Origin of the sequence: Paraburkholderia sp. WS6 (assembly GCF_030464835.1) — a bacterium.
Classification (GTDB): domain Bacteria; phylum Pseudomonadota; class Gammaproteobacteria; order Burkholderiales; family Burkholderiaceae; genus Paraburkholderia; species Paraburkholderia madseniana.
Window position 1 is genome coordinate 1 of sequence record NZ_JALQCK010000050.1, and the last position, 57,671, is coordinate 57,671.

Annotated in this window: 48 protein-coding genes and 1 tRNA gene; 21 read left to right on the top strand and 28 right to left on the bottom strand. The window is 62.8% G+C overall.

The features are described from left to right. The 3 genes from M0D64_RS38150 to M0D64_RS38160 all read right to left on the bottom strand — a co-directional run. Positions 1–1,734, bottom strand: a 1,734-nt coding sequence (locus M0D64_RS38150) for a cobalamin-dependent protein (protein ID WP_266261468.1), incomplete at its 3' end; no start/stop codon positions are given. Between the two features lie 78 nt (positions 1,735–1,812). After that, positions 1,813–2,751: a LysR family transcriptional regulator gene (locus M0D64_RS38155; protein ID WP_266261469.1), complete on the bottom strand. Its 939-nt coding sequence runs from the start codon at positions 2,749–2,751 to the stop codon at positions 1,813–1,815. 216 nt (positions 2,752–2,967) lie between these two features. After that, positions 2,968–4,056 carry a porin gene (locus tag M0D64_RS38160; protein ID WP_171925104.1) on the bottom strand — a complete coding sequence of 363 codons (1,089 nt, stop codon included), beginning with the start codon at positions 4,054–4,056 and terminating at the stop codon, positions 2,968–2,970. Here M0D64_RS38160 and M0D64_RS38165 point away from each other — a divergent pair. Beyond that, positions 4,055–4,318, top strand: a complete 264-nt coding sequence (locus M0D64_RS38165) for a hypothetical protein (RefSeq protein ID WP_266261470.1) — start codon at positions 4,055–4,057, stop codon at positions 4,316–4,318. The genes M0D64_RS38160 and M0D64_RS38165 overlap by 2 nt on opposite strands. A 302-nt stretch (positions 4,319–4,620) precedes the next feature. On the opposite strand, the gene M0D64_RS38170 is transcribed toward M0D64_RS38165, so the two are convergent. After that, a complete protein-coding gene (locus M0D64_RS38170) occupies positions 4,621–5,169 on the bottom strand; it encodes a hypothetical protein (RefSeq protein ID WP_266261505.1) in 549 nt (182 codons plus the stop codon). Positions 5,170–5,722: 553 nt separating this feature from the next. Here M0D64_RS38170 and M0D64_RS38175 point away from each other — a divergent pair. The 9 genes from M0D64_RS38175 to M0D64_RS38215 all read left to right on the top strand — a co-directional run bounded on the left by M0D64_RS38175 (position 5,723) and on the right by M0D64_RS38215 (position 17,988). Continuing rightward, positions 5,723–6,751, top strand: a complete 1,029-nt coding sequence (locus tag M0D64_RS38175) for a bile acid:sodium symporter family protein (protein ID WP_266261471.1) — start codon at positions 5,723–5,725, stop codon at positions 6,749–6,751. Positions 6,752–7,027: 276 nt separating this feature from the next. Further along, entirely contained in the window at positions 7,028–8,881 is a 1,854-nt protein-coding gene (locus M0D64_RS38180; protein ID WP_266261472.1) for a phosphodiesterase, read from the top strand. Positions 8,882–9,081: 200 nt separating this feature from the next. Then, positions 9,082–10,068: a LacI family DNA-binding transcriptional regulator gene (locus M0D64_RS38185; protein ID WP_154558835.1), complete on the top strand. Its 987-nt coding sequence runs from the start codon at positions 9,082–9,084 to the stop codon at positions 10,066–10,068. Further along, on the top strand, positions 10,065–11,339 hold the full coding sequence (locus M0D64_RS38190) for an AGE family epimerase/isomerase (RefSeq protein WP_266261473.1): 1,275 nt from the start codon (positions 10,065–10,067) through the stop codon (positions 11,337–11,339). The genes M0D64_RS38185 and M0D64_RS38190 overlap by 4 nt, the downstream gene beginning before the upstream one ends. Positions 11,340–11,344: 5 nt before the next feature. Next, positions 11,345–12,262: a carbohydrate kinase gene (locus M0D64_RS38195; protein ID WP_266261474.1), complete on the top strand. Its 918-nt coding sequence runs from the start codon at positions 11,345–11,347 to the stop codon at positions 12,260–12,262. Positions 12,263–12,395: 133 nt separating this feature from the next. After that, complete coding sequence (locus tag M0D64_RS38200) at positions 12,396–12,626, top strand: hypothetical protein (protein WP_154558838.1); 231 nt, start codon at positions 12,396–12,398, stop codon at positions 12,624–12,626. Positions 12,627–12,687: 61 nt separating this feature from the next. Next, a complete protein-coding gene (locus M0D64_RS38205; RefSeq protein WP_074285658.1) occupies positions 12,688–12,933 on the top strand; it encodes a hypothetical protein in 246 nt (81 codons plus the stop codon). Between the two features lie 267 nt (positions 12,934–13,200). Beyond that, positions 13,201–14,172: an ion channel gene (locus M0D64_RS38210; RefSeq protein ID WP_266261475.1), complete on the top strand. Its 972-nt coding sequence runs from the start codon at positions 13,201–13,203 to the stop codon at positions 14,170–14,172. A 228-nt stretch (positions 14,173–14,400) separates the two neighbouring features. Further along, a complete protein-coding gene (locus M0D64_RS38215) occupies positions 14,401–17,988 on the top strand; it encodes an indolepyruvate ferredoxin oxidoreductase family protein (protein WP_266261476.1) in 3,588 nt (1,195 codons plus the stop codon). Between the two features lie 117 nt (positions 17,989–18,105). Here the strand turns inward: M0D64_RS38215 and M0D64_RS38220 are convergent, their stop codons facing one another. Next, a complete protein-coding gene (locus tag M0D64_RS38220) occupies positions 18,106–18,807 on the bottom strand; it encodes a copper homeostasis protein CutC (RefSeq protein ID WP_266241934.1) in 702 nt (233 codons plus the stop codon). A 111-nt stretch (positions 18,808–18,918) separates the two neighbouring features. Further along, positions 18,919–20,187, bottom strand: coding sequence for an EAL domain-containing protein (locus M0D64_RS38225; RefSeq protein ID WP_154558842.1), 1,269 nt, complete (start codon positions 20,185–20,187; stop codon positions 18,919–18,921). Positions 20,188–20,570: 383 nt separating this feature from the next. Between M0D64_RS38225 and M0D64_RS38230 the strand changes: the two genes are divergently transcribed. After that, positions 20,571–22,226 carry a Na+/H+ antiporter gene (locus M0D64_RS38230; protein ID WP_266261477.1) on the top strand — a complete coding sequence of 552 codons (1,656 nt, stop codon included), beginning with the start codon at positions 20,571–20,573 and terminating at the stop codon, positions 22,224–22,226. Between the two features lie 88 nt (positions 22,227–22,314). Here M0D64_RS38230 and M0D64_RS38235 read toward each other — a convergent pair whose 3' ends face one another. The 7 genes from M0D64_RS38235 to M0D64_RS38265 all read right to left on the bottom strand — a co-directional run bounded on the left by M0D64_RS38235 (position 22,315) and on the right by M0D64_RS38265 (position 30,602). Continuing rightward, positions 22,315–23,622 carry a solute carrier family 23 protein gene (locus tag M0D64_RS38235; protein WP_266261478.1) on the bottom strand — a complete coding sequence of 436 codons (1,308 nt, stop codon included), beginning with the start codon at positions 23,620–23,622 and terminating at the stop codon, positions 22,315–22,317. Positions 23,623–23,749: 127 nt separating this feature from the next. Then, positions 23,750–25,315 (bottom strand): methyl-accepting chemotaxis protein, encoded by a 1,566-nt coding sequence (locus M0D64_RS38240; protein WP_266261479.1) that lies wholly within the window; start codon positions 25,313–25,315, stop codon positions 23,750–23,752. A gap of 430 nt (positions 25,316–25,745) precedes the next feature. Further along, complete coding sequence (locus M0D64_RS38245) at positions 25,746–26,360, bottom strand: DUF2239 family protein (RefSeq protein ID WP_266241938.1); 615 nt, start codon at positions 26,358–26,360, stop codon at positions 25,746–25,748. 180 nt (positions 26,361–26,540) lie between these two features. Next, on the bottom strand, positions 26,541–28,052 hold the full coding sequence (locus tag M0D64_RS38250; protein ID WP_266261480.1) for a sensor domain-containing diguanylate cyclase: 1,512 nt from the start codon (positions 28,050–28,052) through the stop codon (positions 26,541–26,543). A gap of 208 nt (positions 28,053–28,260) precedes the next feature. After that, complete coding sequence (locus M0D64_RS38255; protein WP_266261481.1) at positions 28,261–28,962, bottom strand: NAD(P)H-binding protein; 702 nt, start codon at positions 28,960–28,962, stop codon at positions 28,261–28,263. A gap of 134 nt (positions 28,963–29,096) precedes the next feature. Beyond that, entirely contained in the window at positions 29,097–29,972 is an 876-nt protein-coding gene (locus M0D64_RS38260; RefSeq protein WP_266261482.1) for an SDR family NAD(P)-dependent oxidoreductase, read from the bottom strand. Between the two features lie 57 nt (positions 29,973–30,029). Continuing rightward, a complete protein-coding gene (locus M0D64_RS38265) occupies positions 30,030–30,602 on the bottom strand; it encodes a TetR/AcrR family transcriptional regulator (protein ID WP_171925095.1) in 573 nt (190 codons plus the stop codon). Between the two features lie 464 nt (positions 30,603–31,066). Between M0D64_RS38265 and M0D64_RS38270 the strand changes: the two genes are divergently transcribed. Further along, positions 31,067–32,791, top strand: a complete 1,725-nt coding sequence (locus tag M0D64_RS38270) for a methyl-accepting chemotaxis protein (RefSeq protein ID WP_266261483.1) — start codon at positions 31,067–31,069, stop codon at positions 32,789–32,791. Positions 32,792–32,889: 98 nt separating this feature from the next. Here the strand turns inward: M0D64_RS38270 and M0D64_RS38275 are convergent, their stop codons facing one another. Then, positions 32,890–35,100 (bottom strand): xanthine dehydrogenase family protein molybdopterin-binding subunit, encoded by a 2,211-nt coding sequence (locus M0D64_RS38275; RefSeq protein WP_266261484.1) that lies wholly within the window; start codon positions 35,098–35,100, stop codon positions 32,890–32,892. 2 nt (positions 35,101–35,102) lie between these two features. Next, positions 35,103–35,564: a (2Fe-2S)-binding protein gene (locus tag M0D64_RS38280; protein WP_266261485.1), complete on the bottom strand. Its 462-nt coding sequence runs from the start codon at positions 35,562–35,564 to the stop codon at positions 35,103–35,105. A 186-nt stretch (positions 35,565–35,750) separates the two neighbouring features. Here M0D64_RS38280 and M0D64_RS38285 point away from each other — a divergent pair, with 186 nt between their 5' ends. Further along, positions 35,751–36,695, top strand: coding sequence for an AraC family transcriptional regulator (locus M0D64_RS38285; protein ID WP_154558853.1), 945 nt, complete (start codon positions 35,751–35,753; stop codon positions 36,693–36,695). A gap of 133 nt (positions 36,696–36,828) precedes the next feature. Here the strand turns inward: M0D64_RS38285 and M0D64_RS38290 are convergent. From M0D64_RS38290 to M0D64_RS38310, 5 genes are all read right to left on the bottom strand, one after another. Beyond that, positions 36,829–36,904 (bottom strand) — tRNA-Ala (locus tag M0D64_RS38290). An 88-nt stretch (positions 36,905–36,992) separates the two neighbouring features. Then, a complete protein-coding gene (locus M0D64_RS38295) occupies positions 36,993–37,343 on the bottom strand; it encodes a c-type cytochrome (RefSeq protein ID WP_266261486.1) in 351 nt (116 codons plus the stop codon). Next, positions 37,340–38,134, bottom strand: coding sequence for a BON domain-containing protein (locus M0D64_RS38300; RefSeq protein WP_266261487.1), 795 nt, complete (start codon positions 38,132–38,134; stop codon positions 37,340–37,342). Before M0D64_RS38300 ends, M0D64_RS38295 begins: the two co-directional genes overlap by 4 nt. A 26-nt stretch (positions 38,135–38,160) precedes the next feature. Continuing rightward, positions 38,161–38,748 (bottom strand): phosphoheptose isomerase, encoded by a 588-nt coding sequence (locus M0D64_RS38305; RefSeq protein WP_097390968.1) that lies wholly within the window; start codon positions 38,746–38,748, stop codon positions 38,161–38,163. Positions 38,749–38,976: 228 nt separating this feature from the next. Next, complete coding sequence (locus tag M0D64_RS38310; RefSeq protein ID WP_266261488.1) at positions 38,977–39,459, bottom strand: YraN family protein; 483 nt, start codon at positions 39,457–39,459, stop codon at positions 38,977–38,979. Between M0D64_RS38310 and rsmI the strand changes: the two genes are divergently transcribed. After that, positions 39,458–40,336, top strand: a complete 879-nt coding sequence (rsmI, locus tag M0D64_RS38315) for a 16S rRNA (cytidine(1402)-2'-O)-methyltransferase (protein WP_266261489.1) — start codon at positions 39,458–39,460, stop codon at positions 40,334–40,336. The two genes, M0D64_RS38310 and rsmI, sit on opposite strands and share 2 nt — an antisense overlap. A 209-nt stretch (positions 40,337–40,545) precedes the next feature. On the opposite strand, the gene M0D64_RS38320 is transcribed toward rsmI, so the two are convergent. Continuing rightward, the gene (locus tag M0D64_RS38320; protein WP_266261490.1) at positions 40,546–41,178 is read right to left on the bottom strand and encodes a septal ring lytic transglycosylase RlpA family protein; all 633 of its coding nucleotides are present in this window, start codon (positions 41,176–41,178) and stop codon (positions 40,546–40,548) included. A 609-nt stretch (positions 41,179–41,787) separates the two neighbouring features. Between M0D64_RS38320 and M0D64_RS38325 the strand changes: the two genes are divergently transcribed. The 3 genes from M0D64_RS38325 (at position 41,788) to M0D64_RS38335 (ending at position 43,607) form a co-directional block, all read left to right on the top strand. Beyond that, complete coding sequence (locus M0D64_RS38325; RefSeq protein ID WP_097390963.1) at positions 41,788–42,432, top strand: MBL fold metallo-hydrolase; 645 nt, start codon at positions 41,788–41,790, stop codon at positions 42,430–42,432. Continuing rightward, entirely contained in the window at positions 42,429–43,058 is a 630-nt protein-coding gene (locus M0D64_RS38330) for an exonuclease (protein ID WP_266241887.1), read from the top strand. The genes M0D64_RS38325 and M0D64_RS38330 overlap by 4 nt, the downstream gene beginning before the upstream one ends. A 90-nt stretch (positions 43,059–43,148) precedes the next feature. After that, on the top strand, positions 43,149–43,607 hold the full coding sequence (locus tag M0D64_RS38335) for an Lrp/AsnC family transcriptional regulator (protein WP_012431468.1): 459 nt from the start codon (positions 43,149–43,151) through the stop codon (positions 43,605–43,607). 14 nt (positions 43,608–43,621) lie between these two features. Here the strand turns inward: M0D64_RS38335 and M0D64_RS38340 are convergent, their stop codons facing one another. The 3 genes from M0D64_RS38340 to M0D64_RS38350 all read right to left on the bottom strand — a co-directional run bounded on the left by M0D64_RS38340 (position 43,622) and on the right by M0D64_RS38350 (position 46,484). Next, a complete protein-coding gene (locus M0D64_RS38340; protein WP_266261491.1) occupies positions 43,622–44,866 on the bottom strand; it encodes a cation diffusion facilitator family transporter in 1,245 nt (414 codons plus the stop codon). 257 nt (positions 44,867–45,123) lie between these two features. Further along, the gene (locus M0D64_RS38345) at positions 45,124–45,426 is read right to left on the bottom strand and encodes an H-NS family nucleoid-associated regulatory protein (protein ID WP_054037926.1); all 303 of its coding nucleotides are present in this window, start codon (positions 45,424–45,426) and stop codon (positions 45,124–45,126) included. A 395-nt stretch (positions 45,427–45,821) separates the two neighbouring features. Beyond that, positions 45,822–46,484, bottom strand: a complete 663-nt coding sequence (locus tag M0D64_RS38350; RefSeq protein ID WP_266261492.1) for a HugZ family protein — start codon at positions 46,482–46,484, stop codon at positions 45,822–45,824. A 125-nt stretch (positions 46,485–46,609) separates the two neighbouring features. Between M0D64_RS38350 and M0D64_RS38355 the strand changes: the two genes are divergently transcribed. Next, complete coding sequence (locus M0D64_RS38355) at positions 46,610–47,821, top strand: MFS transporter (RefSeq protein ID WP_266261493.1); 1,212 nt, start codon at positions 46,610–46,612, stop codon at positions 47,819–47,821. 257 nt (positions 47,822–48,078) lie between these two features. Further along, positions 48,079–49,746, top strand: a complete 1,668-nt coding sequence (locus tag M0D64_RS38360; RefSeq protein WP_266261494.1) for a collagen-like triple helix repeat-containing protein — start codon at positions 48,079–48,081, stop codon at positions 49,744–49,746. A 92-nt stretch (positions 49,747–49,838) separates the two neighbouring features. On the opposite strand, the gene M0D64_RS38365 is transcribed toward M0D64_RS38360, so the two are convergent. From M0D64_RS38365 to M0D64_RS38375, 3 genes are all read right to left on the bottom strand, one after another. Further along, positions 49,839–50,855, bottom strand: a complete 1,017-nt coding sequence (locus M0D64_RS38365) for a cupin-like domain-containing protein (protein ID WP_266261495.1) — start codon at positions 50,853–50,855, stop codon at positions 49,839–49,841. Between the two features lie 141 nt (positions 50,856–50,996). Then, a complete protein-coding gene (locus M0D64_RS38370) occupies positions 50,997–52,142 on the bottom strand; it encodes a branched-chain amino acid ABC transporter substrate-binding protein (protein WP_154558892.1) in 1,146 nt (381 codons plus the stop codon). 432 nt (positions 52,143–52,574) lie between these two features. Further along, positions 52,575–53,678: a nitronate monooxygenase family protein gene (locus M0D64_RS38375; protein WP_266261496.1), complete on the bottom strand. Its 1,104-nt coding sequence runs from the start codon at positions 53,676–53,678 to the stop codon at positions 52,575–52,577. Positions 53,679–53,952: 274 nt separating this feature from the next. Here M0D64_RS38375 and M0D64_RS38380 point away from each other — a divergent pair, with 274 nt between their 5' ends. Then, positions 53,953–54,651 (top strand): dienelactone hydrolase family protein, encoded by a 699-nt coding sequence (locus tag M0D64_RS38380; RefSeq protein WP_266261497.1) that lies wholly within the window; start codon positions 53,953–53,955, stop codon positions 54,649–54,651. Between the two features lie 29 nt (positions 54,652–54,680). After that, positions 54,681–56,201, top strand: a complete 1,521-nt coding sequence (locus tag M0D64_RS38385; RefSeq protein WP_171925058.1) for an amidase — start codon at positions 54,681–54,683, stop codon at positions 56,199–56,201. Between the two features lie 27 nt (positions 56,202–56,228). Here M0D64_RS38385 and M0D64_RS38390 read toward each other — a convergent pair whose 3' ends face one another. Then, a complete protein-coding gene (locus M0D64_RS38390) occupies positions 56,229–57,521 on the bottom strand; it encodes an MFS transporter (protein WP_266261498.1) in 1,293 nt (430 codons plus the stop codon). Positions 57,522–57,671: the final 150 nt, after the last annotated feature.

Here is a 57,671-nt window from a genome sequence, read left to right on the forward strand (position 1 = left end):
GCCTGTGCCTGTGCCTGTGCCTGTGCCTGTGCCTGTGCCTGTGCCTGTGCCTGCATCAGCTTCGGCGAGCATGCGGCGCGCTTCTGTAAGTTGCCAGCGCTCACGCGCCACCCGTGCTTGCGCGTCGGCACGCTCGCGATACGCGTGAACGGTCTGCGCGACATCCGCCAGATAGCGCACGCGTGCCGGCGGCACGATGGCGTTGCGGCCGCTCGAAAAGCGCAGGTTGTCGAGCACCGGCAGGCGGCCGCCGCCCGAGCGCAGACCGTGCGTGCGCAGCGCCTCGGCCACGTGCTGATACAGCGCGGTCACGCCGTCGTCGTTAAAGCGCGAGGCGATCGTGCCGAACACCGGCATCGCGTCGGGCGCCTTCGCGAAGTCGCCACGGTTGCGCTGCACCTGCTTCGCGACATCGCGCAACGCATCCGGCGCACCTTTACGGTCGAACTTGTTGATCGCGACGAAGCTGGCGAAGTCGAGCATGTCGATCTTTTCCAGTTGACTCGCCGCACCGAATTCCGGCGTCATCACATACAGGGATTCGTCGACGAACGGCACGATCGCCGCATTGCCCTGCCCGATCCCGGACGTTTCGACGATGATCAGATCGAAGCCCGCGGCCTTGCACAGCTTGAGCACGTCTTCCAATGAACTCGTGATTTCGCTCGATGCGTCACGCGTCGCCATCGAACGCATATAGACGCGCGCGCCGCCGCCCCAATCACCGATCGCGTTCATGCGGATGCGGTCGCCGAGCAGCGCGCCGCCGGATTTTCGACGCGACGGATCAATGGCCAGCACGGCAATGGTGAGTGCGTCGCCATAGTCGAGTCGAAAACGGCGAATCAGTTCGTCGGTGAGCGAGGATTTGCCGGCGCCGCCGGTGCCGGTAATGCCCAGGACGGGGACCGCGACCGCCTCGGCGAGGACCGATAGTATTTCCTGCTCGGCTGATTTGACGCGGCCCGCTTCGTACGCGCTGACCAGTTGCGCAAGGCGGCGGAAGGTGAAGTCTGCAGGGTCTGGTTGTTCGGAGGTGCTGGCGATGCCGATGGTGCCGTCGGGACTGACCATGCCACCGATCTGGCTGCCGTGGAGCGCTCCACCCGCCTGCCGCGCCTTGCCGGAAAGATCGCGCGCGTTGGCGTGATCATCAGTCCGTGTCTCGACGTGCGACGCTGCGCGCGGCTCGAAACGCGGCAGCCCACTCGCCGACAAATCGGCCACCCACTCGCCAACCGGACTCTCCCGTACGGCGGCCGCAGCGCGCGCCACCTCAGCGCAGCGCGCAATCATGTCGTCGATCATGCCTTGCAGGCCGAGCCGCTGGCCGTCATGCGGCGAGTAGATCTTCTCGACACCATAACGCTCGAGCTCGGCAATCTCGTCAGGAACGATCACGCCCCCACCGCCGCCGAATACCTTGATGCGCTCGCCGCCGCGCGCGCGCAACAGGTCGACGAGATAGCGGAAGTATTCGTTATGGCCGCCCTGATAGCTGGACACGGCGACGCCGTCGGCGTCTTCGTGCAGCGCGGCGGTGGCCACTTCATCGACGGAGCGGTTGTGGCCAAGGTGAATCACCTCGACGCCGCTCGCTTGCAGGATGCGCCGCATGATGTTGATCGACGCATCGTGGCCATCGAACAGCGCAGCGGCGGTGACGAAACGCAGGCGCCGGCCCGCGGGCAGCTTGTGGCCACCGGCGCGCTGCGGCGTGGACAGATCGGTCATGTCTCCCCCAGATCGTTACGCGTATGGGTGCTGGCAACCAGTATAGCTAAACGGGTAGGAGCGCCTCGACCGGGCCGCCTACCGCACCGCCAGCGCTTTGATCTGCTCGAGCGAAGGCCACAGCGATTCGTTCGCGAACCGCTCGGCGAGGAAGTCGACAAACGAACGCACCTTGGCCGACAGATGCCTGCGGCTCGCGTACACGACATGGATCGGCAACTCGCGCGGCGGCACGTCGTCCACCAGCAGCGGCACCAGACGCCCCGTGGCCAGATCGTCGCCGATCACCTCGGTGCCGAGCATCGCGATACCCGCGCCTTGCAGCACGATCACGCGCTGCGCCTCCAGGTGGTTGACGATCAGGTTGCCGGTGAGGCGCACGCGCGGCGTGCCGTTGCCGGTCGCGGTCGCGATTTCCAGGGGAGCCACGCCCGCGTATTGCAGATAGTTGTGACGCGCCAGATCGGCGACGGTCTTCGGCGTGCCGTGCCGGCGCAGATAGGCCGGCGATGCGCACAGCACCAGATGGGCGGTCGCAATCTGACGCGCGATCAGCGAAGACGACTTCAGCCCGCTCGGTGAAGCCCGGATCGCGACGTCGAAGCCTTCGTCGATCAGTTCGACCACGCGGTCGGACAGGGTTATGTCCACGGTGACCTGCGGATACTGCGCGGCGTAGTCGGCCACCGCGGCCATCACATGGCTCAAGCCGAAGGCCGACAGCGACGACACCCGCAAGCGTCCTTGTGGCACGACGCTCGCCGCGCCCACCACCTGCTCGGCTTCTTCGAGTTCGCTGAGCACCTGGTTCAAGCGCTCGTAGTATTCGCGACCCGCCTCGGTCGGCGCGACACGGCGCGTCGTGCGGTTCAGCAAACGCGCGCCGAGCTGCTGCTCGAGGTGCATCACATGCTTGCTCGCCATTGCTGCCGACATCTCCATCCGCTCGGCCGCGCCGACAAAGCTGCCGACTTCGACCACATGGCGAAACACTTTCATGCTGACAAGGGTATCCATCTCAATCGCTCGCCTCAGGAATCAATCGGCGCCATTTTGCCGGGTTTATCAAAGACTGGGCGGCAAATCGGATGGACGCGGGCGCAAAAAACGGACGCCATAAGCAGTAAAGCCCACCTTCCGGAGAAGGTGGGCTTTACTGGTACTGCCTGGTTCGGCAGGGTTGGCATCGCGCGGTACCTGCTCGCAGGCGCCGCATGCTTTACCCCCAGAGGCTTAGAACTTCGCGCGCAGGCCGACGCCGTACGTGTTGCCGCTCGACTGGCTGGTAATCTTGTCGTACATATAAGCCGCGTAGATATCCGTGCGCTTTGACAGCGGATAGTCGTAGCCGACTGCAGCCGTCTGGCGGGTCTGGTCGAAGCCGCCGCCGTCGCGCGAATAGGCGTACGACGCCATCACCGTGCCCGGGCCGGCCGGCACGGACACGCCGCCCTGCGCCGTATTCACGTGCCAGCTCGAGATGGTTTGCTGGTTATACGTGTACATGTACTGCCCAAAGAACTTCACGAACTTCATGTCGTACGAGACGCCGGCTTGCGCCACGCTCTGGCTCTTCAGGCCCGGAACACCCGACGTATTGAAGCTGCCGAGGTCGACCGGCACATTGTTGAAGTTCACGTACTGGTACACCGCGGTCGCCGCGAACGGGCCGTGGAAGTACAGCACCTGGCCGCTCCACTTCTTCGCGCTGTTCTGACCGGCCGTGTTGCCGAGCGCGTACATCGCCGTCGCGGACAGGCCGTTGAAGTTCGGCGACGAGTACGACACCGCGTTGTTCCAGCCCGAATCACCTGTCACGCCCTGATCCGTCGAGTACGTCGGGAACGTGCCCAGCCCGAGGTACACGTGGGTCACCATCGGCGAGAACACGTACGAGTCGATGAACGGGTTGAACAGAATCGTCGACACGAACAGCGGCGTGGTCAGACGGCCTGCCGTCACCGTGCCGTACGGCGATTCGATACCGACGTACGCGTTACGCGAGAACATCGTGTCGCCCTGGAAGCGGCCGAACTGGCCGTTCTGCGCACGGAAGAAGCCTTCTAACGTGAAGATCGCCTTGTAGCCGTTGCCCAGATCCTCAGCCCCCTTCAAGCCCCAGTACGACGTCGACATGCCGCCACCGGACACCTGGACCGCCGTCTTGCCGCCCGGGAATTTCTGCGCGCCGACCCATTCGTCGACCTGACCGTAGAGTTGCACGCTCGATTGCGCAAAAGCAGACGATGCACTGGCCAGCAGGGCGGCACACGCGGTTGCCTTGAGGGTGGTCTTCAGCGCACTGCTGATGCTTGTTTTCATGGATTCTCCTGTCTTTGTCGAAAAAGGTGTAGCTGTGCGAAAGGGGAAGCTCGCGCGAATGATTGTTGTTGTCCGTTCGATCATCGAGCCAATCTGGGCGGGACCATCTTTGCGGACCATTTTTATGGACAAAAATATCGTGGGTTATTGCGGGTATAGCGATCTGATTAGTTTTGCCACTTATCGGCCTGATAAAGCGGCGGCCGTGTACGTCGTCACTGCATCGCCGCGGACTTTGCGGTTCCGCGCAAAGCGTTACTGACATTGCGCCCGACTGGGTGATAACGGTTCAAATGACATGCGGATGACGCGCCGTGGCGAAAACGATCAAATTTGACGACGGGAGACGGTTTGCTGCCGAATGTTTTCAAAAAAGTGTGGTGTCGAAACGTCACATTGACAGGGGCTTTTTGGACGGCAGCGACGCGCAATACCACAGCAACCGGTTTGAAAGCCGGAAAAGCGGATTCGGCGAAGCATGGGAGGGAAAATCGGTGAGACGAGAGGTACGACGAGGAGCGGCGTTAGACCGCATTGCGCGGGAGCAAGACTCCCATGCTGCAGTTAGTTACGGTACGGCGAACCTTCCTGCTGACGCGGGTCGTCCCCTTGGCGCTGCACTGCACGCGGGGCGCCGCGCTCTTCGTTGTAGCGGGCGACATCGGCGCGAATCGAACCGGCGCGAACCGGCGCGTTGGGCGGCGGACGCGGCACCGCGCGCGATTCGGCGCTGACAGGCGTGATAGCGCCGGCGTACTGCATGCCGCCGCGGCTGTCGTTAGGATATCCGGCCGGCCCGGTGACACGATGCATGCCGGGGTTGTAGCCGCCAAAGCCGTTGGCGTAGTTGCCGGGGGCGAAGTTCGAACCGCCACGCGGCGAGTGCGCGTTGCTCTCGGCCATGTTGTTGCGAGCCGGTCTCGCATTGGCGGCGCCATAGTAATAGCCACTGTTGCGCGCATCACCGCGCATTGCGTGACCCGTGGCGGCATGCGAATAACCACCACCACCGCCGCCGTGCGGTACGCCAGGCACTTTTGCATAGGCGAACGAGCACAGCGCAGTGATAACCGCGCCCAACGCCCAGTGCTTCGTTCTCGACAACCCGTCCACCAAGTGACTCACATGCCCGAAGACCTGCCTGAAGCCCACCGTTCGAGCTGCGATGGACTTGTTCTGGGACCGGCACGAGCGCTGCGTATCTGTCGCGGCGCGGGGCATCCCGATGGCCTTTGAGCGTAATTTATGGGTGCCGGCAAAGGGTGTCGAGCCAAAAAGTGTTAGGCCTCGACCGCTGTTGTAACACCTTGTTACTGCGACGTTTTTCCGCGACAGTGTCCTTGCGCGAAAGCCTTGAAACAGCTTGCTCGAGCGGCCTTTGCAAGATCCGCTGAGGGTCCCTGAGTATGACGAATCCAAGCCGGTTTTTTGCCGGATTGTCAAAACGGCAGTGGACCAAACAGATACGGTCACCAATACTGGAACTGCCCGCCGGCCCGGGCGTGAGACCGCCGAGGCAACGATCTGATGCGCGACGCTCATTAATCGATTCGGTAAATGAATTTGCATATTCAATCGGTTTTCAACAACAATAGCCGTTTCCCATAGCCTGAGGCGGGCAGATTCGCGCGCCCTGCTTTCCGCATCACCGAATCGAGATTCCGCCATGGCTCGCCCGAAACTGCTTCCCGACAATTTCACCTTGTGCCTCGTGGGCACCGTGATCCTTGCCAGCCTCCTGCCGGTTCACGGGCAGGCCGCCGTCGGGTTCAACTGGGTGACGAACGTTGCGGTCGGCCTGCTGTTTTTCCTGCACGGCGCCAAGCTCTCACGCGAAGCGATCGTTGCGGGCGCGACGCACTGGCGTTTGCATCTGGTAGTGCTGCTCAGCACGTTCGCGCTGTTTCCGCTGCTCGGCCTCGCGCTTAAACCGCTCCTTTCGCCACTTGTCACGCCGGCGCTCTACGCGGGGGTCCTCTTCCTCTGCACGCTGCCGTCGACGGTTCAATCGTCGATCGCGTTCACGTCCATTGCCAAAGGCAACGTGCCGGCGGCCGTATGCAGCGCGTCGGCCTCGAGCCTCTTGGGCATCTTCATCACCCCCGCCCTCGTCAGCCTCGTCGTCACCAATCAGGCTGCGAGCGGCGGCACCTCGCCGTGGCATACGGTGGGCAACATCGTTTTGCAACTGCTGGTGCCGTTCGTGGCCGGGCAGTTGCTGCGCCCGCTGATCGGCAAATGGATCGAGCGTAATCGCGGCGTGCTGAAGTTCGTCGACCAGGGCTCGATCCTGCTGGTGGTGTACGGCGCGTTCAGCGAAGCCGTCGACGAAGGCCTGTGGCACCAGATCCCGCTGTCCGCACTTGGCGGCCTGCTGTTGATCAGCGTGGTACTGCTCGCACTCGCGCTGGCCGTGACGATCGTGGTCAGCAAGCGGCTCGGCTTCAACCGCGCCGACCAGATCACAATCATTTTCTGCGGCTCGAAGAAAAGCCTCGCCGCCGGCGTGCCGATGGCCAAAGTGATTTTCGCCTCGCATGCGGTGGGCGCCGTGGTCTTGCCGCTGATGCTGTTCCACCAGATCCAGCTCATGGTGTGCGCCGCGCTCGCGCAGCGCTGGGGGGCTCGCGACACCAGCGGCGAAACCCGCGCGGCTCCGCGCGAGCGGCCCGCCGCCGCTGTCGCGCGACGTTGAATACGCGCGCAATGCAAACAGGACATTCATAAGCGCCCTCCCTGAGCGTCATTTGAAGAAAGCCGCCTCGTGCGGCTTTTTTGTTATTTCACGCTCAAACGCCGCCGCTGTCGCCTCAGCCGGATGGCATAGGCAAAGTCCTGGTCGTGGCACAACCGTCGCCAGCTGGCCCAAGGCCGCGACGCACCACCTCGGTGCAACGCGTCACTAAAACTTCACTTAACTCCAGGCTGAATGGGTCGATAAGACGAAGGTCGATCGCTACGCCTAACTGCCATGCAACCTCGTTCGCCCTCCCGATCCGCTACGCCGCGTATCGAGGAGTTGATCGCCCGGCGTGACTTGTCCGCCGTATTCCAGCCGATCATCGATTTCGACGACGGCGCGATCCTCGGCTACGAAGGTCTGATCCGCGGCCCGGCCGGCACACCGCTCGAAACGCCGTTCGCCCTGTTTTCGCAGGCGCTCGCCGAGGGCTGCGCGCTTGAACTCGAGCAGGCCGCCGCACGCACCTGCATCGACGCGTTCGCGAAGCTCGATTTCGACGGCAAGCTGTTTCTCAATTTCAGCGCGGGAGCAATCCGTCAGTTGGCCGACGCGCACGACGACACGCTCGCGCTGCTGCGTCGTCGCGGTGTCGATCCGCAACGGATCGTGATCGAGTTGACCGAGCAAAGCACGATTCTGGATGTCGCCAGCTTCCTGCCGGTGATTTCGACGTTGCGCACGGCCGGCGCGCAGTTCGCGCTCGACGATTACGGCACCGCGAACGCCAGCATGAATCTTTGGGTGCGCCTGCAACCGGACGTCGTGAAGATCGACCGCTTCTTCATCCACGGCATCTCCAGCGATTCACTCAAATTCGAAGCCGTGCGCGCGATGCAGCACTTCGCCAACGCAAGCGGCGCGCGGCTGGTGGCCGAAGGCATCGAGGACGAAGCGGATCTGATCGTGGTGCGCGACATGGGGATCGGCTGCGGGCAGGGTTTTTTCTTCGGCCGGCCGCATGCCCAGCCGGCCAGTAACGTCACCGACGACGCCCGCGACGCACTGCGCGCCGGTCACATCGCCGTATTCCCGGAGACCACGCGCACAGCGAGCAGCGCGTCGCCGTCGGGCGGCATGGCATCGGCGAAGATGATGGTGCATGCGCCCGCGCTGCCGCGCCACGCGACCAACAACGACGTGCTCGAACTGTTCAACCGCCTGCCCGATCTGCATGCGGTAGCGGTGGTCGAACATGACGAGCCGGTTGCGCTCATCAACCGCCGCAGCTTTATGGACCGCTACGCGCTGCCTTACCACCGCGAGCTGTTCGGCAAGCGGCCATGCCTTCAGTTTGCGAACGCGTCGCCGGTGATCATCGAGCAATCGATGACCGTCGAACAGATGGCCAAACTTCTTGCAAGCGACGACCAGCGTTATCTCGCCGACGGCTTCGTCATCACCGACAACCACGGCAAATACGCCGGTCTCGGCACCGGCGAGAAGCTGGTGCGCGCGGTGACCGAGGTGCGCATCGAAGCCGCGCGCTATGCGAACCCACTGACCTTCTTACCGGGCAACATCCCGATCAGCTCGCACATCGCCCGCCTGTTGGGCAACGACGCGGGCTTCTACGCGTGCTACGTCGACCTGAACCACTTCAAGCCCTTCAACGATCAGTACGGCTACTGGCAAGGTGACGAGGTGTTGAAATTCGCTGCCGCCGTACTCGCCGACGTCTGCGACCCGACCCGCGATTTCCTGGGTCACGTCGGCGGCGACGACTTTCTGATCCTGTTCCAGAGCGAGGACTGGCAGGAGCGCGTACTGCGCGCGATTCACCTGTTCAACGAAGGCGCGCAGCGCTTCTACGCGCCCACCGACCGGCTGGCCGGCGGCATCCACGGTGAAGACCGGCGCGGCAATCCGACCTTCTTCAGCTTCGTGACGATGGCCATCGGCTGCGTGCGCGTCGAGTCGGACGGCGGGCCGTCGTTTTACAGCAGCGAGGAAATCGCGTCCGTCGCGGCGCTGGCGAAGCGGCGCGCGAAGCACGAGACGAGCGGCTTCGTGCTGATCGACGCGGATGAGAGCGTGGTGCTGTTACGCGGACAGGCCGACATGGCGGCGATGGCCGTCGACTGAGTGCGCTGGCGCGCCGAGGGCAACGCCCACGCCTTGTTTAGCAGTTTTTACTAAACAACATAAATCAGGCCAGCAGCACTGTCTACGGGTATTTCCGGGTACGGATCACACGTTCACGAGGCTGTTTTAGCCACGTTTTACTATACAATCGGCCGAACCCAAACACCGTGCGGCCGCCCCGCTTGCGGCCGCTTCATTCGATGGCCACAACCATCCGCGACGTCGCCCGCGCGGCCAGCGTGTCGATCGGCACCGTCTCACGCGCATTGAAGAATCAGCCCGGCCTTTCCGAGGCCACCCGCGAACGCGTGGTCGAAGCGGCGCGGCAGCTCGGCTATGACGCCGCCCAGTTGCGGCCGCGCATCCGCCGTCTCACCTTTCTGTTGCACCGTCAGCACAACAATTTCGCCGTCAGCCCGTTCTTTTCGCACGTGCTGCATGGCGTGGAAGACGCGTGCCGCGAACGCGGCATCGTGCCTTCCGTGCTGACCGCCGGTCCGACCGAAGACGTGATCCAGCAGATGCGTCTGCATGCGCCGGACGCGGTAGCGATCGCCGGTTTCGTGGAGCCCGAAACGCTGACCACACTGGTGGCGATGCAACGCCCGCTCGTGTTGATCGACCTGTGGGCGCCCGGCCTGCGCTCGGTGAACCTCGACAACGCCGCGGGCGCCACGCTCGCCATGCGGCATCTGTTCGAACAGCAACGCAAGCGCGTCGCGTTCATCGGCGGCTCGCTCGCGCACTTCAGCATCGCCCAGCGCGCGCTCGGTTACAGGCGCGCGTTTTTCGAAGCGGGCTTGTTGTTCGACCCATCGCTGGAACTCACGATCGACGCAGGCCTCGATCCCGACACCGGCGCTGCACGCGCGATGCACCAGTTGCTCGACGCACCCGGCCCGCGGCCCGACGCCGTATTCGCCTACAACGACGCCGCCGCGCTCGCCGCGCTGCGTGCGTGCCTCGCGCGCGGCATCCGCGTGCCCGAGGATATTGCCATCATCGGCTTCGACGACATTCCCGCCGCCGCGCATGCCACGCCGCCCTTGTCGACCATTTCGGTCGACAAGGAAGCGCTCGGCCGGCGCGGCGTCGAGTTGCTGCTTGAAGACACACCCGCTGAACTCGAAGTCCGCTTGCCCGTCCATCTCATTGCCCGTGCCAGTACTTTGGTAAAAACGCCATGACGCAATCCGATCCGCTTCACCCCGCCAACGGCGCCGCCGCGGCGCCGCCCGTCGACAGCTTTCGCAGCCGCGATTTTCTGCTCGCTCATGTGCAGGACACGCTGCACTTTTACGCGCCGAACGTGCTCGATCCGAGCGGCGGCTTCTTCCATTTCTTCCGCGACGACGGCTCCGTCTACGACAAAACCACGCGGCATCTGGTGAGCACGTGCCGCTACATCTACAACTACGCGATGGCGTATCGTCAGTTCGGCGACCCACAGCATCTCGAGTACGCGCGCCACGGTTTGCGCTTCCTGCGCGAAGCGCATTGGGACGCCGAACACGAAGGCTACGACTGGGAGCTCGAATGGCGCGACGGCAAGAAACACACGCTCGACGCAACGCGCCACTGCTACGGCCTCGCATTCGTGCTGCTCGCGTATTCGCATGCGGCGATGGCCGGCATCGAGGAAGCCAGGCCGATGATCGGCGCGACCTTCGAGTTGATGGAACACCGCTTCTGGGACGCCGCCGCCGGCCTCTATGCTGACGAGGCGACACCCGACTGGCGCGTCAGTTCGTACCGCGGCCAGAACGCGAACATGCACACCACCGAGGCGCTGCTGACCGCCCACGAGGCAACCGGGCACCTGGTCTATCTCGATCGTGCGGAACGGGTGGCGTCGAACATCACGCTGCGCCAGGCGAAGCTGTCGCAAGGACTCGTGTGGGAGCACTTTCACGCGGACTGGTCGGTCGACTGGCATTACAACGAGGAAGACAGCTCGAACATCTTCCGTCCGTGGGGCTTCCAGCCTGGGCACCAGACCGAGTGGGCCAAGCTGCTGCTGATTCTCGAGCGCTATCGTCCGTTGCCGTGGCTGCTGCCGCGCGCGATTGAGCTATTCGACGCCGCGATGACCCACGCCTGGGACGAAGACCACGGTGGCCTCTATTACGGCTTCGGCCCGGACGGCACCGTGTGCGATCACGACAAGTATTTCTGGGTTCAGGCGGAGACGTTCGCGACCGCGGCGCTGCTCGCCAAGCGCACCGGCAACGAGCGTTTCTGGGACTGGTACGACGAGATCTGGCGCTATAGCTGGGCGCATTTCGTCGATCACAAGTATGGCGCGTGGTACCGCATCCTCACGTGCGACAACCGTAAGTACAGCGACGAAAAGAGTCCCGCCGGCAAGACCGACTATCACACGATGGGCGCGTGCTACGAGGTGCTGGCGCACGCACTGCCTGACGGCGCGGCCGCTGCGTCCGAATCCGCGGAGTAAGCAAAATGAGCAACTTGAGCGCAAACACCGAATTCCCCTTCTTCGTCTCGGCCGGCGACATCCTCACCGATCTCGTGCGGACCGGCGCCTCGCAATGGCTCTCGCGTCCTGGCGGCGCCGGCTGGAACGTCGCGCGCTGCGTGGCGCGGCTCGGTTTGCCGACCGCGTGCGCCGGATCGCTGGGCGTCGATAACTTCTCCGATGAGTTGTGGAACGCGAGCATTGCCGCGGGACTCGATATGCGTTTCATGCAGCGCGTGGAGCGCCCGCCTCTCTTGGCGATCGTTCATCAGACGCATCCGCCGGCGTACTTTTTCATGGGTGAGAACGGCGCCGATCTGGCGTTCGATCCGGCGCGCCTGCCGGCTGGCTGGATCGGGCAGGTGAAGTGGGCGCATTTTGGCTGCATCAGCCTGGTGCGTCAGCCGCTGGGCGACACGCTTGCCGCGTTGGCCGCCGAGTTGCGCTCGCGCGGGGTGAAGATCAGTTTCGATCCGAATTACCGGAATCTGATGGAGCATGGCTACGAGCCCACGTTGCGGAAGATGGCCGCGCTGGCCGATCTGATCAAGGTGTCAGACGAGGATTTGCGCATGCTGTTCAAGACGGACGACGAGGCCGGCGCGCTTGCCCAGTTGCGGGCGATGAATCCCGCCGCCACCGTGCTGGTCACGCGTGGACCGGAGACGTCCATGTTGATCGACGGCGCGATGGTTGTAGAGGCCCGGCCGCCACGGGTGGAAGTTGTCGATACGGTGGGAGCGGGCGACGCCTCGATTGGCGGCCTGCTGTTCAGCTTGATGACCGCGCCGCAGCGAGCATGGCCGGAGCACCTGGCCTTTTCACTGGCCGCCGGCGCCGCGGCTTGCCGCCATGCTGGCGCGCATGCACCTTCTTTGGATGAGGTTGTGGCGCTGCTGTAGTTTTTTTGCCTTGTGCGGCGCGTATTGTTGTGGACATCGGTTGCCAACACTGGGCGCCACGCGGCCGAAAAACCGAACCCCGGTCATCGTGCTAGGATGAAAAAACCAACCCTTTGGAAGAAGGAGCGTCGCCATGGATGACATCACCTACACCAAAGGTATCTACACGGCCACCGCCTCGATAAGAGAAGTACAAAGCGACACGTGGCAGGGCATCGTTACGCTTTCCCGCGACGAGGGCGAAGCAAGCACCGACCAGGAGACCACGGTCTACGAAGTCGAAGCCACTTCGTCCACGCCCGAGGAAGCCCTCGAGGAAGCCAAGGCGCTCGCGCACCGCATCCTCGGGGAAATCGAACTCTAGGCAACCCGGCGCTGCGTCCATCGCACAGCGCCGCTTCTAAATCAACCGGCTGGAGGCGATCATGGCTGAACAGCTCTTCCTCTACGGCGTGTACTCGATTCACGTCCGCCCTCTCGAACTCAACGGCGCACGCTGGGACGCGGAATACGAAATCCGGCATCGCGAGAAAGCCGTCAAGCCGTGGACCACCGTCGGCGGCGACAACGGCTACGCGGATGAAGCCGAAGCTATCGCAGCAGCGCACCAGCAAGGCGTCGACGACATCGAACACGGCGCCGGCATTCCAAAACCGAGGGCGTTTCCGTAGACCTTCAGCGGGCGCATTGGTAGAGGCGTGTGCGTCAAGCGAGCGGAATCGCCGCATCTCCCGCACGCTCGCCCAAAGTACCGCAGGCGGGTGTTGGAAGCGCCGCCTCGGCGCCCGTGCAACACGCCGTCGATGTGCTACCTCGACGTCTGTGCAACCTGCCGTTGGGGCACGCTCTCCAACGTCCCTTCAGCGCGCCGACAATCCCCCTCCGCGCGCTAACCGGCGTGCTACGCTTTACGCGTTCTTCCTCTCCACGGGCACGCGATGGCGACCGAATCACCAGACCATCTTTCCAGCATCGGCGACGACGAAACGCGTGCGCAGAAAGGTCGCACGCGCGGCAGCCGGGAATTGCGCCTGGATGATCGCGTCGTTATCGCGCACGGCATGCCGACGCCGCTCTGGCAGGATCTCTATCACCGCGCACTCATGGTCCGCTGGCCGACGTTTTTCGTCTCGCTCGGGGTCTTGTTCCTGCTGCTCAACACCGTGTTTGCCGCGCTCTACATGCTCGGCAACGCACCGATCGCCAATCAGTTTCCGGCAGGCTTCAGCGGCGCGTTTTTCTTCAGCGTCGAAACGCTCGCGACGGTCGGCTACGGCGACATGCACCCGCAAACGGTTTACGCCCACTGGATCGCAACACTGGAGATCTTTGTCGGCATGTCCAGCATCGCGTTGGCGACCGGGCTGATCTTCGCGCGCTTCTCACGTCCGCACGCCAAGATCATGTTCGCCCGCTACGCGGTCGTATGGCCGTACGAGGGCCGCATGACGCTGATGGTGCGCGCCGCCAATGCGCGTCAAAACGTGATCGCCGAAGCGCGGGCGAAACTTCGCCTCATGCGACTGGAAACCTCCACCGAAGGTTATACGCTGCGCAAGCTCTACGACTTGACGCTGGTGCGCGACCAGCATCCCGTGTTCAAACTGGGCTGGGTCATGATGCACGTCATCGACGAAAGCAGTCCGCTATTTGGCGAGACCGCCGAAACGCTCAAGGGCCACGATGCGTCGCTGTGGCTCACGCTCGAAGGGGTCGACGAATCGACCTCGCAGACCATGCAGGCGCGCCATATGTGGCGTTGTGAGCAGATCCGCTGGCAACACCGTTTCGCCGACATCATGCGTGACGAGGGCGGCGTGAGTCACATCGATTACTCGCATTTCGACGAGGTCGTGCCGCTCGATTCAGCACCTGTCTCCGCGCCTATGGCGAAGGCGCCCGCGCCGTAAAAACAGGACTGAAACGCACCAGGGCATACCCGAACCCGCCCGCCACGTGGCAGATCCATCTCAAAACTTCATTAAAACGCGCGCCCCGTCGCGCTGTTTCGTTGAACGCCTCGCCAAGTAGAAAAAATTCACTCCAATTGGCGCTAAAAAATAGAGTCTCTTTCGCCGTATCGCCTTTTGTGGCCCCCACCCCACGGCGCGCGGATGCAAAACATTGGAGACTCACCCATGACCGCTCGCCTGCCCATCGACGGCACGCCCGCTCTCGCCGACTACAAGCTGTCCGATAACCTCACCGCCACGCGCGGCCGGATCTTCTTGACCGGCACGCAGGCGCTGGTGCGCCTCGCGCTGATGCAACGCGCAGTCGACCGCGCGCAGGGCCTGAACACCGCCGGCTTCATCAGCGGCTATCGTGGCTCGCCGCTCGGCATGGTCGACCAGCAGTTGTGGAAAGCGAAGAAACTGCTCACGGCGAGTGATATTCGCTTTTTGCCGGCGATCAACGAAGAACTGGGCGGCACCGCGGTGCTCGGTACGCAGCGGGTGGAATCGGACCCGGAGCGCACCGTCGAAGGCGTGTTCGCGATGTGGTACGGCAAAGGCCCCGGCGTGGATCGCGCGGGCGATGCGCTGAAGCACGGCAACGCGTACGGCTCATCGCCGCACGGCGGCGTGCTGGTGGTGGCGGGCGATGATCACGGCTGCGTATCGTCGTCGATGCCGCATCAGAGCGACTTCGCGTTGATGGCATGGCATATGCCGGTGGTGAATCCGTCGAACATTGCCGACATGCTCGAGTTCGGCCTGTACGGCTGGGCGCTGTCGCGTTTCTCGGGTGCGTGGGTCGGCTACAAGGCAATCTCGGAAACGGTCGAATCCGGTTCGACGGTCGACCTCGATGCGCTGCAAACCGAATGGACGGTTCCGCAGGATTTCGAATCACCCGCCGGCGGCTTGCATAACCGTTGGCCCGATCTGCCGAGTCTCACGATCGAAGCGCGGATGCACGCGAAGCTCGACGCGGTCCGTCATTTCGCGCGCACCAACAGCATCGACAAATGGATCGCGCCAAGTCCGCATGCGAATGTGGGTATCGTCACGTGCGGCAAGGCGCATCTCGACTTGATGGAAACGCTGCGTCGGCTCGATCTGACTGTCGCCGATCTGGAAGCGGCCGGCGTGCGGATCTACAAGGTCGGCTTGTCGTTCCCGCTGGAAATGACGCGCATCGACGCGTTCGTGTCCGGTTTGTCCGAAGTGCTGGTGATCGAGGAGAAAGGCCCGGTCATCGAGCAGCAGATCAAAGACTATCTGTACAACCGCACGCAAGGCACGCGGCCGATCGTGGTCGGCAAGAACGCCGAAGACGGCACGCTGTTGCTGTCGTCGCTCGGGGAATTGCGCCCGTCGCGCATCCTGCCGGTGTTCGCGAACTGGCTCGCGAAGCACAAGCCGGCGCTCGATCGTCGCGAGCGCGTGGTCGATCTGGTGGCGCCGCAAATCCTGTCGAATGCGGCGGATAGCGTGAAACGTACGCCGTATTTCTGCTCGGGCTGCCCGCACAACACGTCGACCAAAGTGCCTGAAGGTTCGATCGCGCATGCGGGGATCGGTTGTCACTTCATGGCGTCGTGGATGGAGCGCGACACCACCGGCCTGATTCAGATGGGCGGTGAAGGGGTCGATTGGGCCTCGCATTCGATGTTCACGAAAACGCGCCACGTATTCCAGAATCTCGGCGACGGTACCTACTTTCACTCCGGCATTCTCGCGATCCGCCAGGCGGTGGCCGCGAACACCACCATCACCTACAAGATCCTCTATAACGATGCCGTCGCGATGACGGGCGGCCAGCCGGTCGATGGCAGCATCTCGGTGCCGCAGATCGCACGTCAGGTGGAAGCCGAAGGCGTGTCGCGTTTCGTCGTGGTCAGCGACGAGCCGGAGAAATACGACGGCCATCACGACCTCTTCCCAAAAGGCACGACGTTCCACCATCGCAGCGAAATGGACACGGTGCAGCGCGCGTTGCGCGATATCGACGGCGTGACCGTGCTGATCTATGACCAGACCTGTGCGGCTGAAAAACGGCGTCGCAGGAAAAAAGGTGAGTTTCCCGATCCGGACAAGCGTCTCTTCATCAACGAGGAAGTCTGCGAAGGCTGCGGCGATTGCGGCGTGCAATCGAATTGCTTGTCGGTCGAGCCGCTTGAGACTGCGCTGGGGCGTAAGCGCCGCATCGATCAATCGTCGTGCAATAAGGACTACTCCTGCGTGAACGGTTTCTGCCCGAGCTTCGTCACGGTGGAAGGCGGTAAGCTGAAGAAAGCCGCGGGCGCCGCGTTCGATCCGGCCGCGCTCGCCGCGCGCGTCGACGCCTTGCCGATTCCCGCGACGCATCTCGATGCCGCGCCTTACGACATTCTGGTGACCGGTGTTGGCGGCACAGGTGTCGTGACGGTCGGTGCGTTGATCAGCATGGCCGCGCATCTGGAAGGCAAGAGCGCGTCGGTGCTCGACTTCATGGGCTTCGCGCAAAAGGGCGGCTCGGTGTTGTCGTTCGTGCGCTTCGCGGCGCGCGACGAGTGGCTCAATCAGGTGCGTATCGACACGCAACAGGCCGACGTGCTGCTCGCGTGCGATATGGTGGTGGGCGCGAGCGCCGATGCCTTGCAAACGGTGCGTCATGGCCGCACGCGCATCGTAGTCAACACGCATGCGATTCCGAACGCGACCTTCGTGCAGAACCCGGACGCGACGCTGCATGCCGACGCGTTGATCGACAAGATGCGCCACGCGGCAGGCGACGATCGCATGTCGACGTGCGACGCCCAGGCGCTCGCCACGCGTTTTCTCGGCGACACCATCGGCGCGAACATTCTGATGCTCGGTTACGCCTGGCAACTTGGCCTCGTGCCCGTGTCGTTCGCCGCGATGATGCGCGCGATCGAATTGAACAACGTCGCGGTGCAGATGAATCAACTGGCGTTTTCGATCGGGCGTGTTGCTGCGGAAGACCCCGCTGCGCTCGAATCGCTGTGGCAGGCACGGCATCTGGCGAAGCAGGCCGTGCGCGTCGATACGCTCGACGAACTGATCGCGCATCGCGAGGGTCGTCTCCAAACGTACGGTGGCGCGAGTTATGTGCAGCGGTATCGCACGTTGGTCGATGCGGCACGCCGTGCCGAAACCGCGGTCGATGCAAAGAGCGAGCGCATCACGCGTGCCGTGGCGACGACGTTCTATCGTCTGCTCGCGGTGAAGGACGAATACGAAGTGGCGCGCCTGCATACGGATGCGGCCTTCCGCGAAGCACTGGAAGCGCAATTCGAAGGTGTCGCGGGCAAGGACTTCGGCATCAAGTTCAACCTCGCGCCGCCGACGCTCACGCGTCCTCAACCGGGAGTGAATCCGACCAAGAAAACCTTCGGTCAATGGATGTGGCCGGTTTTGGGTGTGATGGCGAAATTCAGCGGCTTGCGTGGCACGATGTTCGATCCGTTCGGCCGCACGCTGGAACGCAAGATGGAGCGCGAACTCGCCGGCGATTACGAAACGACGTTGCAACGCGCGTTCGCAAAGCTCAACGCGAACAATCTGGAAGACGTCGCGAAGCTCGCCGATCTGCATGCGCGTGTACGCGGTTATGGTCACGTGAAGCTGGCGAATCTGGCGGGCGTGAAGCGCGGCGAGCGCGATCTCGCGGCGCGCTTGCAGATCGAAGCAGCGACAAGTGTGTCGGTGAAGAAGTCGCTGGAAGAGATGAAAGGCGCCGGGCAGTTGCGCGGGATTCCGGTGGTCGTCGCGAAGTAATTCTTTCGCTCCGTAGATGAAGAATGCCGCTTCGGGTTGAACCTCGAAGCGGCATTTTTTTGCCTGGTGGATTTGCACCGCGTTGTGCCCAATAGCGCTGATTATCTTCCTGACGAATCAGCCACGCTTTGTGTCCAGTAGCGCCCTCACCTGCGCGACTTTCGCCGCATCGACGGGCGCAAGACCGTTGCCGCCAACGCGCACACCCGAACCAAAGTGAACCGCTTGAACTTGCGTCGCGCTCACGAAGCCGGCCACTGCATCGATGGTCAAACCCGCGCCCGCCAGCACCGTGCAATGTGAGCCGGCCGCTTGCCGTACCAGCTCACTCACGATCGACTCTGCCTGCAGCACGGAAGGTTTTCCGCCCGAGGTCAGCACATTCGTCACGGCGTCGAAACCGAGCAGCACGTCGAGCGCTTTCTGCAGATCACGCGTTTCGTCGAACGCACGATGGAAGGTGATCGCCAAGCCATCCGCCGCATCGATCGCACGCGCGAGGCCTTCGCGGTCGATCTCACCATCTGCCGTCAGCATGCCAATCACCACGCCGTTCGCGCCCGCCGCCTTGACTGCACGCACGTCGCGCAGCATCACGGCGTAGTCGTCAGTGTCGTACACGAACGAGCGGCTATGCGGTCGCACGATCACGTTGACGGGTACGGCGCTCGCGGCAACCACCGCCTCGATCAACCCAAGGCTCGGCGTCAAACCGCCCTCGCCCATCGCGGTGACGAGTTCAAGACGGTTCGCACCGGCCTGCACGGCAAGCCGGGCGTCGGCAACGGTCGTGGCGATGACTTCAAGTAGGACTGACATAAGCGCGGCTGTGGGTCGTTAAAAACGACATGATCTCAGAACCGCCGCGCGTCCCGCCAATCTAGGCCATGAGGACCGCCGCTCACCCTCCGGAGCGAAGCATCCGAACCTCTATTCTTCGACCCAATCGATATCGCCGCACAGCACGCACGTCTGATCACCCACGCGCGTCGCCACCGACAGCGTCACACACGGCAGCGCCTCGTTGATCGACAGATACGGACGCGTCACATGCACGCGTTCAGGCGCGTTGATCGCCGCACGGAAATACGGACGACGCAGCCAGTTCGCCCCTTGCGCGTCGGCAAGCGGCAAAAAGCGCGTCTCATGCGCCGCGCGATCGGCACGCAACACGACGTTGCGGCCCGCCTGCTTGCCCTTCGCATCGAGCAGAAAACAGCGCGCGGCATGGTCGAGCGCGAGGAAATTCCAGCACACTTCCTCGAGCGGTTCGCCGGCTGCGAGCCGTTCCGCGGCACGCTCAAACGCCCGCAGATACGGCGTGAGACGGCTCGCATTGCGGCGCTCGCGCGCTTCGGCCTGATCGCGATAGCGGTCGGTGACTTCGCTGATGCAAGTCGTGGCGTGCGCCGCGTCGGCCGCCCCTGGATTCGGCCGGCCGAAGAAAAACCCCTGTACGAAGTCCGCATCGCAGGCGAGCGCCATCTGCGCTTCGTGTTCCGTTTCTACACCTTCGATCAGCACCAGCTTGCCCGCTTCGTGCAGCAGCGCCACCAGCCCCGGCAGGATCGTCGCCATATCCGCACGATGCGCGGCGTGCGACAGCATGATGCGGTCGAGCTTCACGATGTCGGGATTCAACTGCCAGATCCGTTCGACGTTGGAATGGCCCGCGCCGAAATCGTCGAGCGCAATCAGGAAACCACGCTCGCGGAATTGGCGCACGGCGTCGGCGAGACGTTCGAGATCTTCGGCGCGTTGTTCGAGCACCTCAAGCACGATCCGCCGGGGCGACAGATCGAGTCGCTTGAGGTTGGCCAGCAAGGCGGCGGCGAGATACGGGTCGGTGAGCGCGCCGGGATGGACGTTCAGGAACAGCCATTCGCGCTCGGCGCCAAGTACCTTGAAGTTCTCCAGATGCAGGGTCTGGGCGAGCCGGTCGACTTGCAGCACGTCGCCCAGACGCGCCGCCTCGCCGAATACGTCAAGCGGCGACACAGGCCGGTCGAGCGCATCGTGCGCGCGCAGCAGCCCCTCGTAGCCCACTGCCCGCATATGCGACAGGCTGAAAATGGGTTGAAACACGCTGGTTAACGTCAGCTCGCCGTGCTGCACCGAAAAACGTTCGAGCCCCGACGTCACCTCGACATCGAAGCCATGCGGCGCGCTGGCCGTCCTTTCCTGTTGCGCAATCGTCATGCAATCCTCTCACGCGAGAGCCGGGCCGGTCCGAACGCGGAAGCGAACAACCTCGGCACCGTTTCTCAAAATGTGCGTCATCGATATTCCTTAAGCAAGCTCCATGCGCACGCTGGCGCACATTCGAATGAAATTTGCATGAAAGATTGCACCGATGAACGAGCCGATGCGCCGCGCGGGGGCGCAGCGCGCACCGTTTAGGTGCATCACCTTACCTGGACGCTTGCCGACCGGGCTCGCGGGACCTTGTCGGGTTAACAATGGCGTGCTGCAGCGTCGGGCTAAACTTCGGCCTTGTGCCTCACGCACGCCTCGCGATCGATACGCGGCGACATCGTCGACGATCGCAGAGGAAGCACCGCTATATCTCCAGAAATAGACCGATGGATATTGTCTTTACCGTACTGATTCTTTTGCTCGCCGTCGCAGCATCCGGCATCGTGACGCGGATGCTGCGGGTCGCCTTGCCGCTGCCGCTGGTCCAGATCGCGATCGGCGCCTTGCTCGCATGGCCGAGGCTCGGGCTGCACGTCACCTTCGATCCGGAAATTTTCATGATGCTGTTCATTCCGCCGCTGCTGTTCGCGGATGGATGGCGAATCCCGAAGCGCGAATTGTTCATGGCGCGCCGCTCCATCCTGATGCTCGCGCTCGGCCTGGTTTTCATGACGGTGCTGGCAGTCGGCTACTTCATCCATGCGCTGGTGCCGTCGATCTCGCTGCCGGTCGCGTTCGCGCTTGCCGCGGTGCTGTCGCCGACCGATGCGGTGGCGCTGACCGGTATCGCCGGCAAGGGCAAGATTCCTGGGCGGTTGATGCATATCCTCGAAGGTGAGGCGTTGATGAACGACGCGTCGGGCCTTGTCGCGTTGAAGTTCGCGATTGCCGCGGCGCTGACGGGGGTGTTTTCGCTGCGCGACGCGTCGATCAGCTTCGTGATCATCGCGGTCGGCGGTCTCGCGACGGGCGCGGCGGTGAGCTGGCTGTTCAGCTTTGTGTCCGCGCATTTTCTGAGTCTTAACGAAGAAGGCGATCCGGCACCCGGTGTGGTGATGACGCTGCTAATTCCGTTCGCCGCGTATCTGATCGCCGAGCGCTTCGAGTTCTCGGGCATTCTTTCCGCGGTCTCAGCCGGCATGATGATGAACTACGCGAACATCGCGAACGCCGGGCCGGTGTCGTCGCGCGTGCGCGGGAACAGCACGTGGACGATGATCGAATTCGTCTTCAACGGCATGGTGTTCATTCTGTTGGGGCTGCAGTTTCCGCACATTCTCGGCCGCGCGCTGCTTGACGCGCACGAGACCAGCGATGTGGAGGTGTGGCGCTTGATCGGCTACATCGCCGCGGTGGCGGCGGCGCTCTACGCACTGCGCTTCGTGTGGGTGTGGTTGCTGCGTTGGTTCGCGAGCCGCGGCGCGGCGAAGCACGGCATGGCGAGTGCCGTGCCGGGGTTGCGCACGGTAACCGTGACGACGGTGGCCGGCGTGCGTGGCGCGGTGACGCTGGCGGGCGTGTTGTCGTTGCCCGAGGTGTCGCCGGGTGGTACGCCGTTGCCGGGGCGGGACCTTGCGATTTTCATTGCCTCGGGCGTGATTCTGCTGTCGCTGCTGGTGGCCGTCGTGGCGTTGCCGCTGTTGTTGAGCGGCTGGCGGCGGGGTAAGGATCCGCATGCGGCGGAGGAGGCGATGGCGCGCACGTTGGCGGCGCAAGCCGCGATTCGCGCGGTTGACGAAGTGCACGACAAAGATTGCGCGGATCTGGATGAGTCGGCCTCGGCATACGCGGCGGATGTCACCGCGCGAGTCATGGACATTTATCGACGACGGCTCGCCACACTGGAAGACGAACAGGAGCCACGTGAACTGGCACGCCGTGCCGATGCGCTGGAATTCCGGATGAAGTTGGCGGCGATGCGAGCCGAGCGGAAGGTACTGCTTGCGCTGCGCAATAGTCAGGCAATCAATGACGAGACTTTGAACAAGCTCATGCGCGAGGTGGATCTATCGGAGACGGCGCTGACCGTGCGGAAGCGATAGAGGTAGCAGTCAGCGTTACGACGCGGCGATGGCCTTTCTCTTGATCGCTTGAACTCTCGATCACAAGAAAGGCCATCGCCCAGGCCAATCAGGCCACCGGCCCCTGCGCCGGCTTTCTTCTCAGGAGCGCGTACAAAATGATCGCGCCGAAGGTCGCGGTACCGATCCCGCCGAGCCCGAACCCACCGAGCTTCAACGAAAAATCCCCAGCGCCAAGCACGAGCGTTACCGCCGCCACGATCAGATTCCGGTTGTCGGAGAAATCGACCTTATTCACGACCCAGATGCGCGCGCCAGTCACGGCAATCAACCCAAACACAACAATCGACACGCCCCCCAGCACCGGCCCCGGAATGGTCTGAATCACCGCGCCGAACTTCGGCGAAAAGCCCAAGACCAGCGCAATCACCGCGGCAATCACAAATACCAGCGTCGAATAGATTTTGGTCACGGCCATCACGCCGATGTTCTCGGCATACGTCGTCACCCCCGTGCCGCCGGCAACGCCAGACAGAATCGTCGCGAGTCCGTCGCCGATAAATGCACGGCCGACATAACGGTCGAGGTTCTGACCGGTCATCGCGCTCACCGCCTTGATGTGCCCAAGATTCTCAGCAACAAGAATCACCGCGATCGGCGCAAGCAAGGTCATCGCCTGCATGTTGAAAACGGGCGCCGTGAACTGCGGCATACCGAACCATGCAGCGTTCGCCACAATCGCAAAGTCGATCGGCTTGCCCATGCCGAGACCATTCGTGACGATCGCGTAAATCACGTACGCCATCAGCAAACCGACCAGAATCAGCAAACGCTGCAGCATGCCGCGCGCAAACACCGCGACCGCGCCGACGCACAGCACCGTCACCAGCGCCATCCACGAGTCGAAGTTGCTCCCGCTCACGCCATGCACCGCGATCGGCGCGAGATTCAAGCCGATCACGCAGACGATCGCGCCCGTCACCACTGGCGGCATCAGCGTTTCAATCCAGCGGGTGCCGACCGCCGACACGATCAGGCCAATGATCGCGTACACCACCCCGCACGCGATAATCCCGCCCAACGCCACCGGAATGTTCATGTTCGGACCGTGGCCGCCATACCCCGTCACCGCGATCACCAGACCGATGAATGAGAAACTCGAACCGAGATAGCTCGGTACGCGCCCACCCACAAGGACGAAGAACAACAACGTGCCGATCCCCGACATGAAGATGCACAGGTTCGGATCGAAGCCCATCAGCAACGGCGCAAGCACGGTGGACCCGAACATCGCGACAACGTGCTGAATACCCATTGCAAACATCTGCGGCCACGCGAGACGCTCGTCGGTGCCGACAATGCGGCCCTCGGCAGCGTTCGGCTGGGCGCGCCAGCGTGGGAAATAGGAATCGGCCATGGCGGGGGTTCTCCTCTGTCGGCGTTTTAGTGGACGGCGCAGCGAAACCGCGCCATCTGGGAATTACGCGCGAGTGTACGGAGAGGCACCAGGCCTGGCAAGGGCGGCAAAAAGCGCGCAATGAGCGCTACGCGCGCCGCGTGTCCAGCGAGAACACCGTCACCGCCGCTTGCAACTGCCTGGCCTGGTCCGCCATCGACGCCGCCGCGGCCGCCGCCTGCTCGACCAGCGCCGCGTTCTGCTGGGTCACGTCATCCATCTGCGCGACCGCGCGGTTCACTTCCTCGATGCCGGTGCTTTGCTCCTGTGACGCAGACGAGATCTCACCCATGATGTCGGTCACGCGCTTCACCGCATGCGTGACTTCCGCCATCGTCTGACCGGCCCGCTCGGCCAGTTCGGCGCCGCTGCCCACGCGCGCCGTCGAGCTCTCGATCAGCTCCTTGATTTCCTTGGCCGACACCGCGCTGCGCTGCGCGAGTGAACGCACTTCGCCCGCCACCACCGCAAAGCCGCGGCCCTGCTCGCCAGCCCGCGCCGCTTCGACGGCGGCGTTCAGCGCGAGAATATTGGTCTGGAACGCGATCCCTTCGATCACCGCAATGATGTCGGTCATGCGCTTCGAGCCGGCCGCCAACTCGCGCATCGTTTCGACCACATCGCCGACCAGGCCGCTGCCGCGCGCCGCCACTTCCGACGCGCCGTGCGCGACACCACCCGCCTGCTGCGCGTTCTCGGCATTCATCTTCACCGTCGACGTCAATTCCTCCATGCTCGACGCGGTTTCCTGCAATGCGGCAGCCTGCTCTTCCGTGCGTTGCGACAGATCGGTGTTGCCCTGCGCGATCTCGCCCGAGGCCATCAGGATCGATTCGCTCGACTCGCTGATACCCGAGACGATGCCCGCCAGCCGCTCACGCATATTGCTCAGCGCGAACAACATGCTGTGGGTATCGCCCGCACGGGTGTCGACGCGCACGCTCAGATCGCCATCGGCGATGCGGTTGGCGATGTGCATCGCGTAATCGGGTTCGCCGCCGAACTGACGCGCAAGGCGTCGTGCAATCACCGTCGCGAGCAAGGTGCCCACCGCGATCGCGCCCAACACCAGCGCGAGCATCACAATCCGCATGTGCTGATAGTTGGCTCCCGCCTCCTGCTGCGCTTCGTTGGCTTGCTGACGGCGATAGTCGATCAGCGCCGTGATGCGATCGCGCAGCGCCTCGCTCGACGCAATCGCGCGGCGCACGAGTTCGTTGTTGTCGACGCCGGCCGGAATCGGTTCGAGACCGATCTGCTGATGCACGATGCCCTCCCACACGGCCGACTTGCGCAGCACCTCGTCGAACATCTCCTGACCCTTGGCTGTAGCGATGGTCGCGCGATACTGATCGTAGGCGCCGTGCATCTCCTTGAGCGACGCGACGATGCTGTCCTTCAACTTTTGACGGCCGGCGTCGTCGGCGGCGTAGCCGAGATTCGCGGCGGCAAGATCGGAATCGATCTTGTGACGGTTCGCCTCTTCCATCCAGTAGAGGCCGTTCATGTGCTGGTCGCAGATGGCGTCGGTAATGGCATGCATCGACGACAACGTCTTCAGCGAAGTCCCGCCGATCACGACGCAGAACCCGATCACGACGGCGAACGCCAACAGCAGCTTCCTGAATACGGTCATGCGGTCAAACCACTTCATCTCACCATCCTTCACAAGTCCTAAGGGGACGCTCGCGCCGCTGCGTCATGGCAAAACATTTCGCCATTTTTCAGATACGTGGCGACGCTCCCACCTCTTTTACGGCGTGCGTAACAGAGACTTGATGCGATAAATGGTGGGCATAACCGGGACAGGATGATGTAAGGAATGCCTGGCGCACAGGTCCGGATCGCTACGTCGACGCGCTTTGCATGTCGGCGCAATGATTGGGATTTGTCTGATATATGGGGATGAGCCGAGCTTTTAGACTTTGTTTGTTGCGTTCACCCCCATGAGCGCACGTGATGTTGATGTAACTCTCCGACTTTCCGCTCACGCTCCCCGGCGTGAGCGGCTTTTTTTTTGTCCCTACGTTTCGTTGGTCGGCGCACTCGCCAGTGCGTCCGGTGCGTTCGATACGCGGTTGAATTTATGGATGCGTAACGAGCGCACCTTGAGCAAGCCGCAGCGTGTGATCGCGCACATCCTCCGGCCATGCCGCGACGATCCCGTCAAAGCGCGTCCGATCGTCGGCATAGAGCGCGCGTGTCGCATCTTCGTAGTCAGGCAGATTGCCGGCGATCGCGGTCATGAAGCGATACACCGCTTCTTGCGCTGCGCGTTTGCGGTCCTTGTCCTCGCCCGCAAGCCGCGCCGCGTCGACCAGTTTGCGCAGCGCGACCGAAGCGCCACCCGATTGCCCATTGAGCCAATCCCAATGACGCGGCAGTAACGTCACCTCTCTCGCCACCACACCGAGCTTGGGCCGGCCGCGGCTGCGCGGGGTGTCGTCTTCCCCGGCGTCAGCGGTTGGTGCGGGTTGTTCGCCGGGCGCCCCGCTTGCCAGCCGCGCCAGAATCTCTTCAGGCGTACCGCGCAAATCAAACTCGACCGGGCGACTCGTGACGTCGTCGAAAACCAGCACGGGCGCCTGTTCACCGCGCGCCAGCACTTCGCGTATGGCGAGCGCCACCTCGGACAAGGAGCCCGAGGCGATGCGGCGGTGCCCCTCGAAGGCGGTGCAGGTTACAGGGTGGGGGGTCATGACAAACTCCAGAAAGATGAATTTGTCGAATTATACCCGGGTATAAATTAAGCGCAACATATTACCCGGGTGAAATTATTCAGAGCAGCGCACGCGATAGGTTCTGCGCCAATCAGCGCTGGCCCGCTGCTCGAACTCGGTGCGGCCCACTAACCGGCACGCCTGTGAAATCGCCTTGCCTCATTGCGCCGGCGACGCCACGGCACTCCGCCGATCCGCCCGCGCCGCCACCGGGTAGCAAAGCACGCGGTTGCGGCCGGCGTCCTTGGCCTCGTAGAGCGCCTCGTCCGCGGCGTTGACGAGTGCGCGGCTCGTCGCGAATACCTGGCGGCCGGTGCAGGCAATGCCGATGCTGATGGTCAGCACATGGTGCGAGCTCGCGACGTGGCGAAGTTCGAGCGCCTGAACCGCGGCGCGAATTTTCTCGGCGATGGCCGTCGCCCCGGTTTCGTCGGTATCCGGCAAGAGCACAGCGAATTCTTCGCCACCATAGCGCGCAGCGGTATCGCCCGGGCGCCGCACGTTCTGCGCGATGCAGCGCGCGACGGCGACGAGCGCATCGTCGCCGGCCGAGTGGCCGTATAGATCGTTGAAGCCCTTGAATGTATCGACGTCGATCAGCAGCATCGACAACGGCCATTCGTTACGTTGCGCGCGGCGCCACTCCTCTTCCGCATGTTCCTCGAACGTGCGGCGATTGTTCAGGCCGGTCAGCCCGTCGGTACGCGCGAGCACGCGCAACTCTTCTTCGGCCGCGCGGCGCTGCCGCAGTTGCTGCGAGAACAGGAGAGCGAGCGCAATGATCACCACGTCGAGCGCCGCGATCAGCGTACCGATGATCCACGCGCGACGCCGCCACTCCACATAGATATCGCGCGTGGAGAGCGCCACGTCGAGAATCAGCGGATACATATCGATATGGCGGAACGCGTACCAGCGCTCGACACCGTCGATCGCCGCCGTGCCGAAGAAGTCCCCGCTCGGCTGCAGAAGGAAGCGTGAGTAGTTCGCGGTGCCGGTCAGGCTCCGGCCGATAATTTTCGGATCGTAGGGGCGCCGCATCAGCATCGTGCCGTCGTTCAGCATCAGCGCCATCGACCCGCCCGCGCCGAGATTCATGCCGGCGAACAGGTGTCTGAAGTAAGTGAGCCGCATCGTGCCGACCACCACGCCGCCGAAGCTGCCGTCCGGCCGCGAGATGCGCCGGCTCAGCGCAATGCTCACGTCCTTACCGTGTACCTTGGGTATGAACGGATGGCTGACATACAGGCCGACATTGGGAGAGTCGCGCTGAACGCGGAAGTATTCACGCTCGGCGAGATTGAACGCGCGCGGAGGCGTGGATTGCGAATCGAAGACGATGTTGCCGGCCGCGTCGAGTACGAGAATCGAACCCAGGTCTTTTGCGCTGGCTGAGCCGTCGAACAGCACCATCTGGCGGATCGCCGGCGGCAAGTCCAGCACGCCAGGTTGTTTCAAGCCTTCAATGACGGCCCGCAGCGACAGATCGTAGATCTCGAGATTGCGCGACACGTCGCGTTCGACCAGCAGCGAAACGTTGAAGACCGAATCCTGCGCGCGCCGCAGCGCGTCATCGCGCATCTGCGCCAATACCCACACCGCAATCGCGAGGATCGCGCTGGCCAGCACGATACTGATGGCAATCACGATGTTCGGTCGGCGCGTCACCATGAGCGTTTCATTCGAGCATGCGCTGACCTACACGCGTGGAGGTGTTGGCCGCGTCCGGAAGGCGCGTCCCGTGAAACGGTAGCCTACCAGACGCTGAGGCGCGTCGAATGAGGGAAAAGACAGGTTTTTGGCGGATTAAACGAAATTTTTCGACTACGGGACGTCGCGGGCCGCGGGGCGGCGCGCGGACGTCACCCCAGCCGGGCGCTCAGCCCGCGTGCAGATCGAGCGCCGGCTCGGATGCGGCGCGGCTGAGCGCACGGAGATCGGCAACCTCGAGCACCGCTTTGGCGGCACCATGGCGCGCGACCTCCAACATCGCCAGGCCGATGTCTTCGGTGCTCAGAATGTGGTTGGGAAACAGCGCGCGCAGCGTCGACAGAAGCGGCCTCGCCACCGTATAGAACAACCGGTACGAGCGAGTTTTCGAAACAGCGCCGTTCAGCGGCTCGATCACACCGGGCCGGAACAGGTAGACGGCCTTGAACGGCAGCCGTAGCAGCGCATTCTCCGTCCGGCCCTTGACCCGCGCCCACATGGTACGGCCGTGTTCAGTGCTGTCGGTGCCCGCACCTGACACGTAGACGAAAGTCATCTGCGGATTAAGACGGGCAAGCGTCTGCGCAGCGGCCAACGTCAGGTCGTAGGTCAGGCGCGCATACTCGGCCTCCTGCATGCCTGCCGACGAGACGCCCAGACAGAAAAAGCACGCATCGAAACCCTTCAGCGACTCTTCCACCGCCCGGTAGTCCATCAGGTCCGGCTGAATCAGCTCGTTCAAGCGCGGATCGAGCTGGCCGGTGCGGGTGCGGCCAACCGTCTGGACTACCTCGACATCAGGCGCGCGCAGGCATTCGCGCAATACGCCCTGCCCGACCATGCCGGTCGCGCCGAATATCAGAACCTTCATGATGCGTGCTCCATGATCGCGCCCGGCCAGCGCGCATTGGTCAAACCTTCGAATATGTCCCACAAGCGGGCGGTGACCGCTTTGTCCTGAGCGTGGCGGGCGATCTGAGCGTCGCCCGTCCGCCGCATGCGCGCTCAGGCTTTCGCCGATGCACCCGGAAAGGCCGGCAGCGGTGTTGGCGCGGAGAAATCGATGGCCGCGCTGACTGCTCGCCATGCTTCGGCGGCTGCAGCGCGCGCCTTGTCAGCTTCGCCGGCGAAATGCAACGCATCACTGCCCAGCAAGAGATGCGCCGGCAACGAATCGTGATACGCGAGCTTCAACACCACTTGCGCAACCTTTGCGGGATCGCCGGTTTCCTGGCCGACGTACTGGGACAGCATATCCGTGACGGCGCCGACCGACGGCACATAGTCCGGCAGCAATTCCGGCGCCTCACCCATCGCCCCGGTACCCCACTCCGTTTTCATGCCGCCTGGTTCGAGCGCAGTGACGTGGACGCCGAACGGCGCGAGTTCCTGGCTGATCACCTCAGTGAATCCGCCGACCGCCCACTTCGCGGCCTGATACGCGCTCAAACCCGCGATCCCGACACGGCCACCCACCGACGAAATCTGGATCACGTGGCCGGATCGCTGCTTCCGCAGCACCGGAAGCGCCGCACGCGTGACGTTAACCACACCATAGAAGTTGGTGTCGATCTGCGCACGAAAATCGTCTTCGGTCGTTTGCTCGAACGGCGCCAGATGACCGAAGCCCGCGTTGTTGACGACCACGTCGAGCCGGCCGAAAGCATCGACTGCGGCCTGCACCGCCTCGCGCGCCGCGGCCGGATCCGTGACATCCAGCGCAACCGCGCGAACCTGCTCGCCGTAGCGCGTCAGCAGATCGGCCAACTGACGCGGATCGCGTGCCGTAGCAACCACCCGCTCACCGGCAAGCAACGCCGTTTCGACAATGTCGCGCCCAAGCCCGCGGGCACTTCCCGTAACCAACCAGACCTTCGACATAATGCGCTCCTTACATTTAATTGAGCATGTACGCGCTCATTAATAAGACAAAAAAATTTAGTTCTGGGCAATCGCGTGCCAGAACGCCTCAAAGCCGGCCTTGCGATAACGGTCGGTATTGGCCGGTTCGCGAGCGATGAAATCCATGGTGGTTTCGGCCAACGCCGCCATGATTGCCGACAGGAAAGCCGGCGGATGATCACGCAACGCGCCGCTCGCCACGCTTGCCTGAATCATTGCGTTGATGTCTGCGAAGGACTCCATGCCAGTTGCACGCGTGCAGTCGGTCAGACGCTCCGACACGGACAGTTGTGCCATTGCCCGGCGTTTTTGCGGTTGCGCCACGCCCCAGTCGACAAACCTGTTCCAGACGTGCTGGACGCGCACGCGCACGCTGGCTTGCGTCGGATAGGTCGTCATCATCACTTCGCGCAGCTCCGCCTTGATGTCCAGGTAGAGCTGGTTCAGCAGCTCGTCCTTATTGTCGAAGTACGTGAACAGCGTTCCTTCAGCCACGCCCGCGACTTTTGCGATGCGCGCGGTGGGCGCGGCCAAACCCTGCTCGGCAATCACCTCAGTTGCAGCGCCAAGGATAGCGTTGCGTTTGTCTTCGCTTTTCGGACGGGCCATACAGTTCGCTTCGACTACAAACAATTAATGAGTGATTGCTCAATCATATCCGCAGGTGATCACTTGTTCAAGCCATTTTTCATTGCCTGATGCTGGCCAGCAGGTCATTGGCTCGGACACACGCCGGAAAGTGAAATGAATATGTAAGATTCATGTTTTCATCATGCGCCCAAATATATTCAAATCAACAGAAAATGATGCGTTCTTCGCGCATCGTACGCAAGCTTAGTAGAGAAATACCCGAGATTTCTTAAGTCTGTAAGAATCCGATCCGATAACCAGTAAATGGGATACCGATTTATTGCCGGACGTTCGACGTACTCGCGGGATGCGTCTTAGGGAAGGCACGATGGGTAAACCGCGCGGGGCTGCCACGATGGTCGGCAGTCAGATAGACGCTCCCATGCCCGGACCTGAGAGTCCATTGCGAACACTTCAACGTTTCGTTATTGGAGAAAAAAATCGTGACACTCAAGAACCTCACCATCAAGACCAAACTCATTGCCGGCTTCGGCATGCTGTCTCTCATTGTCGTCGCGGTTTCCGGCCTTTCCCTGAAGGCGCTGAGCGATTCGACCGAGGGGTTTTCCAACTTCGTCCACGGCATCAACGCACGCGCCGATATGGCGGTGCAGGTTCGAACCGCCGTGGACCGCCGAGCGATCGCGGCGCGCAACCTTGTGCTCGTGAGCAAACCCCAGGATCTCGAAGTAGAGAAAGCCGACGTGACGCGCGCTCACGAAGACGTGCAAACCGACCTGAAAAAGCTCAACGACATGATCGCTAGCGCGACCGATACGTCGGAGAAAGCACGCAGTCTCGTCGCCGAGATCAATCGGGTCGAAGCGGCTTATGGTCCGGTTGCCCTCAACATCGTCAATCTCGCGCTCACCAACAAGCGGGACGAAGCGATCGTCGAGATGGACGAGCATTGCCGGCCGCTGCTCGCCGCGCTGATTCGCGCGACCAACGCGTATGCCGACTACACGCGCTCACGCCAGGAACAACTGGTCAACGAGTACACGGCGCATTACGAAAACCAGCGCAATCTGCTGATCGCGATCTGCCTTATCGCGCTGGGGCTCGCCGTCGGCGCATGCGTGGTGATCACGCGTGCAGTGACGGGGCCGCTGCGTTTTGCGATCGACGTCGCGCGTACGGTGTCGGAAGGCGATCTGCGCACGCGCATCACGGTCGAGGGCAGCGACGAAACCAGCAAACTGCTGACCGCCCTGCGCGAGATGAATGAACGGCTAACGGTGACCGTCGGACGAGTGCGCGACAGCAGCACCAGCATCGCCGGCGCGGCACGTCAGATCGCGGCGGGCAATATGGACCTGAGCCAGCGTACCGAGCAGCAGGCTGCTTCGTTGCAGGAAACCGCTTCCAGCATGGAAGAACTCACCTCCACGGTTAAGCAGAACGCGGACAACGCGCAGCAAGGCAGCATGCTGGCTGCGAATGCATCGTCGGTGGCACAAAAGGGTAGCGAGGTCGTCGGGCAGGTGGTGAACACGATGCACGACATCAGCGACAGCTCGACGAAGATCGCGGACATCACGGGCATCATCGAAGGCATTGCGTTCCAGACGAACATCCTCGCGCTGAACGCGGCGGTCGAAGCCGCGCGTGCGGGCGAACAGGGGCGGGGTTTCGCGGTGGTCGCGAGCGAAGTCAGAAGCCTGGCTCAACGTTCGTCGAGCGCGGCCAAAGAGATCAAGGACCTGATCGCCACTTCCGTGGACAAGATTCGCGACGGGTCCGCGCTTGCCGGCGAGGCAGGCAAGACGATGACTGAAGTGACTCAGGCAGTCGCACGAGTCACCGACATCATGTCGGAGATCGCGGCGGCCTCGACCGAACAAAGCCGTGGGATCGAGCAGGTCAATCTGGCGATTACGCAGATGGACAACGTCACGCAGCAGAATGCGGCTTTGGTGGAAGAGGCTGCAGCGGCTTCGCGGTCGATGGAAGACCAGGGGGAACAGTTGACTGACGCCGTGGCGTTTTTTCAGGTGAAGGATGCGGCGGCTGCGGTAGCGGCGGCTCCGGTTCGGCGGGAGGCGCCGCGGCGCGAGGTGGCGGCGGCTGTTGCGGTTGCTCCGAAACGCGTTGCACGGGCTACGGCCGTTGCGCCGGTTAATGCACTTGCTACTGCGGCTGTAGATGACGGGTGGGATAAGTTCTGATCGGATCGTTCTGATTCGGGAAAGCGCCACGCTCCCGCATGACAAGCACGCGGGAGCGCAGTTAATCACGACGCTGCGCGTCGTCTTAGGTCAGCCCGTCAGGCAGTCTTTTCCGAAGCGGCAGGAAACGGCAGCGAGTGAATCCGCCTGCCGGTGGCCGCGAAGATCGCGTTCGCCACCGCCGGCCCGACCGGTGCGACACCCGGCTCGCCGACACCCGTCGGCGCTTCGCCCGACTGCACGATATGCACCTCGACCTTGGGCATCTCCGCGAACCGCAGCACCTGGTAGCCGTCGAAGTTGTTCTGCTCGACCTTGCCGTCCTTCAGCGTGATCGCGCTGTGCAACGCCGCGCCGAGACCGAAGCCGATGCCGCCTTCCATCTGTGCGGCGATGACGTCGGGATTGATCGGGGTGCCGCAATCCACTGCACAGACGACGCGCTCCACTTTCACGTTACCGTCCTTGTCGACGGAGACTTCCGCGACTTGCGCGACGAACGTCTTGAACGCCTCGGCTACCGCGATGCCGCGCCCGCGACCTTTCGGCAACGGTTTAGCCGGGTCCCAGCCCGCTTTCTGCGCGGCGAGTTCGAGCACGGCCTGCATGCGCGGTTCATGCGCGAGCAGATCGCGGCGGAAAACGAACGGGTCCTTGCCCGCGGCGTGCGCGGCTTCGTCGATGAACGCCTCGACTGCGAATGCCGTGTGCGAGCTGCCGACCACCCGCCACCACAGCACCGGCACGCCGGTCTGCGTGGTCGTCAGTTCGACCGAGATGTTCGGAATCGCGTAGGCCACGTTAGCGGCCCCCTCGACGGACGTCCCGTCGATCCCGTTCTTGACCATCACGCTGGCGAACGGCGTGCCGGCAAGAATTGACTGACCGACGATGCGATGCCGCCAGCCGACGAGCTTGCCGTCCGCGCTCAGGCCCGCGTCGAGCTTGTGGAAGTACATCGGCCGGTAGAGGCCACCGTGGATGTCGTCCTCGCGGGTCCACTGCAGCTTGACCGGCGTGCCGTTCGCGCCCAGCGCCTTCGCGATCGACACGGCCTCGACGATATAGTCCGACTGGGTGTTCGCGCGTCTGCCGAAGCTTCCACCCGCATACAGCGTGTGGATCTTGACCTGCTGCGGATCGAGCCCCGCCGTATGTGCGGCGTTGGCCTGGTCGATGGTCTGAAACTGGTCGCCGGCCCAGATTTCGCAACTGTCAGCGGTGAGTTTGACAACCGCGTCGAGCGGTTCCATCGGCGCGTGAGCGAGATACGGGAACGCATAGCTGGCGGAGATTTTCTTCACCGCGCCTGCGAGCGCCTTCGTCGCATCACCGTCTTTTCGGGCGGACATGCCGGGCTGTTCGGCGAGCTGCCGGTATTCAGCCATGATCGCGTCCGAGCTGCGCTTTTCGGCCTTTGAATCGTCCCATTCGACCTTCAACGCATCGCGGCCCTGCTTCGCCGCCCAGAAACCCTTCGCGACCACCGCGACGCCACCCGGCACTTGCACGACCGAGACGACGCCGGGCACCGCTGTCGCGGCCGACGCATCGAACGACTTGACCGTCGCGCCGAAGAGCGGCGGACGCTGCAGCAGTGCGACCAGCATGCCTGGGAATGTCACGTCGAGCGTGAACTGCGCGGTGCCGTTGGTTTTCGGCGGCACGTCGACGCGCGGCAGTTGGTGGCCAATCAAACGAAAATCCTTCGGCGACTTGAGCGTGACCGTGTCCGGCACCGGCAAGCGGGCCGCGGCCGACGCGAGCGAACCGTAGGTCGCGGTCCGGTTCGTGGCCGCGTGATGAACGCTGCCGTCGCGCGTCGTCAGCTCGGAGGCGGGCACCTGCCACTGCGCAGCGGCGGCCGAGACCAGCATTGCGCGCGCTTTCGCGCCAGCTTCGCGCAATTGCATCCACGAGTTGGCCATCGCCGAACTGCCGCCCGTGCCCTGGATCGTGCCGAACGCGAGATTCGCATAGCGCTTCGCATCGGCGGGCGCGCTTTCGACACGCACGTCCTGCCAGTTCGCATCCAGCTCTTCCGCGACGATCGTCGCGATGCCGGTGTACGCGCCCTGGCCCATCTCGACATGCTTCGCGATGACCGTGACGCTGTTGTCCGGCGCGACGCGCAGAAACGCATTGGGCGCGAACGTCGCGTCGGGCATCGTGGCGGCGAGCGCGCGGCGGCCCGTGCCCGCCCATTCGAAGCCGATGGTGAGACCGACTGCCGCGAAGGCTCCGGCTGCTTTCAGGAAGGTCCGGCGCGACGGGCGTACCGCATCCGTGAGATCGAGATCGGTCGTCATGGTCAGGCCTTCAGGGTGGCAGCGGCTTCGTGGATGGCCGCGCGAATGCGGGTATAGGTCGCACAGCGGCAGATGTTGCCGTTCATCGCGGCGTCGATGTCGGCGTCAGTGGGCGTGGCGTTATGTTCGAGCAAGGCTGTCGCGGACATGATCTGTCCGGACTGACAGTACCCGCACTGCGGCACCTGAAGCTTGACCCATGCGGCCTGAATGGCTTTTGCGGGCCGGCTTTCAATGCCTTCGATAGTCGTGATGCGCTTGCCCGCGATAGCCGCAAACGGCAGCACGCACGAGCGGGTGGCCTCGCCTTCCAGATGAACCGTGCAGGCGCCGCATTGCGCCATGCCGCAGCCGAACTTCGTGCCGTGCAGGCCCGCGTCCTCGCGGATCGCCCAGAGGAGCGGCGTGGTGGGATCGGCATCGAACGTAACGTTCTTGCCGTTGAGGACAAACGATGTAGACATGGAACCTCTCCGTGGGGAAAGCCCGGACTTGGCGCCGGGTGTACGCGGCAGTGTGTACCGACTGCCTGCTGTTGCGCTTACACAATCCTGCAAATTTATTGAACAATGCTGCAAATCCAGCAGGCCAGCCGCGCTTGCCCGGCAGCGGTTGGGTATGCTCGATTCCGTCCACGGATTTTCATGCGCATGAAACAGCATTCCTCCCGGCCCGATCCTTCGGCGGCACGCGAAACCGCGCGCCGCGAACTCGCCGCGCTCATCAGCCGCTTCGCGCCGACGGACGGCACCCATCAGACGGCGATCCCGTCGCTCACGTTCTATCGCTACTCGCAGCCCGTGGATCTCGGTTGCGGCGTGACGAACTCCGCATTCGTGTTCGCGGCGCAGGGCGCCAAGCGGGTCATGGTCGCGGGGCAGGCGTACGTCTACGATCATCTGCATTGCCTCGTGACGTCCGTCGATCTGCCAGTGATGTCGCGGGTGACGCGGGCGTCGCCCGACGCGCCTTATCTGTGTGTGAAGTTCTCGCTCGATCCGCAGCGGATCGTCGAACTGGCGACGCAACTGCGTCTGCCTGAACCGGATGCCGCGTCGGCAGGCGAAGGCATCGCTGTGGCCACGCTGTCGGCACCGGTTTTCGATGCTGCGCTGCGACTCGTACGATTGCTCGATACTCCGGGTGACATTCCGGTACTCGCACCGCTCATCGAAAAGGAATTGCTCTACCGGCTGATGACGAGCGAGCAAGGGAAACGGCTGCGGCAGGTCGCGGTAAACGGGAGTCAGACGTACCGGATCGCGCGGGCAATCGAGTGGATCCAGAATCACTACACCGAGCTTTTGCGGATGGAGACGCTGGCACAGGCGGTGAACATGAGCGTGTCGTCGCTCCATCATCACTTCAAGAACGTCACGACACTGACTCCGCTGCAGTATCAGAAGCAACTGCGGCTACATGAGGCGCGCAGATTGCTGCTGCGGCATAGCGGAGATGTCGGGTCGGTTGCGGTCCGGGTCGGGTATGAGAGCCCTTCGCAGTTCAGTCGCGAATATAGCCGGCACTTCGGCGCGCCGCCGCTTCGCGACATCGCGCAGTTGAGGCGTTTGGATGGGGTGGAGTTTCGGGAGTAGGGGCAAGTCGTATGCGCGACATCTCCCTTTGGGGGTGATGGGGGCGATTGGATTTCGTTAGAAACAGAAAACCCCGCAAGCCTTCCGGCTGCGGGGTTTTCGGACAATCTCGGACAACTTTCGATGTGATCTTTGGTGGAGAGGAGGAGGATCGAACTCCCGACCTTCGCATTGCGAACGCGACGCTCTCCCAGCTGAGCTACCCCCCCAACGTGCAAACAATTCTAGCACAGGCATTTTGCGTTTTGCCAAGCCCCCGCGGCGGTAAAACCCGGAGGCAAAACGGGCGGCAAAACATCACTTCGACGGCGCCCCAGCCAGCACCCAATCCACTACCGTGCGGATGTCCGCATCGCTCATTGATTGATGCGCCGGCATCGGAATCATGCCCCATACGCCGGAGCCGCCGTCCTTCACCTTGCGCGACAATTTCGACGGCGCTTGCGCATCGCCCTTGTACTTCGTAGCGATCTGCTGGAACGACGGACCGACCAGTTTGCGGTCCACCGCGTGACATCCCATGCAGGCATTCGAGTTAGCAACGATCTGACCACGCGGTGCATCGGCCGCACGCGCTGAAGAGGCAAAAGCGCCGGCCAACGCGCTAGCCGTCAACATCGCGACAACGAAAGCAACGCCCCGCGTCATGGCGTCGTCGCCTTCGGATTACCCGGATGCACCGCGTTCGAATTGCTGACCGGCGCCGGCGCCTGCTGATCGAGCGGACGCGAACTCACCGATGAATCGGGGATCGCACCGACAGTCGGCGCGCTCGCGTCCGGCTGCGAAGCGGCAACCGGTGCGGTCGCCGCTGCCGCGGCAGCCGCCGCCGCTTCCTGCGGCTGAATGTACTGGAACACCTTCACGACCTGCGTCACACCCGGCACGCGGCTCGCGACGTCGGCGCCGCGATTGCCTTCGTCCATCGTGACAAGCCCCATCAGATACAGCGAACCGCGCTCGGCCACGACCTTGAAGTTGTTCGCCGAAATGTTCTTCTCGGCGATCAGCGCGGTCTTCACACGCGTTTCCAGGTACGTATCATTGGTGCGCGACGAGAACGAGCTGGCCGGCATGATCGCCAGTTCGTTGACGATCGTGTTGACGTTGTTCAAGCCACGCACGATGCTCTCCGCGCGTTGCTTCGAGACGTCACCCGCCACTTCGCCGGTCAGCAGCACGCGGCGGTTGAACACCGTCACGTTGACGTGCGCGTTGTCGGGCAAGTTCTGGCTGATCTGCGACAGCGCCTTCACCTGCAACTCGCGATCCTCGGTCTGCGCGCCGAGCGTGCGCCGGTCGGTCGCCACCAGCGCGCCGCCGCCCGCCGCGCCGGCAACGGCGAGAAAGCAACCCTGCAACGTCGCGGACAGTCCCGCGGCGAACCCGACCACCAGCACGGTTCTCACCAGTGTCTTCTTGACGCGGAATACGCTCATCAACTAGCTCTCCTTCGGAATCAATGTCAGTCTTCGCCCAGCAACATGGCATCGATGCCGTCGCACAGACAATGGATGGTCAGCAAATGCACTTCCTGAATACGCGCGGTGCGATCGGACGGCACACAAATGTGAATATCGGTATCGCCCAGTACTTCCTGCATACGGCCGCCGCCTTTACCGGTCAGCGCGACCACGATCATTTCGCGTTCGTGCGCGGCCTCGATCGCGGCCAGCACATTGGCGGAATTGCCGGACGTGGTGATCGCCAGCAACACATCGCCTGGCTGGCCAAGCGCCCACACCTGCTTCGAAAAAATCTGCTCGAATGAGTAATCGTTGGCGATGGCAGTGAGCACGGACGTGTCGGTGGTCAGCGCAATTGCCGGCAAGCCCGGGCGCTCACGCTCGAAGCGGCCGATCAGTTCGGCGGCGAAATGTTGCGCGTCGGCCGCCGAGCCGCCGTTGCCGCACGCCAGAATGCGGCTGCCGTTGGCAAGCGCAGCGAACATCGTGTCGATCGCAGCGGCGATCGGCATCGACAGGGTTTCGAGGGCTTCGAGTTTGACTGCCGCACTGTCGCGGAAGTGTTGTTGAATGCGTTCGACTGACATCGAGTCTCTATTTTCTACCGCGAATGGACCGCAATGCGCGGCCGTGTTGTGAAGTCGTATTGCGAAGTCGTGCCGCTTCGGTGAACCATGCCGGCAACACAGTGCGGATGCGCAAAAACATCGCGAAATGCGCTACCTCGTCGCTGCTTTCTATACGCCGGTGTGGTTCACGAGGCCCGCACGCGAGCGCAAGTTTATCGCACTCACGCGCGTTCTCCCCGCACTGCATCAGACTTCGTCAGCGCGAAACGCATCGCGCAGCCACACGAGCCGACCCGCTTCGAACGCAATCACGTCGAAACGGCATGCGGGCTCATCGTGCGAACGCCTGCTGCGGGTTGCCAGGTAATGCCGCGCGGCACGCACGATCCGCTGCTTCTTTTGCCAGCCGATGCTCGCCGCCGCGCCGCCATAATGTTGCTGCGCACGCGCGCGAACTTCGACGAACACCAGCGAGCCGTCACGGTCGCGCATCACCAGATCGATCTCACCGCCCCGGCACAGCACGTTGCGCGCGACGAGACGCAAACGCTGCCGCTGCAAAAACTCCATCGCACGCGCCTCGAAAGCCGCGCCGACGAGTTTGGACCCGGTTGGTCTCGAAAAGTTGTGGCCGTCGGCCCGCGCACTCACCTGCCCACCACCCGGTTCACGCGCCGCTGCGTGGCACAATGGCGGCCTCGTTCTGTCTGTCTGCGTCTTCTGTCTCATGACTCCTCTCTCCGAACTCGCGCAGGGGCAGCAGTACCCTGCCGCCGCGCTGTATGTGGTGGCCACGCCGATCGGCAACATCGCCGACGTCACGCTGCGCGCGTTGCATGTGCTCGGACTGGTGGACCGCATCGCCGCCGAAGACACCCGCAACACCGGCCAATTGCTCGCGCGCTACGGCATCTCGAAGCCGCTCGTCGCGGTTCATCAGCACAACGAGCGGGCCGCGGCGCTGCGCCTGATCGAACACTTGCAAGCGGGCGAACGCGTGGCCTACGTATCCGATGCGGGCACGCCCGGCATCTCGGACCCCGGCGCGAAACTCGTCGACGCGGTGCGCGAAGCCGGTTTCCCGGTCATTCCGCTGCCCGGCGCAAGCGCGCTCGCCACCGCATTAAGCGCGGCCGGCGACTGGGTCGCGACGTTCTCGTTCCTCGGCTTCCTGCCGCCGAAGGCAAAAGCACGCGCCGCGGCACTGCAAGCGCTCGCGAACCATCCACACGCGATGGTGTTCTACGAAGCGCCGCACCGGATCGTCGAAACGGTGCAGGCGTTGGCTGACGCATTCGGCGGCGAGCGCAAGCTGCTGATCGCACGGGAATTGACGAAGTTACATGAAGCGCTGCACTGCGGCACCCTGGCCGAAGGGCCAACGTGGCTCGCGGCCGATCCGAACCGGCAACGCGGTGAGTTCGTCCTGGTGGTGGAAGGTGCGCAGCCGGAAGCCGCTGGCGAACACGATCACGACGCGTTACTGGGCATCCTGCTGGAAGAGTTGACGGTGAGCAGCGCGGCGAAAGTTGCGGCGACCCTCACCGGTGCATCGCGCAACGCGCTCTACACGCGCGCTTTGGCGCTTAAGAAAGACGAGGAATAAAGCGGACGGGAAGGGATGTGCGCCAGCGGATCAGGCTCGCAGCGCGAGCCAGGACCGCAAGGAATGAGCGGCGCGTGCAGCCACGGTTGATGAGTAAAAGAATAGGGCCGCGCGAAGCGGCCCTTTGTCTTTCGGCGAACAACGGCGCGAGTTAGCGCCATGTTGCCCGGCGTCACGAGCGCGTCAGAGGCGCGCCCGCGGCCCCGGCATTACTTCTCTGCGCTCGAACCTGAGTTCGACGCCAGCGTTTCATTCAGCTCAGCGCGTGCTTCCTGACGCGTCAACCCTTCGATCTTGACCCGGGCCGTACCGGCGTGGCGCATGTCGAGCACGGCGGCGGCGGCCATCGACAGGTCAATGATCCGGCCACGCGCATACGGGCCACGATCGTTGATGCGCACGACAACCGAGCGCGACGTAGCCGGATTGGTCACGCGAACATACGAGCCGAGCGGCAACGTGCGATGTGCCGCAGTCAGCGCGTGCATGTCGAAACGTTCGCCGTTGGCCGTGCGGCGGCCATGGAAGCCGCGGCCGTACCACGAAGCGCGACCGGTCTGCTGAAAGTCCGAAATGCCCGAACCGCCGTCAGTCAGCGGCTTGGCATCGGCCAGCGACGAGCCTTTGGCGGCTGCGTCGGATGCCGGCGCGCTACCGAAAGCTTGCGGGCCGAAGGAACCTGCCTGCGCATTCTTCGTGCTCAGCGGTACGCCGCTTTCCGACGTGTTGCTCGCGCCCGGAGGCGTGGCGCAACCGGCCAGCACAAAAAAGGCAAAAAGAGTCCCCAGACCACGGGATAACCGAGTTTTCATAAGACGTGCAATCAAATTGTCGAGCCGCATCACGCGAAAAGTTGAGCGTGTTGCCTGCGACTCCGGCGGCAATGGACGACAACGCGCCGCGCAGAAGAGCGCAGTACGTCAAAGCCCGGATGCGGCTTACCCAGCCGCTACCGCACGGTTAATTTTCACGTCTGGCGCAACCTGTCCCCGGCAGCCTGACCAGACCCCACATGCCGCCATCGAACGTGGCAAACACGTTCTTGCACGCGGAACTCAGCGCGCAGGAACAGCGGCGTAGGCCCCACCCAGCGTCACGGAATTTAAGTCCGTTGCAGGCGCGCGGCGCCTGGCTGGGTAAGACGTGTGCATCGAATGCATCGATACCTGATGGCCGCCCAAAACTGCGACAGCCCATACTTGAGTGGCAATCCGCGTGCCCATTTTTGATGGGGACGCATCGCCGTGTGGCATGCACAATTCCTTGTGCATGGAGGCCATTATACCCAAAAGAAAATTTTGGGATGGCAAGCGACTGAAAACCTTGATGAATTTTCACTCTTGCTGCAAAAATGGGCAGCTCAAAGCCCGCTGCAGCGGGGCCTCAGCGCCCTCGACGAGCGTCGACGAGACGCCGGTACAATCAACGTTTTTCCAGCGGCGCCGTCGTCCATGAAAGTCACCTTGATCCCCGTTACGCCGTTCCAGCAGAACAGCTCGCTGCTCGTTTGCGAGGCAACCGGACGCGCGGCCGTCGTCGATCCGGGCGGCGACCTGGATGTCATCCAGGGTGAAATCGCACGCCAGAATGTGACGGTCGAAAAAGTATTCCTCACGCATGGCCACATCGATCACTGTGCCGGCGCGAAGACGCTCGCCACACACTACGGCGTGCCGATCGAAGGGCCGCATCCCGACGAAAGTTTCTGGCTCGACAAGCTGCCGGATCAAAGCACGCGCTTCGGCTTTCCTGCTGCCGAAGCGTTCGAGCCGGATCGCTGGCTGCAAGACGGCGAGACCGTGCAATTCGGCGACGAAACCCTCGAGGTCTATCATTGTCCCGGCCACACGCCAGGCCACGTGGTGTTCTTCAGCCGCGCACATCGGCTCGCGCTGGTGGGTGACGTGCTGTTCGCCGGATCGATCGGCCGCACGGATTTTCCGCGCGGCAATCACGCCGACCTGGTCCGCGCGATCCGCGAAAAACTCTGGCCGCTCGGCGACGACGTCACCTTCGTTCCGGGCCACGGTCCCACCTCGACGTTCGGCGCTGAGCGCCGCACCAATCCGTATGTCGCCGACGGAGTCAAAGCATGAGCAGCGAAATCTACGTGAGCACCGATGTCGAAGCGGACGGCCCAATTCCCGGCCCGCATTCGATGCTCAGTTTCGCCTCCGCCGCATACACGGAAGACAAGCAGTTGATCGCCACCTTCTCCGCGAATCTCGAATTGCTAGACGGCGCCAAGCCGCATCCGGTGCAGGAAGCATGGTGGAAGACGCAGCCTGAAGCGTGGGAAGCCTGCCGCAAGGATTTGCAGGATCCGCAGGCCGCACTGACGGCCTATGTCGAATGGGTGGAGGCGCTGCCGGGCAAGCCGGTGTTCGTGGCGATGCCGGCCGGTTTCGACTTCACCTATATGTTCTGGTACATGATGCGGTTTGTCGGCCGCTGTCCGTTTTCGTGGTCGGCGCTCGACATCAAGACACTGGCCTTCGCACTGACTGGCCTGCCGTACCGCAAGAACATCAAGCCGCGCTTCCCGAAGCACTGGTTCGACGAACATCCGCACACGCATGTCGCGCTGGATGACGCGATCGAACAGGGCGCGCTTTTCTGCAACATGCTCAAGGATCTGCGCGCGGTCCAGGCAGCCACGCTGGTGGCCGCTAAAGATGGGGACGGCTCAGGACAAAACGCCGCTGAGGAACCAGCAAATTAGGTAATCTCCCTCGCCGAAGCCGTTTTACATTGCGTTTCGTTTTCGAGACCTCTACCATGCGTTGATAGGGCGACGCCAACGGAGGCGCAGTTGACACTCGATACGTTCTCTCAAAAAATCCTGCGCCTGCTGCAGCTCGACGCACGCCGGTCCGTACAAGAGATTTCCGACCAGGTCGGCCTGTCGAGCACCCCGTGCTGGCGCCGTATCAAGGATATGGAGCAATCAGGGGTGATCCAGCGCTACACGGCATTGCTGGATCGCGAAAAGCTGGGGCTGCACGTCTGCGCGCTTGCGCATATCCATCTCACGCGCCACACCGAGGGCGGGGTCGAACAATTCGAGCGGGAAATCGCTACCTGCCCGGAGGTCACCGAGTGCTACAGCACGACCGGCGAATCCGATTACATCCTCAAGATCGTCGCGCCGGACATCAAGGCGTACGACAGCTTTCTGCACGAACGCATCTTCAAGATTCCCGCGGTCGCGCAAGTGCGTACGAGCGTTGTGCTGCGCGAGATCAAATTCGATACGCAATTGCCGCTGTGAGACTGTAACCGCACTCACGTGGCGCTATGCGGTTGCTCAGCCTTGGCGCTGGCGATGGTGTCGCCGGGCCCTGCTTTCGTCGAGACGCCGCTTTCGGCCTGCAGTACGTCCACCCCCTGCAGCACGTCCAGCTTGCGGGCACCGAGACGGCGTCTGAGCGCGTCCAGATCGACACGAGCCAGACACGGCTCATCGCTTTCGGCCGTGCGCGATCCCGGCGTCGGCAAAACCACTTCGACATCGAGCCCCGTGCTCAAGTAGTGCATATTGACCGCTGCGGCCTTCATGCCACCCGCGGCGAACGCCGCGTTGACAACGGCAACGACCCGCTCCCGAGTCGGCAGATTGACGGGCGGGCGCGCAATCGCGTCGTTCTCCGGGTCGACGTGGATCAGCGCGTCGAGCACGCGGTTGTCGGCCAGCACGCGCAAGCGCGCCGATTCGGCGATGTAGTGCCCTTCCGATACCGAGATCAGCGGGTCGACCAGAATATGCGCATCGACGAGAGCGAAGTCACCCATCTTGCGGGTGCGCATTTCATGCACGTCGCGTACGCCAGGCGTCGCGAGCAATAGCGCGCGCATGTCGGTGGAGGTGGCTTCGTCGAGCGCGCGGTCGGAAAGATCTTGCAGCGCGTCCCAGCCGAACATCCAGCCCATGCGCGCCACCATGAAACCGACAATCGCCGCGGCGATCGGATCGAGCAGACGCACGCCTGCGAGGCTGCCGATAATGCCAATCGCGACCACCAATGACGAAGCGGCGTCCGAGCGTGCGTGCCATGCGTTCGCAATCAACATCGCTGAACGCACGCGTTGCGCTTCGCGCAGCATGTAGCGAAACAGGCTTTCCTTGAAAATCAGCACCAGCACAGCCACCGCGAGCGCGCTCATATGCACGGCAGGGATGCTTTGCAAATCGGCGAGACGCGTGCCGGCACGCCACAACATACCGACGCCGACCACAATCAGCAGCGCACCCAAAAACAATGACGCAACCGTTTCATAGCGGCTATGTCCGTAATTGTGATCCGCGTCGGGCTTGGCGCCGCTGTGCCGATTAGCGATTAGCACGACAAAATCGGAAATCAGATCGGCTAACGAATGGATACCGTCGGCGACCAGCGCCTGCGAATGGGCAAACACCCCGATGACGATTTGCAGCGCCATCAGCACCGTATTGAGCGCAATACTGACAAAGGTACTTTTGCGCGCGACGCGATGTTTCTCGACGGACTGGACGGCGGCGGTGGAAGGCATCTCTGAAACGACGTGAAGAGTTCAATGCCTGTATTCTACCCGGCCCATCTTGATATGCGCTGGATAAACCACAAAAAAACCTTTTAAATCAGACGCTTATCTAAACGAAAAGCATTCGCGTTCCAGTTTCATGGAACGCGTGTGACAAAGAGTCGCGGCAATTTGCAGCGACAATAAAAAAACCGCGCCCTGACGGTACGCGGTTTTTTTCTGGTAACAGCAGGCGCTATATGCGTCACTGATTGACCGTATAACTATTACTTCTGGATCAGAAATTTCTCGCGATCCAGACCTGCGATCCAGCGCGGCGGCTTGCCGCGGCCCGACCACGTGCTACCGCTATCCGGATCACGATACTTCGGCGCGACGCCTGCACGCGGACGACCGGCCTTAGCAGCCTTGGCACCACGGCCACCACCGAGTTCAGTCAGCGAAATGCCGTAATCGGCCATTTTCTGCTTGATCTCATTCAACACTTCTGCATATTCACGCGACTTTGCTTCTTCGATCTGCTTTTCGAGCTTCTCGCGCTGGGCGAGTAGTTCCTTGTAGGAAGACATAGGTTCCCTTGTGGTTTGGATAAATGACTGCCAGTCTTAAGCCAGCTTGCCCTTTGAAGTGATCATGCCTCGGAATTTGATGGCGAGATTAACACAAAATAGAAAGACTACAAAAGCGCCGTCGTAAAATTAATCTCAATTCGTTTCAAAAAATTTCACTCCGACGCGATGTTACGCAGACCCTTTCAAATAGCTAATTTTCGCATTCCGCTGAAAAGCATGGTCGCACATCGATCATTATTGGATTAATTATCAAAAAATGAAATTTAAGATAAAAAAAATGTCCCAACATTTCATGCCATGAAAGCTTTAACATGAAACGTCGGAACATATTACGACCCGTGCTCTGCCTTGTTATTGCAGCATGAGTGTTTTCCCGAAACAGCAATCGAAACTTAATTAGCGTGGCGCTGGATGCAATCTTCGAGCGCCGCATGCAAGGTTTCGGTATTGCGTTTCGCATCGTCGAAGACAAAACGGGTACGTGCGCCGTCCACCTTCAGATCAGCGCCATAGCGATCGACGCCGAGCAATTGAAGTCCGCTGGCGCCCGGGGAATGACCGGCGAAATGTTCGATCAGCGCGTTTTCTTCGTTGAAGCCGAGTGGCGGCAGTGGATCGAGGTCGGCGCCGGCGAGCCAGCCCATCGCGCCGAAGCCGCCGATGTAGCGCAGCCGTTCGAGCCTCATTGCCCAGAACGTGAAATCGCCGAGAACCAGGTACCGTTCGGCGTCCGGGTGATAGCGCAGATAGCGCTGTACGACTTCTGGAGTCGAGTCGACCGGTTCGAACGTGCCGAGCAAAGTGACGCGCTGGCCGCTCAGCACGTCGCCGTCCGGTGCGTCGACGACCAGAAAGCCGGCGCGCGGGTCCACGTGCAGGTTGTGCGTATGCTCGGCGAGCCGGCTCACGAGGATCGTCGGACGATGCTGCGGGTCCGGCGCGAACGGCAGCACCGAAGGATAAGGAAAACCTTCCGGCTGACGCGCGTGAGTTGCGAGCGTACCGATAGCGACCATATGAAGCAGATGCAGCGGAGCGTGAGCGGGAATGTTCAAGTGCGCGTTCCTCGATGGCCAGGCATTGGATCGATCTGCTCCAAGCATAAGACAGCGCGCTTCGTTAGAATCGGAAATTCGCTTTCAACGCGCTTTCTCAGGCGTTCTCCCTCCCCGAGATTTCCGTGTCCGACCGCTCCGCCGAATTCGTCACCCTCCCCGCGGCTCATCGCGATCTCTCCGACACCGCGCGGCAGCGCGCCCGTATCGCCACGATGGCGCTGTTCTTCATCGCCGGCATGATGTACGCGTCGTGGGGCGTGCACGTGCCGACAGTGCGCGACCGCTTCCATTTGAACGCGGCGATGCTCTCCTACGCACTGCTTGCTCTCGCCGGTGGCTCGATCGGCGCAATGGCGGCGAATGCGTCCTGGATTGCGCGGGTCGGCACGCGCCGGGCCTGTCTGACGGGCGGTCTGGTGATGTCGGCATGTGCGGTGCTGATCCTGATCGTGCCGGCTTACTGGATGTTGCTGATCGTGCTGGCCGTCTTCGGCGCGGGCATGGCCACGCTCGACGTCGCGATGAACGCGGAAGCCAGCGCTGTCGAGAAAACGCTCGGCAAGCCGATCATGTCAGCGCTGCACGGCATGTTCAGCGTCGGCGGAATGGTCGGCGCGGCGGTGGGCGGCGTCCTGTTGTCGCGTGGCATGGCGCCGGCTGTGCATCTCACGCTGGCCGCGGCGATCAGCGCGCTGGTGCTGATTGCGGCCAGCCCTTCCGTACTGCCGCACGTGCCCCACGCCGACCATCCCGACGCCGCCACGCCGCGCGCCAATCGCTGGCGATCGCCGGCCTTGTGGGCGCTCGGTGCCATGGCGCTGGTCGCGCTGATCGCCGAAGGTGCGATGTACGACTGGGCTACCGTCTACATGCGCGACGTCGTGCTGTCCACGCCGGCCCTCGCGAGCGCGGCCTACGCGGCGTTTTCGGGCGGAATGGCGGCGGCGCGTTTCGCCGGCGACGCCGTGCGCGCCCGCTTCGGCGCACCGCAACTGGTGATGGCGAGCGCGTCGCTTGCCTGCGCGGGGATGGTCGGCGCACTGCTGCTGCCGAATCCGGTCATCGCCCTCATCGGCTTCACGCTGATGGGTCTCGGCCTCGCGAACATGATGCCCGTGCTGTTTGCGGCCGCTGCGAGCGTCAAAGGCATTCACGCGGCCGAAGGACTCGCGCATGTCGCCGGGCTGGCGTACTTCGGGCTGCTGCTCGGGCCCGTGATCATCGGCGCAGTGACGCAGGCGACCAGCCTGCCGATCGGATTGTCCGTGGTGGCCCTGTGTTCGGCGCTGATCGCGATCGCGGGTCCGAAGGTGCTGCGGCGTTTGAAGATCTGACGCAGACGCGCGCTGCTGTTGCATCGACGAGCGTCACGCCATATGAAAACCCGCGTTCTTACGTTACGTTACGCGCGGCCTGAACGCTGATGTGTTCCCCGCCACATCGGCGGCATCAACACCTTCATCGCGTCACACACCCTCTCCCAACCTCTTGATTTGTATGACTTTACTCATCGAATCGAGCATGCGAACACAAGTGGCATAGGCCTTGCAGTTAGCTTCCCAGCAATTTTCAAATTACGGGGGAGCAGACCATGAATCGCAATTTCAAACTGTCGGCGATCGCCATGTGCGTAACGTCGATGATCTTACTGACCGGATGCGGAAGCACGTTGACCGTCCCGGGCGCCAAGGCCGGGGCGGGTAGTGGTTCCGGCAGCGGCTCGGGTTCTGGTTCGGGAAGCGGCTCGGGAGGCGGAACGCCGACTCCGACGCCCACACCGACGCCCACACCGACGCCCACACCGACGCCGACACCTACGCCCACTCCGACGCCGACGCCCACGCCTACACCGACACCGACGCCTACACCGACACCGACGCCGACACCTACGCCCACTCCGACGCCGACACCTACGCCCACTCCGACGCCGACGCCCACGCCAACCAGCGCCAATCCGATCGGCGTCGTCGTCCAGAACACCGGCAACGTGGTGAGCTCAGCCGGCCAAACCGTCTCCGCGGTCGGCAGCCAGATCGGCCTCACGCCGATCCCCGGCGCGAACCCGGCCACCACGACCGCGCTCGGCAACGTCGTCTCGAATCTCGGCGCCGTTGTCACCGCAGTCGGCACGGGTGCGGTGAACGGCCCCGGCCAGCTCGGCAGTTCCACCGATCCGCTCGGCACGACGCTGGCGAGCAGCGGCGGCCTGATTTATAACGCAGGCCAGGCCGTCAACAGCGCCGGTCAGCTCGTGACGAGTCTCGGCAGCGGTCCCACCGCACCGCTCAGTCCGCTGACCACGCCGCTCGGCAGCACGGTCTCGACGCTCGGCGTTGCAGTCAGCAGCCTTGGCACGCAACTGGGCTCCCAGCCGACGAACGGCCAGATCCAGCAAGTGACGCAAACCGTCAGCACCGCGATCACGCCGATCACCGCCACGCTCGCGCAAACGACCCAAACCGTCGGCGATACGACCGGACTCGGCGCACCGCTGAACGGTTTGCTGTCGACCATCGGTCACGGCCTCGACACCGCGGGCAGCCAGGTCAGCAGCGCGACCAACAACCCGATCGGCCAGAACCTCGGCAATGTCGTGACCAAGCTCGGCGACACGGTCACGTCCGCCGGCGGCCTGCTGACAGCGGGCGGCACAAGCAGCAGCAACCCGCTCGGCGGCCTCACCGGCATCCTGAATCCGGGCGGCAGCGGTGGCGCAACGGGCAATCCGCTGGCGCCGTTGACCAGCATTCTCACCGCGTTGCCCGGCACCTTGAGCGGCGGCCTGATCGGCGGCAGCGGTTCGGGCAGCCCGCTTGCGCCAATTACCAGCGTCCTTAGCACGGTGACCGGCAGTCTCGGTGGCCTCGGCGGCAGCTCAGGCAGCAGCCCGCTCGCACCGCTGACCAGCGTCCTCAACACCGTCACCGGCAGTCTCGGTGGGCTCGGCGGTAGCTCAGGCAGCAGCCCGCTGGCACCGCTGACCGGTGTGCTGAACTCGGTCACGGGTGCATTGAGCGGCGGGACCGGCGGCAGCGGCAGCCCGCTGGCACCGGTGACGTCGGCAGTGTCGTCGCTGACAAGCGCGCTCGGGTCGGCAGCGGGTTCGGGCGGCACTGGCAGTACCAGCAACCCGCTTGCGCCGATCACCGGCCTGCTGGGCACTGTCACCGGCGCATTGACCGGTTCGGGGACCTCGACCGGCGGCACCACGGGCGGTGGCTTGCTCGGCGGTCTGGGCGGCCTGACGAGCAAGAAGTAACGAATACGAATAACGACAGCAAATAAAGACGCGAAAAACAAGCGTCGAAGGGGGGCGGCGAGCCGGGTCAACCGGCTCGCCGATTTTTTTTGTCACAGCTCGTGATATGTCACGTAGTCGCGCGAGAAGTCGTTACGTTGCAGAAAATTGGTGAACGTCATCGTCACCGATGCATCGAGTCCTTCCACGTAATGCCACCAGCCGATCGGCAGAAACAGTAATTCGCCGGGTTCGAGTGTGCATTCCATCAAATGCGCATTGCGCATCGACGGGAAACGCTCGTAGTCGATCGCACCGCCGTCCACCTCCGAATAACAATGCAGCATGTTCGCCATATGCGGCGTATCGGACAACGGCACCAGCTTGATCTGTTTGCGGCCGATCACCTGCGCCATGAAGTTATTGGTCAGATCATGGTGAAACGGCGTCTTCGTTCCTGCCGGCCCCATCCAGAAAAAACCCGTATCGGGCGACTCGGCATCGAGATATTCGCGGATAGTCGGCACGTCTGACCATAACGCAGCGAGGGCCGCGCGATTGTGCGAGGTGTTATTGGCGGTCATGTAGAAGTCGTTAGTCGGGCCGCTGCGCTCGACGAGATCGACATAATCGGCAAAGCGCATCATGCGCTTGAGCTTCGGCTGATTGATCTCATAATTCGCATCCGACTCGCGGCCGAACTGCACCTCGACTTCACAATCGCCGCACCGCTCGCGAAAGTAGTCGAAACTCCACTGCGTGCGCGCCGGCCAGAAATCGAAAGCGCCGGTGATGATGACCGGCCGGTTCTGAAAGTAGTACTGCTCAAAGAACTCGTCACGCGATAAACGCTCGCGCCGTTCGATCACGCCGCTTCCGGCGCGCATACGATTGAGCGTGCCGTACACCGACAATATCCATTCACGCTTGCGCAAACGATTGCGCAAGCGCACGGCACCCTCAAAGTAAGGACTCGCGAGCGCCGCCTCGATTTCGCGCGCGGCTTCGGCGGGGTCGAAACCATGCCCGACCAGCGCACCGTGCAGGGCAGGCGGCGGTGCGTCGAGCAGCAGATTCTCGGCAATCCAGCGGCGCCAGCCGTTGTCGATCGAACGGATCACAGTGGTCACGGCATTCTCCCAAACGATGTGCTCAAACCCGCTAGCCTCGCACGCAAACGCTCTAAAGAAAAGGCACGCGAGCCTTGCGGCGCGCGTGCCTTTTATCTGCTTGATCGAAGACAAACCAGGCTGTCTTCGGTCATGCGGCTCTTACATCTTCACTACGTCGAGCAGCGTCTTCTTGCCTGCCTTGTAGTTGTACAGCGAGATCACGCCGTGTTGAAGGTCGCCCTTCGAGTCGAACGTGGTTTCGCCGATCACACCCTTGTAGTCGGTCGCCGGCATAGCTGCCAGGATCTTCGACGGATCGGTCGAGTTCGAACGCTTCATAGCGTCGACGATGATGTACACAGCGTCATACGTGAACGGAGCGTAGATCTGGATCGGCTGACCGAAACGCTTCTGATACTTGGCGAGGAACGCTGCGCCGCCAGCCATCTTCTCGAGCGCCATACCGGCTTCCGAGCAGACGATGTTGTCGGTTGCGTCGCCAGCCAGGTCCGACAGCTTGTCGGTACACACGCCGTCGCCCGCCAGCACCTTCGCACGCAGGCCGAGCTGCTTGGCTTGCTTGGCGAACGGGCCGCCGGTTGCGTCCATACCGCCGTACATGATCGCGTCCGGGTTTTCGCCCTTGATCTTCGTCAGAATCGCGCGGAAGTCGACAGCCTTGTCGTTCGTCGCGTCATGCGACATCACGTTCAGGCCCAGCGACTTGGCGGTCTTTTCGAATTCGTTGGCGAGACCCTGGCCGTAAGCGGTCGAGTCGTCGACGATCGCGACGCTCTTCACTTTCAGACCCTTGGCTGCATAGTTAGCCAGCGCCGGACCTTGTTGCGCATCGGTCGCCACGACACGGTACGTCGTCTTGAAACCTTGTTGCGTGTAGGCCGGGTTCGTTGCCGACGGCGAGATCTGCACGATGCCAGCATCGCTATAGATCTTCGAAGCCGGGATCGAGGTGCCCGAGTTCAAGTGGCCGACCACTGCGACGACCTTATCGTCAACCAGCTTCTGCGCGACTTGCGTAGCCGTACGCGGGTCAGCTGCGTCGTCCTGTGCGTCGAGTTGCAGCGTGATTTTCTGGCCACCGATCGTCAGACCCTTGGCGTTGATTTCTTCAACAGCCAGACGTGCGCCGTTTTCGTTGTCTTTACCCAGGTGAGCGATACCGCCGGTCAACGGTGCAACGTGGCCGATCTTGACGACCTCGTCCGCCACCGCGCCCGTTGCCAACGACGCAAACAACATGGCCGCAGCGCTGATCGGCAACAGCTTTTGAATCTTGATGTTCATGTAAGTCTCCAGTTTCGGTCCCAAAAACAACGTAATCGCCCTGTGCCCCCGCTTCCCTACACGTGTCGCTCAGTCCCGTGGACGACCACGCCGGTTGCATCGTTCATGCACTTGGCCAGTACGTTCACCGGACTGTTTGTGGCAGACGGCAAACCGTACTTGCGCGCAAGTGTAGGCCATCAAATTAAATTGTGGGACTTTTTTGAGGAAGTGGGATGAACACTAATAGCGTTTATCCAACAGGAGTCGATTCCGGCTGGAAAGACAGGCTGGAAAGCACCAGCCCATGCGGGTTTCCGCTAGGTTCGCCTATCGTCTAACAGCGCGGCCTAAAGCTTTTAGCGTGTTAAACCGTTAATGTTTCGAATAGGCTTTGTGCGTAAAAACAAAGCGCGTCGCAGTTGCTGCGACGCGCGTCTGAGCCATGCCGAATCAACGTTTGAGCGCGCCGATCCGTGCTGCCACAGCATGCCATTCCTGCTCGAGTTGCCCAACCAGTTCGGCAGCGCCGAGGCCTTCCCGGCGCTTGCGGCCAAGCGGCGCGCCCTGGCCTGACCATAGAGACAGGTAGTCGCCGTTATCCGCGCGGCTCGCGGTTTGCCGCAGTTCCTGCGTCAAGGCGTTTTGCACCGGATAAGGCGCGACCTTATGCGCCGACTCGCTTAACCGCTGCATCAACGGATTGCGTATGCCGCGCGCATGACGGCCGGTGATCGCGCGCGTCACGGAGGTCGATGTGTCGGACATCGAACGTACTCGGGTTTTCCATGCCTGCGGTATCGCACTCTCCAGACAAGTGAGGAACGCAGTGCCCATCACCGCGGCTTGCGCGCCGAGCGCGAGTGCGGCGACGATGCCGCGTCCGTCCATGATGCCGCCGGCGGCCAGTACCGGCAGCCCGGTCGCATCGACGAGTTGCGGTACGAGCGCCATCGTGCCGACCAGCGCCTCCTCGAATGCGCCGATGAAGGTGCCGCGATGTGCGCCCGCCTCCGCGCCTTGCGCGGTGATGGCATCTGCGCCCACGTCGCGCCAGGCGACACCCTCGGCAACATGCGTCGCGGTGCCTATTACATATAGGCCGTTCGCATGCAGTCGGGCGGCGTCGGCGGCGGAAAGCAATCCGAACGTGAAACTCGCCACCGGCACGCGCAATTCAATCAGCGTTTCCAGTTGCGCGCGAAAATCCGGCGCGTAGCGTTCGAGCGGCTGACCCGGTGGCAAACCGAGGGCCGTGCGCAATGGATCGATTGCTTCGAGCGCGTGACGCACGGTGGCTTCGTCCGGCGCGGCCGGCTCCAGTACAAACAGATTCACGCCGAACGGGCGATCCGTCAGCGCGCGAATCGCCACGACTTCGCTCGCGATCTTCTCGGGCGACAGTGCCGCCGCCGCGAGGAACCCAAGACCGCCGGCATTCGATACCGCCGCCACCATCGCAGGCGTCGTCGCGCCGCCGGCCATCGGCGCCTGCACGACCGGCACCCGCAACTCGAAACGCGCCGCAAACGGCGTCACAAAACTGCCTTCATTCATGATCGATTCCCTCTCCGGCAAAGCGCTCGTAGCATCGACGAGCCAGGACTTTAGACTCTACCGAGCCGTGCGCGCGCGGAGAAATGAATTATCGAGAATGTTTCAATCGCCTTACGAGATTATCGCCGCGCGGCGGGCGTCGTCAGGCCGCGCGCGGCCTCAATGCAAGCCGTTTCTTTTGATGGCAAACTGACCGCCCGTCTCAGGTATTCAGGCCTCTGGCATTCATTCAGACCGACCCCGCGCATCGACGCACGAGTAAATGGAGAGCAACATGAGCACGACTTCCCGCTGGATCGACATTCCCGTCGGCAACGACAGTTTCGGCGGCTATCTGGCGCTGCCCAAAGGCGGCAAGGGACCGGCCGTCATCATCATTCAGGAAATCTTCGGCGTGAACAGCCACATCCGCTCGGTCGCGGACCAGTACGCGCAAGACGGCTACGTCGCGCTCGCACCGGACATTTTCTGGCGCGTGCAGCCGCGCGTCGAATTGACGTATGACGGCGCGGATCGCGAGAAAGGCATCGAGTTGATGCAAAAGACCAATGTCGACCTGGCGGTGGCCGATATCGGCGCAGCCGCCGCGGCGCTGCGCGCGATGCCGGAAGTGACCGGCAAGATTGCGGCGATCGGCTTCTGCTTCGGCGGTCAGCTCGCGTATCTGGCCGCCGCGCAAGGCACGCTCGACGGCGCGGTGGCGTACTACGGCGGCGGCATCCAGAACAAGCTCGAGCAGGCCGCGAAGATCAAAGTGCCGATGCAATTCCACTACGGCGAACTCGACGCGCATATCCCGCTGTCGGCCGTCGGCCAGATCCAGGAGCGCTTCGCCGGCCGTGCCGATGCGGAATTCAACATTTATCCGAACGCCGATCACGGCTTCAACTGCTCGGACCGCGCGTCGTATAGCCAGCCCGCTGCAGCGCTCGCGCATGGCCGCACGCTGATCTTCCTCGGTGAGCGGTTGTAATAACACTCGATAGCGAGGGTCCCTCCGTCGTGCAATCAGACTATCTCGCCCATGACGCCATCGGCCTCGCCGAACTGGTTCGAAGCCGCGAAGCAAGCGCGCGCGAATTGCTGGACATCGCGATCTCCCGCACCGAGGCCGTCAATCCCGCGATCAATGCGATCGTCCTGAAGGACTACGACGCCGCCCGTCAGCGTGCCTCGCGCGATGATGCGAACAGAGCGAACGGCGCGAACCAAGCGGATGGTGGCAGCACGCAAGCAGCGCTCGCGGGCGTGCCCTATCTGATCAAGGATCTGGGCGCAGCGGTCGCCGGATTGCGCATGTCGATGGGCAGCCGTCACTATCGCCATTTCATTCCTACCGAGGACGCGCCGGTCGTCGCGCTCGCAAAGGCGGCCGGTCTCAACATCTTCGCCAAGACCAGTACGTCCGAACTCGGTCAGATGCCTTATACGGAGCCCGAATTGTTCGGCGCGTGCCGCAATCCGTGGAATCTCGACCACACGCCTGGCGGTTCGAGCGGCGGTGCGGCCGCGGCAGTGGCTGCGGGCATCGTGCCACTCGCGCATGCATCGGATGGTGGCGGCTCGATCCGCATTCCCGCTTCATGTTGCGGACTATTCGGCCTCAAGCCTTCGCGCGGACGTGTCCCGCGCGCGACACCGACTGCCGCAGTCGGTGAACTCGGCATCGATCACGCGGTATCGCGCAGTGTGCGCGACAGTGCATTGCTGCTCGATCTGCTGGCGGGCAACGCGGACAGGCCGCTCGGCGCGCCGGGCACTTTCCTTGGCGCCAGCCGCGAGCCATGCAAGCCGCTGAACATTGCCTACGTCACTGATCCGATGCTGGCCTTCTCGCTCTCCGCCGACTCGCGCGCCGCGCTCGAAGACGCCGCGCAACTCGCCAGTTCGCTAGGCCATAACATCGAACCGGTGTCGCTCGGCATCGATTTCGCGGCAGTCCGCCATGCGTTCCTGATGATCTGGTCGGTGACGGCGGAAGAAATGGTGCTGAACGCCGATCGCATCACCGGCCGCAAGCCGCTGCGCGACGAATTCGAAATCTCGACATGGACGATGGCGCACATCGGCCGCAAACTCGGCGAGCACGGCCTGCCCAGCGCACTGGAAGAACAGCGCCGCATCACAGAGCGTCTCACCGATTTGCTGAACCGCTACGACGTGCTGCTGTGCGCGACGCTCGCCGACGCGCCGATCAAGATCGGCGAAATGCACCCCACCTCCGCGGAGCGCATGCAGATGCGCGCCGTCACGGCGATGCCGCTCGAAGCCCTGATGAAGAAGGTGCTGACCGAAGCGTCGAACAAGGGGTTCGCATGGGCGGGATGCACAGCGTTGTTCAATCTGAGCGGACAACCGGCGATGTCGGTGCCGCTTTACTGGAACGCGCGCGGGCTGCCCATCGGCGTGCAGTTCGCCACGCGTAACGGCGGCGAAGCAACGCTGTTGCGACTGGCCGCGCAACTCGAAGCGGCGCGGCCGTGGTTCGACAAACGGCCACCGTTGATACCGGCACGCAGCTAGACGAACGGGCGCCGAACGACTGAACCCTCAAGCCGGTTTGCGCCGCGCATCGAGATCCGCGTGGCGCTTGCCGGGAATGCACGCCACTGCCACGATCGACAACGCCAATCCGCCCATCACGTAATAAGTCGGCGCGAGCGGCGAACCCGTAGTGTTGATGAGCCACGTCACGACGAACGGCCCGAAGCCGCCGAACAGCATCACCGCGACGCTGTACGCGAGCGATAACCCGATCGAGCGCACGTTCGCCGGGAACAGTTCGGCGATCAACGCGCCGAACGGTCCGTAGTATCCGGACAGCGTAATCGACAGTAGCGCCTGTACGAGAACCAGCTTGGACACGCTCGGCTCCGCCGCGAGCCACGCAAACAGCGGATAGATGATCACGAGCGTGAGTACCAGCGACCACAGCGAAAGTCCCTTGCGTCCGATCCTGTCCGACCATGCGCCCGTCAACGGCGAGAGCACGGTGAGCAGCAGATTGCCGACGATCACCGCGTAAAAGGATTGCGCATAAGGCAACTTCAGTTGCTTGACCGCGAAGGTCGGCAGATAGCTGATCAGCACGTAGATCGTCACGGTGAGCGCGATTACCGCGCCGAGTCCGCACAGCACGTCGCGGCTATGGCTTCTGAACACTTCGCCGAGCGTCGCGCGCCGCGCCGTCTTTTGCGCCAGCAGAAAGGCTTCCGAATCGGAGAGATGCCGGCGGATATAAAACCCGATCGGCCCGATGATCAAGCCCAGAATGAACGGTACGCGCCAACCCCATGACTTCAGCGCCTCGGGCGAGAGGCCGTGTGTGATCAACGCGCCAACCACCGCACCGAGCAGAAGCGCCGCCGCCTGGCTCGCCATCTGCCAACTGCCGTAGAAGCCGCGCTTCGAGAACGGCGCCGCTTCGATCAGCAAAGCTGTAGAACTGCCGAATTCACCACCGGCGGAGAAACCCTGCAACAGACGCCCGAGCACGATCATCAAAGGCGCGCCGATGCCGATCGCCGAATACGGCGGGGCAATCGCCAGCAGCAGAATGCCGAGCGTCATCAGCGCGATGACGAGCGATAGCGCCGCCTTGCGTCCCGCCCGATCGGCGTAGAGTCCAAGTACGATGCCGCCGATCGGCCGCATGACGAATGCGACGCCGAAGGTTGCGGTAGTCAGCAACATCGACGAATAGTCGTTTCCTGCTGGAAAGAATAATTGTGCGATCACCACCGTGAGGAAACCGAACACGGTGAAGTCGTACCATTCGAGCGCGTTGCCGATCACGGCCGCCATGACGGCGCGTGTATTGAGGCTCCGTAACGCTGGTGCCATTCGAATCTCCAGCCTGCGAAAAATGTCGCGTGGTACGGCGTCTCAGCGTAGATGTGCTTCAGCGTGCGTTAGTGCGCCCTGGCGCGAGAGAGAAAAACAATGCCCGCCGCCGCAATCGCATTGGAGTGTAAAGAGCGCACAAGCTGTTTT

What these genes read in the sequence shown, in the direction of transcription:
- M0D64_RS38155 (WP_266261469.1), bottom strand. Translation starts at nt 2,751, where the DNA reads ATGGATACCCTTGTCAGCATGAAAGTGTTTCGCCATGTGGTCGAAGTC.
- M0D64_RS38165 (WP_266261470.1), top strand. Translation starts at nt 4,055, where the DNA reads ATGGATTCTCCTGTCTTTGTCGAAAAAGGTGTAGCTGTGCGAAAGGGG.
- M0D64_RS38160 (WP_171925104.1), bottom strand. Translation starts at nt 4,056, where the DNA reads ATGAAAACAAGCATCAGCAGTGCGCTGAAGACCACCCTCAAGGCAACC.
- M0D64_RS38175 (WP_266261471.1), top strand. Translation starts at nt 5,723, where the DNA reads ATGGCTCGCCCGAAACTGCTTCCCGACAATTTCACCTTGTGCCTCGTG.
- M0D64_RS38180 (WP_266261472.1), top strand. Translation starts at nt 7,028, where the DNA reads ATGCAACCTCGTTCGCCCTCCCGATCCGCTACGCCGCGTATCGAGGAG.
- M0D64_RS38185 (WP_154558835.1), top strand. Translation starts at nt 9,082, where the DNA reads ATGGCCACAACCATCCGCGACGTCGCCCGCGCGGCCAGCGTGTCGATC.
- M0D64_RS38190 (WP_266261473.1), top strand. Translation starts at nt 10,065, where the DNA reads ATGACGCAATCCGATCCGCTTCACCCCGCCAACGGCGCCGCCGCGGCG.
- M0D64_RS38195 (WP_266261474.1), top strand. Translation starts at nt 11,345, where the DNA reads ATGAGCAACTTGAGCGCAAACACCGAATTCCCCTTCTTCGTCTCGGCC.
- M0D64_RS38200 (WP_154558838.1), top strand. Translation starts at nt 12,396, where the DNA reads ATGGATGACATCACCTACACCAAAGGTATCTACACGGCCACCGCCTCG.
- M0D64_RS38205 (WP_074285658.1), top strand. Translation starts at nt 12,688, where the DNA reads ATGGCTGAACAGCTCTTCCTCTACGGCGTGTACTCGATTCACGTCCGC.
- M0D64_RS38210 (WP_266261475.1), top strand. Translation starts at nt 13,201, where the DNA reads ATGGCGACCGAATCACCAGACCATCTTTCCAGCATCGGCGACGACGAA.
- M0D64_RS38215 (WP_266261476.1), top strand. Translation starts at nt 14,401, where the DNA reads ATGACCGCTCGCCTGCCCATCGACGGCACGCCCGCTCTCGCCGACTAC.
- M0D64_RS38220 (WP_266241934.1), bottom strand. Translation starts at nt 18,807, where the DNA reads ATGTCAGTCCTACTTGAAGTCATCGCCACGACCGTTGCCGACGCCCGG.
- M0D64_RS38225 (WP_154558842.1), bottom strand. Translation starts at nt 20,187, where the DNA reads ATGACGATTGCGCAACAGGAAAGGACGGCCAGCGCGCCGCATGGCTTC.
- M0D64_RS38230 (WP_266261477.1), top strand. Translation starts at nt 20,571, where the DNA reads ATGGATATTGTCTTTACCGTACTGATTCTTTTGCTCGCCGTCGCAGCA.
- M0D64_RS38235 (WP_266261478.1), bottom strand. Translation starts at nt 23,622, where the DNA reads ATGGCCGATTCCTATTTCCCACGCTGGCGCGCCCAGCCGAACGCTGCC.
- M0D64_RS38240 (WP_266261479.1), bottom strand. Translation starts at nt 25,315, where the DNA reads ATGAAGTGGTTTGACCGCATGACCGTATTCAGGAAGCTGCTGTTGGCG.
- M0D64_RS38245 (WP_266241938.1), bottom strand. Translation starts at nt 26,360, where the DNA reads ATGACCCCCCACCCTGTAACCTGCACCGCCTTCGAGGGGCACCGCCGC.
- M0D64_RS38250 (WP_266261480.1), bottom strand. Translation starts at nt 28,052, where the DNA reads ATGGTGACGCGCCGACCGAACATCGTGATTGCCATCAGTATCGTGCTG.
- M0D64_RS38255 (WP_266261481.1), bottom strand. Translation starts at nt 28,962, where the DNA reads ATGAAGGTTCTGATATTCGGCGCGACCGGCATGGTCGGGCAGGGCGTA.
- M0D64_RS38260 (WP_266261482.1), bottom strand. Translation starts at nt 29,972, where the DNA reads ATGTCGAAGGTCTGGTTGGTTACGGGAAGTGCCCGCGGGCTTGGGCGC.
- M0D64_RS38265 (WP_171925095.1), bottom strand. Translation starts at nt 30,602, where the DNA reads ATGGCCCGTCCGAAAAGCGAAGACAAACGCAACGCTATCCTTGGCGCT.
- M0D64_RS38275 (WP_266261484.1), bottom strand. Translation starts at nt 35,100, where the DNA reads ATGACGACCGATCTCGATCTCACGGATGCGGTACGCCCGTCGCGCCGG.
- M0D64_RS38280 (WP_266261485.1), bottom strand. Translation starts at nt 35,564, where the DNA reads ATGTCTACATCGTTTGTCCTCAACGGCAAGAACGTTACGTTCGATGCC.
- M0D64_RS38285 (WP_154558853.1), top strand. Translation starts at nt 35,751, where the DNA reads ATGAAACAGCATTCCTCCCGGCCCGATCCTTCGGCGGCACGCGAAACC.
- M0D64_RS38295 (WP_266261486.1), bottom strand. Translation starts at nt 37,343, where the DNA reads ATGACGCGGGGCGTTGCTTTCGTTGTCGCGATGTTGACGGCTAGCGCG.
- M0D64_RS38300 (WP_266261487.1), bottom strand. Translation starts at nt 38,134, where the DNA reads ATGAGCGTATTCCGCGTCAAGAAGACACTGGTGAGAACCGTGCTGGTG.
- M0D64_RS38305 (WP_097390968.1), bottom strand. Translation starts at nt 38,748, where the DNA reads ATGTCAGTCGAACGCATTCAACAACACTTCCGCGACAGTGCGGCAGTC.
- rsmI (WP_266261489.1), top strand. Translation starts at nt 39,458, where the DNA reads ATGACTCCTCTCTCCGAACTCGCGCAGGGGCAGCAGTACCCTGCCGCC.
- M0D64_RS38310 (WP_266261488.1), bottom strand. Translation starts at nt 39,459, where the DNA reads ATGAGACAGAAGACGCAGACAGACAGAACGAGGCCGCCATTGTGCCAC.
- M0D64_RS38320 (WP_266261490.1), bottom strand. Translation starts at nt 41,178, where the DNA reads ATGCGGCTCGACAATTTGATTGCACGTCTTATGAAAACTCGGTTATCC.
- M0D64_RS38325 (WP_097390963.1), top strand. Translation starts at nt 41,788, where the DNA reads ATGAAAGTCACCTTGATCCCCGTTACGCCGTTCCAGCAGAACAGCTCG.
- M0D64_RS38330 (WP_266241887.1), top strand. Translation starts at nt 42,429, where the DNA reads ATGAGCAGCGAAATCTACGTGAGCACCGATGTCGAAGCGGACGGCCCA.
- M0D64_RS38340 (WP_266261491.1), bottom strand. Translation starts at nt 44,866, where the DNA reads ATGCCTTCCACCGCCGCCGTCCAGTCCGTCGAGAAACATCGCGTCGCG.
- M0D64_RS38345 (WP_054037926.1), bottom strand. Translation starts at nt 45,426, where the DNA reads ATGTCTTCCTACAAGGAACTACTCGCCCAGCGCGAGAAGCTCGAAAAG.
- M0D64_RS38360 (WP_266261494.1), top strand. Translation starts at nt 48,079, where the DNA reads ATGAATCGCAATTTCAAACTGTCGGCGATCGCCATGTGCGTAACGTCG.
- M0D64_RS38370 (WP_154558892.1), bottom strand. Translation starts at nt 52,142, where the DNA reads ATGAACATCAAGATTCAAAAGCTGTTGCCGATCAGCGCTGCGGCCATG.
- M0D64_RS38375 (WP_266261496.1), bottom strand. Translation starts at nt 53,678, where the DNA reads ATGAATGAAGGCAGTTTTGTGACGCCGTTTGCGGCGCGTTTCGAGTTG.
- M0D64_RS38380 (WP_266261497.1), top strand. Translation starts at nt 53,953, where the DNA reads ATGAGCACGACTTCCCGCTGGATCGACATTCCCGTCGGCAACGACAGT.
- M0D64_RS38390 (WP_266261498.1), bottom strand. Translation starts at nt 57,521, where the DNA reads ATGGCACCAGCGTTACGGAGCCTCAATACACGCGCCGTCATGGCGGCC.